51 protein-coding genes and 4 pseudogenes (1 of these 55 running past the window's edge) are annotated in these 56,712 nt (G+C 58.6%); 22 read left to right on the top strand and 33 right to left on the bottom strand.

Annotation, left to right across the window (positions count from 1 at the left end):
• Positions 1–42: 42 nt before the first annotated feature.
• The 6 genes from ISN39_RS27290 to ISN39_RS27265 all read right to left on the bottom strand — a co-directional run bounded on the left by ISN39_RS27290 (position 43) and on the right by ISN39_RS27265 (position 7,672).
• Positions 43–1,137, bottom strand: coding sequence for a diguanylate cyclase (locus ISN39_RS27290; protein WP_194731204.1), 1,095 nt, complete (start codon positions 1,135–1,137; stop codon positions 43–45).
• Between the two features lie 274 nt (positions 1,138–1,411).
• On the bottom strand, positions 1,412–3,157 hold the full coding sequence (locus tag ISN39_RS27285) for a biotin carboxylase N-terminal domain-containing protein (RefSeq protein ID WP_194731203.1): 1,746 nt from the start codon (positions 3,155–3,157) through the stop codon (positions 1,412–1,414).
• A gap of 27 nt (positions 3,158–3,184) precedes the next feature.
• Positions 3,185–4,795 (bottom strand): 5-oxoprolinase/urea amidolyase family protein, encoded by a 1,611-nt coding sequence (locus ISN39_RS27280; protein WP_194731202.1) that lies wholly within the window; start codon positions 4,793–4,795, stop codon positions 3,185–3,187.
• A gap of 7 nt (positions 4,796–4,802) precedes the next feature.
• Positions 4,803–5,609, bottom strand: coding sequence for a putative hydro-lyase (locus tag ISN39_RS27275; protein ID WP_194731201.1), 807 nt, complete (start codon positions 5,607–5,609; stop codon positions 4,803–4,805).
• Between the two features lie 21 nt (positions 5,610–5,630).
• The gene (locus tag ISN39_RS27270; RefSeq protein ID WP_194731200.1) at positions 5,631–6,395 is read right to left on the bottom strand and encodes a 5-oxoprolinase subunit PxpA; all 765 of its coding nucleotides are present in this window, start codon (positions 6,393–6,395) and stop codon (positions 5,631–5,633) included.
• 11 nt (positions 6,396–6,406) lie between these two features.
• Positions 6,407–7,672, bottom strand: a complete 1,266-nt coding sequence (locus ISN39_RS27265; RefSeq protein WP_194731199.1) for an NRAMP family divalent metal transporter — start codon at positions 7,670–7,672, stop codon at positions 6,407–6,409.
• A gap of 384 nt (positions 7,673–8,056) precedes the next feature.
• On the opposite strand from ISN39_RS27265, the gene ISN39_RS27260 reads away from it, so the two are divergent.
• On the top strand, positions 8,057–8,719 hold the full coding sequence (locus ISN39_RS27260; protein ID WP_194731198.1) for a GntR family transcriptional regulator: 663 nt from the start codon (positions 8,057–8,059) through the stop codon (positions 8,717–8,719).
• Between the two features lie 160 nt (positions 8,720–8,879).
• On the opposite strand, the gene ISN39_RS27255 is transcribed toward ISN39_RS27260, so the two are convergent.
• The gene (locus ISN39_RS27255; RefSeq protein WP_022717815.1) at positions 8,880–9,101 is read right to left on the bottom strand and encodes a hypothetical protein; all 222 of its coding nucleotides are present in this window, start codon (positions 9,099–9,101) and stop codon (positions 8,880–8,882) included.
• A 397-nt stretch (positions 9,102–9,498) separates the two neighbouring features.
• The gene (locus tag ISN39_RS27250) at positions 9,499–10,629 is read right to left on the bottom strand and encodes a helix-turn-helix domain-containing protein (protein WP_194731939.1); all 1,131 of its coding nucleotides are present in this window, start codon (positions 10,627–10,629) and stop codon (positions 9,499–9,501) included.
• A gap of 1,313 nt (positions 10,630–11,942) precedes the next feature.
• Here ISN39_RS27250 and ISN39_RS27245 point away from each other — a divergent pair.
• The gene (locus ISN39_RS27245) at positions 11,943–12,404 is read left to right on the top strand and encodes a hypothetical protein (RefSeq protein ID WP_194731197.1); all 462 of its coding nucleotides are present in this window, start codon (positions 11,943–11,945) and stop codon (positions 12,402–12,404) included.
• Here ISN39_RS27245 and ISN39_RS27240 read toward each other — a convergent pair.
• Both ISN39_RS27240 and ISN39_RS27235 read right to left on the bottom strand, forming a co-directional pair.
• The gene (locus ISN39_RS27240; protein ID WP_092588006.1) at positions 12,394–13,044 is read right to left on the bottom strand and encodes a response regulator transcription factor; all 651 of its coding nucleotides are present in this window, start codon (positions 13,042–13,044) and stop codon (positions 12,394–12,396) included. The two genes, ISN39_RS27245 and ISN39_RS27240, sit on opposite strands and share 11 nt — an antisense overlap.
• Positions 13,041–14,441, bottom strand: a complete 1,401-nt coding sequence (locus ISN39_RS27235) for a sensor histidine kinase (protein WP_074071844.1) — start codon at positions 14,439–14,441, stop codon at positions 13,041–13,043. The genes ISN39_RS27240 and ISN39_RS27235 overlap by 4 nt, the downstream gene beginning before the upstream one ends.
• A gap of 277 nt (positions 14,442–14,718) precedes the next feature.
• Here ISN39_RS27235 and ISN39_RS27230 point away from each other — a divergent pair, with 277 nt between their 5' ends.
• Positions 14,719–15,486, top strand: coding sequence for a hypothetical protein (locus tag ISN39_RS27230; protein ID WP_194731196.1), 768 nt, complete (start codon positions 14,719–14,721; stop codon positions 15,484–15,486).
• A gap of 594 nt (positions 15,487–16,080) precedes the next feature.
• Here the strand turns inward: ISN39_RS27230 and ISN39_RS27225 are convergent.
• Positions 16,081–17,991, bottom strand: coding sequence for a diguanylate cyclase (locus ISN39_RS27225; protein ID WP_194731195.1), 1,911 nt, complete (start codon positions 17,989–17,991; stop codon positions 16,081–16,083).
• 158 nt (positions 17,992–18,149) lie between these two features.
• On the opposite strand from ISN39_RS27225, the pseudogene ISN39_RS27220 reads away from it, so the two are divergent.
• The 6 genes and pseudogenes from ISN39_RS27220 to ISN39_RS27195 form a co-directional block, all read left to right on the top strand.
• Positions 18,150–18,750 (top strand): annotated as a pseudogene (locus tag ISN39_RS27220) (EAL domain-containing protein); the annotation flags it as partial.
• Positions 18,751–18,841: 91 nt separating this feature from the next.
• Positions 18,842–19,564: a septum site-determining protein MinC gene (gene minC / locus ISN39_RS27215; protein ID WP_074071847.1), complete on the top strand. Its 723-nt coding sequence runs from the start codon at positions 18,842–18,844 to the stop codon at positions 19,562–19,564.
• Positions 19,565–19,596: 32 nt separating this feature from the next.
• Positions 19,597–20,412, top strand: coding sequence for a septum site-determining protein MinD (gene minD / locus ISN39_RS27210; protein ID WP_040115446.1), 816 nt, complete (start codon positions 19,597–19,599; stop codon positions 20,410–20,412).
• Positions 20,409–20,669 (top strand): cell division topological specificity factor MinE, encoded by a 261-nt coding sequence (gene minE, locus ISN39_RS27205; protein WP_194731194.1) that lies wholly within the window; start codon positions 20,409–20,411, stop codon positions 20,667–20,669. Before minD ends, minE begins: the two co-directional genes overlap by 4 nt.
• Positions 20,670–21,233: 564 nt before the next feature.
• Positions 21,234–22,514 carry a DUF3422 family protein gene (locus tag ISN39_RS27200; protein WP_194731193.1) on the top strand — a complete coding sequence of 427 codons (1,281 nt, stop codon included), beginning with the start codon at positions 21,234–21,236 and terminating at the stop codon, positions 22,512–22,514.
• A 611-nt stretch (positions 22,515–23,125) separates the two neighbouring features.
• A complete protein-coding gene (locus ISN39_RS27195; RefSeq protein ID WP_194731192.1) occupies positions 23,126–23,866 on the top strand; it encodes a hypothetical protein in 741 nt (246 codons plus the stop codon).
• A gap of 21 nt (positions 23,867–23,887) precedes the next feature.
• Here the strand turns inward: ISN39_RS27195 and ISN39_RS27190 are convergent, their stop codons facing one another.
• Positions 23,888–25,261 (bottom strand): ISNCY family transposase, encoded by a 1,374-nt coding sequence (locus ISN39_RS27190; RefSeq protein ID WP_194731191.1) that lies wholly within the window; start codon positions 25,259–25,261, stop codon positions 23,888–23,890.
• A 357-nt stretch (positions 25,262–25,618) separates the two neighbouring features.
• Between ISN39_RS27190 and ISN39_RS27185 the strand changes: the two are divergent.
• Positions 25,619–26,349: pseudogene (locus ISN39_RS27185) on the top strand (hypothetical protein).
• 9 nt (positions 26,350–26,358) lie between these two features.
• Here the strand turns inward: ISN39_RS27185 and ISN39_RS27180 are convergent.
• The 4 genes from ISN39_RS27180 to ISN39_RS36830 all read right to left on the bottom strand — a co-directional run bounded on the left by ISN39_RS27180 (position 26,359) and on the right by ISN39_RS36830 (position 30,607).
• A complete protein-coding gene (locus tag ISN39_RS27180; protein WP_194731190.1) occupies positions 26,359–27,732 on the bottom strand; it encodes an ISNCY family transposase in 1,374 nt (457 codons plus the stop codon).
• A gap of 620 nt (positions 27,733–28,352) precedes the next feature.
• Entirely contained in the window at positions 28,353–28,862 is a 510-nt protein-coding gene (locus tag ISN39_RS27175; RefSeq protein ID WP_194731189.1) for a GNAT family N-acetyltransferase, read from the bottom strand.
• Between the two features lie 228 nt (positions 28,863–29,090).
• A complete protein-coding gene (locus ISN39_RS27170) occupies positions 29,091–29,927 on the bottom strand; it encodes a Fic family protein (protein WP_281438335.1) in 837 nt (278 codons plus the stop codon).
• Positions 29,928–29,932: 5 nt separating this feature from the next.
• Positions 29,933–30,607, bottom strand: coding sequence for a hypothetical protein (locus tag ISN39_RS36830; protein WP_246763445.1), 675 nt, complete (start codon positions 30,605–30,607; stop codon positions 29,933–29,935).
• Positions 30,608–31,776: 1,169 nt separating this feature from the next.
• Between ISN39_RS36830 and ISN39_RS36825 the strand changes: the two genes are divergently transcribed.
• The 3 genes from ISN39_RS36825 (at position 31,777) to ISN39_RS27160 (ending at position 33,587) form a co-directional block, all read left to right on the top strand.
• Positions 31,777–31,965: a hypothetical protein gene (locus ISN39_RS36825; RefSeq protein ID WP_246763444.1), complete on the top strand. Its 189-nt coding sequence runs from the start codon at positions 31,777–31,779 to the stop codon at positions 31,963–31,965.
• 175 nt (positions 31,966–32,140) lie between these two features.
• Positions 32,141–32,584: a phosphotransferase gene (locus ISN39_RS36820; RefSeq protein WP_246763443.1), complete on the top strand. Its 444-nt coding sequence runs from the start codon at positions 32,141–32,143 to the stop codon at positions 32,582–32,584.
• A gap of 673 nt (positions 32,585–33,257) precedes the next feature.
• Positions 33,258–33,587, top strand: coding sequence for an ATPase inhibitor subunit zeta (locus ISN39_RS27160; RefSeq protein WP_194731188.1), 330 nt, complete (start codon positions 33,258–33,260; stop codon positions 33,585–33,587).
• Positions 33,588–34,035: 448 nt separating this feature from the next.
• Here ISN39_RS27160 and ISN39_RS27155 read toward each other — a convergent pair whose 3' ends face one another.
• On the bottom strand, positions 34,036–34,326 hold the full coding sequence (locus tag ISN39_RS27155) for a DUF6522 family protein (protein WP_074071854.1): 291 nt from the start codon (positions 34,324–34,326) through the stop codon (positions 34,036–34,038).
• A 220-nt stretch (positions 34,327–34,546) separates the two neighbouring features.
• Here ISN39_RS27155 and ISN39_RS27150 point away from each other — a divergent pair, with 220 nt between their 5' ends.
• Entirely contained in the window at positions 34,547–34,924 is a 378-nt protein-coding gene (locus ISN39_RS27150) for a YbaN family protein (RefSeq protein WP_074071855.1), read from the top strand.
• A gap of 150 nt (positions 34,925–35,074) precedes the next feature.
• On the opposite strand, the pseudogene ISN39_RS27145 reads toward ISN39_RS27150, so the two are convergent.
• Positions 35,075–35,222, bottom strand: a pseudogene (locus ISN39_RS27145) (NapC/NirT family cytochrome c); the annotation flags it as partial.
• Between the two features lie 195 nt (positions 35,223–35,417).
• On the opposite strand from ISN39_RS27145, the gene ISN39_RS27140 reads away from it, so the two are divergent.
• Positions 35,418–35,636, top strand: a complete 219-nt coding sequence (locus ISN39_RS27140; protein WP_194731187.1) for a hypothetical protein — start codon at positions 35,418–35,420, stop codon at positions 35,634–35,636.
• 437 nt (positions 35,637–36,073) lie between these two features.
• Here ISN39_RS27140 and ISN39_RS27130 read toward each other — a convergent pair whose 3' ends face one another.
• The 4 genes from ISN39_RS27130 to ISN39_RS27115 form a co-directional block, all read right to left on the bottom strand.
• Complete coding sequence (locus ISN39_RS27130) at positions 36,074–37,024, bottom strand: GH25 family lysozyme (protein ID WP_194731186.1); 951 nt, start codon at positions 37,022–37,024, stop codon at positions 36,074–36,076.
• 188 nt (positions 37,025–37,212) lie between these two features.
• On the bottom strand, positions 37,213–38,646 hold the full coding sequence (locus ISN39_RS27125; RefSeq protein WP_194731185.1) for a family 16 glycosylhydrolase: 1,434 nt from the start codon (positions 38,644–38,646) through the stop codon (positions 37,213–37,215).
• Between the two features lie 228 nt (positions 38,647–38,874).
• Complete coding sequence (locus ISN39_RS27120; RefSeq protein WP_194731184.1) at positions 38,875–40,185, bottom strand: HlyD family type I secretion periplasmic adaptor subunit; 1,311 nt, start codon at positions 40,183–40,185, stop codon at positions 38,875–38,877.
• Positions 40,182–41,924, bottom strand: a complete 1,743-nt coding sequence (locus tag ISN39_RS27115) for a type I secretion system permease/ATPase (RefSeq protein WP_194731183.1) — start codon at positions 41,922–41,924, stop codon at positions 40,182–40,184. Before ISN39_RS27115 ends, ISN39_RS27120 begins: the two co-directional genes overlap by 4 nt.
• A gap of 172 nt (positions 41,925–42,096) precedes the next feature.
• On the opposite strand from ISN39_RS27115, the gene ISN39_RS27110 reads away from it, so the two are divergent.
• The 4 genes from ISN39_RS27110 to ISN39_RS27095 all read left to right on the top strand — a co-directional run bounded on the left by ISN39_RS27110 (position 42,097) and on the right by ISN39_RS27095 (position 45,796).
• The gene (locus ISN39_RS27110) at positions 42,097–42,285 is read left to right on the top strand and encodes a hypothetical protein (RefSeq protein ID WP_074071861.1); all 189 of its coding nucleotides are present in this window, start codon (positions 42,097–42,099) and stop codon (positions 42,283–42,285) included.
• A 123-nt stretch (positions 42,286–42,408) separates the two neighbouring features.
• Complete coding sequence (locus ISN39_RS27105; protein WP_040115459.1) at positions 42,409–42,684, top strand: hypothetical protein; 276 nt, start codon at positions 42,409–42,411, stop codon at positions 42,682–42,684.
• A 125-nt stretch (positions 42,685–42,809) separates the two neighbouring features.
• On the top strand, positions 42,810–44,798 hold the full coding sequence (locus tag ISN39_RS27100) for a PhoX family phosphatase (protein WP_194731182.1): 1,989 nt from the start codon (positions 42,810–42,812) through the stop codon (positions 44,796–44,798).
• A 173-nt stretch (positions 44,799–44,971) separates the two neighbouring features.
• On the top strand, positions 44,972–45,796 hold the full coding sequence (locus ISN39_RS27095; protein WP_194731181.1) for an inositol monophosphatase family protein: 825 nt from the start codon (positions 44,972–44,974) through the stop codon (positions 45,794–45,796).
• A 9-nt stretch (positions 45,797–45,805) separates the two neighbouring features.
• Here the strand turns inward: ISN39_RS27095 and ISN39_RS27090 are convergent, their stop codons facing one another.
• From ISN39_RS27090 to ISN39_RS27070, 5 genes are read right to left on the bottom strand one after another with little or no spacing between them, the layout of a single operon-like run.
• A complete protein-coding gene (locus ISN39_RS27090) occupies positions 45,806–46,654 on the bottom strand; it encodes a glycerophosphodiester phosphodiesterase (protein ID WP_194731180.1) in 849 nt (282 codons plus the stop codon).
• Positions 46,647–47,726, bottom strand: a complete 1,080-nt coding sequence (locus ISN39_RS27085) for an ABC transporter ATP-binding protein (RefSeq protein ID WP_194731179.1) — start codon at positions 47,724–47,726, stop codon at positions 46,647–46,649. The genes ISN39_RS27090 and ISN39_RS27085 overlap by 8 nt, the downstream gene beginning before the upstream one ends.
• Before the next feature lie 36 nt (positions 47,727–47,762).
• Positions 47,763–48,590, bottom strand: coding sequence for an ABC transporter permease subunit (locus ISN39_RS27080; RefSeq protein WP_194731178.1), 828 nt, complete (start codon positions 48,588–48,590; stop codon positions 47,763–47,765).
• Positions 48,587–49,480 carry an ABC transporter permease subunit gene (locus ISN39_RS27075; RefSeq protein WP_194731177.1) on the bottom strand — a complete coding sequence of 298 codons (894 nt, stop codon included), beginning with the start codon at positions 49,478–49,480 and terminating at the stop codon, positions 48,587–48,589. The genes ISN39_RS27080 and ISN39_RS27075 overlap by 4 nt, the downstream gene beginning before the upstream one ends.
• Complete coding sequence (locus tag ISN39_RS27070; RefSeq protein ID WP_194731176.1) at positions 49,480–50,625, bottom strand: extracellular solute-binding protein; 1,146 nt, start codon at positions 50,623–50,625, stop codon at positions 49,480–49,482. Before ISN39_RS27070 ends, ISN39_RS27075 begins: the two co-directional genes overlap by 1 nt.
• 282 nt (positions 50,626–50,907) lie before the next feature.
• On the opposite strand from ISN39_RS27070, the gene ISN39_RS27065 reads away from it, so the two are divergent.
• On the top strand, positions 50,908–51,171 hold the full coding sequence (locus ISN39_RS27065) for a hypothetical protein (protein ID WP_194731175.1): 264 nt from the start codon (positions 50,908–50,910) through the stop codon (positions 51,169–51,171).
• 138 nt (positions 51,172–51,309) lie between these two features.
• Here ISN39_RS27065 and ISN39_RS27060 read toward each other — a convergent pair whose 3' ends face one another.
• The gene (locus ISN39_RS27060) at positions 51,310–51,789 is read right to left on the bottom strand and encodes a hypothetical protein (RefSeq protein ID WP_074071870.1); all 480 of its coding nucleotides are present in this window, start codon (positions 51,787–51,789) and stop codon (positions 51,310–51,312) included.
• 171 nt (positions 51,790–51,960) lie between these two features.
• Positions 51,961–52,062, bottom strand: a pseudogene (locus ISN39_RS36815) (transposase); the annotation flags it as partial.
• A gap of 270 nt (positions 52,063–52,332) precedes the next feature.
• Here ISN39_RS36815 and ISN39_RS27055 point away from each other — a divergent pair.
• The gene (locus ISN39_RS27055; protein WP_194731174.1) at positions 52,333–52,650 is read left to right on the top strand and encodes a PepSY domain-containing protein; all 318 of its coding nucleotides are present in this window, start codon (positions 52,333–52,335) and stop codon (positions 52,648–52,650) included.
• Between the two features lie 380 nt (positions 52,651–53,030).
• Here ISN39_RS27055 and ISN39_RS36810 read toward each other — a convergent pair whose 3' ends face one another.
• Together ISN39_RS36810 and ISN39_RS27050 are read right to left on the bottom strand one after the other, a co-directional pair.
• Positions 53,031–53,231, bottom strand: a complete 201-nt coding sequence (locus ISN39_RS36810; RefSeq protein ID WP_239600706.1) for a hypothetical protein — start codon at positions 53,229–53,231, stop codon at positions 53,031–53,033.
• A 99-nt stretch (positions 53,232–53,330) separates the two neighbouring features.
• A complete protein-coding gene (locus ISN39_RS27050) occupies positions 53,331–54,221 on the bottom strand; it encodes a LysR family transcriptional regulator (RefSeq protein WP_194731173.1) in 891 nt (296 codons plus the stop codon).
• A gap of 272 nt (positions 54,222–54,493) precedes the next feature.
• Between ISN39_RS27050 and ISN39_RS27045 the strand changes: the two genes are divergently transcribed.
• Positions 54,494–55,525: an aldo/keto reductase gene (locus tag ISN39_RS27045; RefSeq protein ID WP_074071873.1), complete on the top strand. Its 1,032-nt coding sequence runs from the start codon at positions 54,494–54,496 to the stop codon at positions 55,523–55,525.
• Positions 55,526–55,541: 16 nt separating this feature from the next.
• Here the strand turns inward: ISN39_RS27045 and ISN39_RS27040 are convergent, their stop codons facing one another.
• Positions 55,542–56,612, bottom strand: coding sequence for an ABC transporter ATP-binding protein (locus ISN39_RS27040; RefSeq protein ID WP_194731172.1), 1,071 nt, complete (start codon positions 56,610–56,612; stop codon positions 55,542–55,544).
• Positions 56,609–56,712 carry the final stretch of a carbohydrate ABC transporter permease gene (locus ISN39_RS27035; RefSeq protein WP_022717691.1) on the bottom strand. The gene runs 724 nt beyond the window's last position, so only the last 104 of its 828 coding nucleotides appear in the window; the start codon falls outside the window, past its right edge; it ends in the stop codon at positions 56,609–56,611. The genes ISN39_RS27040 and ISN39_RS27035 overlap by 4 nt, the downstream gene beginning before the upstream one ends.

Raw genomic sequence — 56,712 nt, 5'->3', positions numbered from 1 at the left:
GCTGGCAGCGCCGCTGCCGGCGCCCCGGCAGAACCATCGTTTTCACGCAGCCGTTGCCAGTTCGACGCGGTTGCGGCCAGCTGTCTTGGCGCGATAGAGCGCTCTGTCTGCGGCCTCGATTGCTGCACGAATATTAGTGCCGCTAGAATCGACAGCCGCGACGCCGATGCTGACGGTAACCTTGATTGCCGTAACACCGACGATCAAGTCTTCTGACTCGATTGCATGGCGGATCTTCTCGGCAACGATTAACGCGTCGCCCTCTTCAGTATCTGGAAGCAGAATGATGATCTCTTCGCCCCCGTAGCGAGCCGCGACATCGGTCTTGCGCACGGTCCGGCGAATGAGGTCGGCGACCCGGGAGAGCACGGTGTCTCCCACATTGTGTCCCCAGGTATCGTTGATCTTTTTGAAGTGGTCGACGTCGAGCATAACGATCGAGAAAGGCCGCCCGCGATTGCTCGCCTCCTCGGCGCAGCGGTCGGCCGCCCGCTGAAAGACGCGGCGATTTGGCAGCTTCGTCAACGGGTCGACGCTCGCCTCATTTTCAAGCACGCGCACCATCCGGACTCGCTGCTTTTCGCGCTCAAGCAGATCGGCAAGGAGGAGGACGCCGAGAATATTGGCAAGCATGACGGGAGCCGCAGCGCGCAGAAACAGGTCCCTGGCGATCTCCGGAGGCAGAAAGACAAGGACGATGAAGGAAGAGACGGTCGCAAGGCCGAGCAGCAGCGATCTCCCCCAGCCGGTGCCGATGCGGTGACGGGGTATGAGCGTGCTGGCGTAACCACTAAGCGCCACAAGGATGACGCTCACCGCGCCGCCCGTCGCGCCGACGCCGCCAAGAACCAAACGGTGCGCCCCCATCATGGCTGCAGCAATGATGGTGCCAATCGGTCCTGCGTAGAGGGGGGAGAGAACCAGAAGAATGGATCGGGCGTCATAGATAAGCCCCGGCCTCATCACAATCGGATCGTTCATCGAAAGAATGCCGCCGAGACCAAACAAAAGGCCCGCCGCAACGCCCCTCATCAATCTTTGGCTGATGGTGCGAATGACCCAAGCATAGCCATAAACGACTAAGACAGCCAACGCCAAGACACGTATGTAAGCGGCGACGATTTCGCTGATTTCCATGCTTTTCTGTTAAATGTCCGATGACACCGGTACGTGATTCCAAATGATCACCGATAGATGGCAGCCCTCACGCACAAGACAAGGGTGCCGCGCTGTCGAACGTGCCACAGGCGCGCTTTGGCCTCCGGTCGCGGCTGGCGTAGGCGGCGAGACCGCCCTTTGCTCCGGCGTGGCAGGAGTAGCCAGTCACCTACCGGATGCGCTTAAGCCTTCCTGCTTCTGCCTTTGGACAACCGTCCGATCGGCCAGACGATATCGGCTCTGTTCGTCGGGTCTATCTAACCGACGGTGGGGTCTCGAAGCGGGCGATCTCGGCACCGGCTTGCAGATAGGCGCCGGCTTGGGCCTTGATCCGGATCTTGCCGGCCCGCGATGCCGTCACCAGGGTTTCCATCTTCATCGCTTCAATCACCGCGATCAGGTCACCCGCCGCCACTTCCGCGCCATCCTGGACCTTGAAGGCCTGCAGCGTACCTGAGATCGGCGTAGTCACGCTCGAGGTGTCTTCCGCCCTGGCAGCAATCGCCAGCCCGGTGTCTTGGCCTGCAAGCCCGCCGAGACCGGCCAAAAGCGCGACCGGAATGCCGATCTCATGGCGCCTGCCGTCGATTTCCACATGGGTGCGGACCAGCGGGGGATTGGCAACCGGCTCTGGCCGGGCTTCCGCTTCAAGACGATTGGCGAAATCGGTCTCGATCCAGCGCGTATGCACCTTGAAGCCGCTTTCGCCCGTAAAGTCCTTCGTCTCGATCGCGGCGCGATGGAAGGGCAGAACCGTCGCAATGCCGTTGATCTTGAATTCTCGGAGCGCGCGGCGGGCGCGTCTTAGCGCCTCGTCGCGAGTGGCGCCGGTGACGATCAGTTTCGCCATGAGTGAATCGAAGGTACCAGGCACCGTCGAGCCGGAGACGACGCCGCTGTCAACACGGATGCCAGGCCCGGCGGGAGGGTCGAAGACGGTGATTGTACCCGGCGTTGGCAGGAAGCCTCGGCCTGGATCCTCGGCATTGATACGGAACTCGATCGAATGGCCACGCGGGACAGGCGTCTCGGTGACGCGCAGGGGCAGGCCGTCGGCGATACGGAACTGTTCGATGACGAGGTCGATGCCGGTTGTCTCCTCGGTTACGGGATGCTCGACTTGCAGACGGGTGTTCACTTCAAGGAAGGAGATCGTGCCGTCGCCACCGAGCAGGAATTCGACCGTACCCGCGCCAGAATAGCCGGCGGCAGCGCAGATCTTCTTCGCAGCATCGTGGATCGATTGGCGTTGGGTGTCGCTGAGGAAGGGGGCGGGGGCCTCCTCGACGAGCTTCTGATTGCGCCGCTGCAGCGAGCAATCACGCGTGCCAAGCACCAGCACATTGCCGTGTTTGTCGGCCAACACCTGCGCTTCTACGTGGCGCGGACGGTCGAGGAAGCGCTCGAGGAAACACTCGCCACGGCCGAAGGCGGCCTTGGCCTCGCGGACTGCAGATTCATAAAGCTCTGCTACTTCCTCCATCCTCCAAGCGACCTTCAGGCCACGGCCGCCGCCGCCGTGGGCAGCCTTAATGGCAACGGGCAACCCATGCTCTTCGGCAAAGGCGATGACTTCGGCAGCCGACTTGGCCGGGCCGTCGCTACCGGCAACCAGCGGCGCGCCGACGCTGGTCGCGATCCGCCGGGCCTCGACTTTGTCGCCCAATGCCTCAATGACATGCGGATCAGGCCCGATCCAGGTGAGGCCAGCATCGATCACCGCACGGGCGAATTCGGCCCGTTCGGACAAAAAGCCATAGCCCGGATGCACTGCATCTGCACCGGAGCGCTTGGCAATGCTGATCAATTTGTCGATGTCGAGGTAGGTCTCGTCCGGACGGGCGCCGACGAGCCCATGGGCTTCGTCGGCCAGCTTGACGAAGAGCGCGTCCATGTCTGGATCGGCATAGACGGCGACAGATTGCAGGCCGTGATCGTGACAAGCCCGGATGATGCGCACGGCGATCTCGCCGCGATTGGCGATCAGGACTTTCTTCATGGATGTCTCCTCACTTGATTTTGGCCGTCACCGATCTCGAGCCTTGGCGGGCTGAATATCGGCGAAAGCCGTCACGGGCCGGAATCGTATTTTGGCATCGACCGGGATCTGTCCGGCGAGATCGAGATGGTATTCGGCGACCGTGCCGATGACCGGATAGCCGCCAGTCAGCGGATGGTCGGCGAGGAAGAGGACCGGCTGGCCGCTGTGCGGTACCTGGATTGCGCCGGTCGCCGTACCTTCGCTCGGCAATTCCGCCTTGTCCTTGCGCTCCAACGGAATATCGCCGGAAAGGCGGATGCCGACGCGGTTGGACTGCGGTGTCACCTGCCAGAGTTGGCCGGAGAGGGCGGCGATACCAGCCTCGGTGAACCAGTCGCTGCGAGGCCCCATGATCACGTCGAGCGTGATGGTTTCGTCCGCCGCCGGATGGTCGAAGGCTGGCGCTTCATGAAGCGAAACGCTGGTTAGGGCCAAGCTATCATTGTTGATGGCCAGCACTGCGCCTGCGGCGACAGGGTCGGGACCGACAACGGCCAGCGTATCGGTGGAAGCGCTGCCGAGTATCGGCCTAACGGCAAATCCGCCGCGGACGGCGAGATAGCTGCGCATGCCTCTCGGTGCAGGGCCGAGCGTCACGACATCGCCCGGTTCAAGCGAGATTGGCTGATAGGTCCCGGCGCTAATCGTGCGGTCAGCTGCATCGCGGATGCTGATCGGGCAGGGCGCGCCGGTGAGCGCCATGACGGTGCGGCCAGAAACCTCGAAGGAAAAACCGCCAAGCGTGATTTCGAGGCAGGGCGTGCCGGCCGGATTGCCGACCACGCGATTGGCCGCCTTGAGTGCCCCCTGGTCAAGCGCGCCGGAGGATGAGACCCCCTGGCCGGTCTTGCCGAAGCGGCCGAAGTCCTGGAACAGTGCCGGGATGGGGGCGGCACGAACCTTGAGCGCAAGGCTGTCCGACGCGACTACTGGTGGGCGGGCGACCAGGGTCTTGGTCGTGGTCCTGGTAGTTGAGACTGCTTTCTTTTTGAGATCGAAGAAGTGCACGCGGTAGCCGGGCTGAAGAAGTGCTGGCGGATCGCGCGATAGATCCCACATCTTTTTTGGCGTCGTGCCGACGATTTGCCAGCCGCCGGGGCTCGCCTGCGGATAGACACCGCTGAAGGCGCCGGCCAAAGCAACCGAGCCGGCCGGGATCCTTGTGCGCGGGCTCGGGCGGCGCGGCACCTGCAGTGCCGGATCGCCGCCGGTGAGATAGCCGAAGCCGGGCGCAAAGCCGCAAAAAGCGACGGTGAATTCGCTGTGGGTATGGCGGCGGATGACGTCCTCGATAGACAAGCCCGTAAGGTCCGCGACATCTGCCAAGTCCTCGCCATCGTAGCAAACGGGGATTTCGACGAGCTTGTCGGAGGGTGCCGCGCGCATCGACAGATCGCGTGTCGCGATCTCGCCGGCCAGCTTTTCCAGCGTCAGCTTTTCCGGCCGCAAGCGGATCATCAGCGTGCGGGCCGCAGGCACCATGTCCTCGATACCTTCCAGCGGATCAGCTTTGAGCGAGGCAAACAGCGCCAGCGTCTCGTCGAGATCGGCGAGTTCGACAAGCATGGTTGTCAGGCTGACAGGCAGGAAACGCATGGGAACCTCAAGCGTGATACGCGGAATCGGGGATGTCGGTGATGAACATGTGTCCCGGCGCATGGGTGATCGCAAAGGGGACACGGGAGGCCATCACGGCCGTCTGCGGGGTGACGCCGCAGGCCCAGAAGACCGGGACCTCGCCCGGCTCGATGCGCACCGGATCGCCGAATTCCGGCGCGGCGAGATCCTTGATGCCGATCGCTTCCGGCGTGCCGACATGCACGGGTGCGCGATGCACTGCCGGGAAGCGTCCCGAGATGGTCGCGGCGTCCGCCACGCGCGACGCTTGGATCGGCCGCATGGACACGACCATGTTCCCATGCAGGCGGCCGGCCGGCCGGCAAGGCCGGTTGGTCAGATACATCGGCACATTGGACTTGTCCGTGATGTGGCGGATCTCGATCCCGGCCTGCGCCATCGGTGTCTCGAAGGTGAAGCTACAGCCGATCAGGAAGCCGACGAGGTCGGGATATTCGGCCCAGGCTGCGGTCGCATCCGCTGTCTCTTCGGCGAGCTTTCCATCACGCCAGATGCGATAGAGCGGCAGATCAGTGCGAAGGTCGGCGCCGGGCGCAAGCAGGGTCGCATGCGAACCCGGATCGGAGACATCGAGCACCGGACAAGCCTTTGGAGTGCGCTGCGCATAGAGCAGGAAATCGAAGGCCCAGTCGCGCGGAAGCACGATCATATTAGCCTGGGTGAAGCCCGGCGCGACGCCCGAAGTCGGCTCGATGCTGCCTACCCAATAGCGTTCGCGGGCTTTTTGAGCCGGCCCAGCATTGATGTGGCGAAGATGTTCGATGGCGATCATTGCATGTCTCTCGCAGGTTGGTCAGGCGGCCAGGAAGGAGCGGACGGCAATCCCGTCGACTTCGAAGACGCGGCGGATCTCCTTGGCGATGGAGACAGCGCTGGGGCTGTCTCCATGCACGCAGATCGACTGGGCGTCGATCTTGATGGTCGAGCCGTCGACCGCTTCGAGCGTACCTTCATGGGCAAGCTGCAGCATGCGGCGAGCGATCAGCTGGGGATCATGCAGGACGGCACCCGGTTCACGGCGTGAGACAAGGTCGCCATCGGGCGTATAGGCCCGGTCGGCAAAGGCTTCCGCCACGGCCTTCAAGCCGCAGTCGCGGGCGAGCTTGAGAATTGGCGTATTTGCAAGACCCATCAGCACCAACGAGGGATCCACCGCCTTGATGCCGTCGATCACTGCCTGGGCTTGCTTCGGGTCGCGGGCGATGCGGTTGTAGAGAGCGCCGTGCGGCTTGACGTAACCGACGGTGACACCCGCTGCCGCTGCGATGCCCTTCAGTGCGCCGATCTGATAGATGACATCGGCGGTCAGTTCGTGGCTTGCGACATCCATGTCGCGCCGGCCGAAGCCGACGCGATCAGGATAGGAGACATGCGCGCCGATCAAAACGCCCTTTTCAGCTGCGGCCCTGACGGTTCTTAGAATACCGAGCGGGTCGCCGGCATGAAAGCCGCAGGCGACATTGGCGCTGGAGACGAGGGCGAGCATCGCGGTGTCGTCGCCCATGCCCCATGCGCCATAGCTTTCGCCGAGATCGCTGTTCAGATCGATGGCAGTCATATCAGGTCTCCTTAGGCGGTCAGAAGCGCGAAGATTGGGCCGATTGACTTGTAGCCCATGTACCAGGTGAGGACGCAAGCCAGCACGCCGAGCACCAGCAGCCAGCGCGGATAGCGATAGCCACCCATCAGGTCAGAACGAGCCCAGGCAGCATAGATGAAAATCGACAGGCCGATCGGCAGAATGAGACCGTTCAGGCCGCCGACGAAGACCAGCATCTGAGCCGGCGGGGTGGTGATAATCACATAGAAGAACAGCGATACCGCGATGAAGATCACGGTCGCGATATTGCGGGCTCTCTCACTAAGGTCCTGCTTGAAGATCGTGAGGAAGGAAACCGACGTATAGGCAGCGCCGATAACCGAGGTGATGGCGGCAGCCCACAGGATAATGCCGAAGATGCGCATGCCCACATCGCCGGCGGCGGCCTCAAAGGCTTGGGCGGCCGGATTGGCACCCTTGCCTGAGACATCGATTACGACACCGCTGGCGACTACGCCGAGCACAGCGAGAAAGAGGACGTAGCGCATGACGCCGGTGACGGCGATGCCGGTGAGCGCTGCGCGGTTGACGGCGCCGAGGTTTTCGATGCCGACCGTGCCCTTGTCGAGCAGGCGATGGGCCCCGGAATAGGTGATGTAGCCACCGACCGTGCCGCCGACGATAGTGGTGATCGTGGCGAAATCGACGGTTGCCGGCAAAAAGGTCTGGAACAGTGCTTCGCCAACCGGCGGGGCCGATACGATGGCCACATACAGCGTCAATGCGATCATCAGGATACCGGCGAAGATGATGAAGCGGTCGACGGCCATGCCGGCGCGCTTCGATAAGAAGATGGCGATCGAAAGAACCGCGCTGATTGCGCCGCCGATCTTCGGATCAAGCCCGATCATCGCATTGATACCAAGGCCCGTGCCCCCGATATTGCCAATATTGAAGAATAACCCGCCGACGATCACCAGAACAGCAAGCAGATAGCCAGCGCCCGGGATTGCCGCATTGGCGAGATCGGAGGCACGCATGCGCGTCAGAGTCACGATTCGCCAGATGTTCAGCTGCACGACGAAATCAATGACAATCGAGGAGAGGATCGCAAAAGCGAAAGCCGCGCCGAGTTTGGTGGTAAATGTTGCCGTCTGGGTGATGAATCCCGGGCCAATGGCAGAGGTAGCCATCAGGAAGACCGCAGCCGTTAGTGCTGCGCGCCGCGACTTGAGCGACATGCCAGACGATGCGGCCGATGCGCCGTCTGTGGATGAAATAGATAGCTGTTCCATAAACCCTCTCCTTATGCGGCCCTCCCACAGTTCCTCGGGCGGGCCATGTGAGTTTTGACACGAGCCAGCGTCGTCGCGTTTCTTTACGATGTCAAGATTGTTCAACGATACTGATTTATCGTTCTACTATAATGCTGAAGTGTTGAGCAATATGCTCATTTCATGAGCGAAGGCCAGTCTTCAGAACCAATTTTTGCAACACCCGCCCGCGCGCTTGTCACTTTTCGTGCCCTTAAGAAATATGTCTGACTGGCCCGATTGACGTTTGCCGCAGTGGCCCGATTGACCGTGTCGTTCGCCCCATGGTTCCCATTGAGCGAGAACCGCTATATCGATGCGCAAGGAGACGGATGCTTCATCCATTTCCATGCAGAAGGGGCTTTGATGGCTGAACAGGATACCATATCGGCGCTTGCGCCGCGTCTGGCGGAGGAGATCCGCGACATGCTGATCGCGGGCGAATTGAAGCCGGGGCAGCGCCTGTCTGAGGCAGCGCTCAGCGCCGGCCTGGATGTGTCGCGCAACTCACTGCGCGAAGCCTTCCGGCTCTTGACCAAGGAAAATCTCTTGCGCCACGAGCCCAATCGCGGCGTCTTTGTCGCCACGCCGAGCATGGCCTCAATCATCGACATATACCGTGTGCGCCGCATGATCGAATGCCAGGCGCTTGCAAAGGCCTATCCCAAGCATCCGGCGGTGGTGCGCATGCGCTCAGCGGTCGAGCGCGCCAGGATCGCGCGCGATCGCAAGGATTGGGCAATGGTCGGCAGCGAAAACATGGTCTTTCACGCGGCGATCGTCGATCTTGCCGACAGTCAGCGCCTGAATGCTTTCTATGCGCAGATCGCCGCAGAGCTGCGTCTCAGCTTTGGCCTTCTCGCCGATCCCGAATTGTTGCACGCGCCCTATGTCGACCTCAATGGCGCTATTCTCGAAAAGCTCGAGGCGGGATTGACGGCCGAAGCTTGCACAGCGCTCGAAGCGTATCTGATGCAGTCTGAGCGCACAGTTCTCGCCGCCTTCTCGCGGATCGATCCGGGCAAATGATCCGCGAATGTGAAACCCCCAGCTAATACCACGGTCTCAGACCACGCACGCCGCCGACGAGCCGCTTCGTCGCGAAGCAGCAGCGCCGGCGGGCTTGCCGAAGAATTGCTGGCACCATCTCGCGCTTGTTGTTGTGCGAAACGCGAACGGATACTCAATACTAATTTGCCGCAACCCTTCGCGCGAGCGCCATCACATAGTCATCCGCGATGTCGGCCAAGGTCAAAGCGACCTCCGGCTCCTTCCACCCCGCAGCAAGGGCCCTTTGCACGAAATCTTGAAATGCCGCTGCAAGGACCTCCTCGCGCTCGACGGCTCGATATGGATCACTTGCGCCATGTTGCGGGTTGCTGATCTGTATTGTCGGACGGGTAAATTCCATTGATATGCCCCCTAGAGGTTGCGCTATTTGCATGGAGAGTACATTCGTCATGTACCCGGTTTCTCTCGCCTGAACTGCTATTATGCTTCTTTATTAATAAGTTAAGTGTCGGGTGTCGTTAGCCACGCATCCCGAAACTTGCAGCAGCGTCCATTTTTGCAATCATCGATCGGCAATGCGGAATTTTACCCTCAGTGGCCACGATATTCAGTCAAGCAAACATGCCCACGGTCCTGCGACGAGGCGGCGACCAGTAAAAAGCCATCGTGAGGAGGCCGCCGGGCTGCTTTGGACCGGTCGCCAACGGCTGGACAATGGAGCATTCGTTCATTTGGCGGTGCGGCAATGAGGTCGTCAATGCCGCAGATCGCCTGCTGTGATGGCGAACAGGCCGGGACTAGCGGCTATGGCCGAGCATCTTTAGCCATTTGTCGAAGGAATGAGCGCTCTCGACTTCTGACATTGGTGCGACAGCATGCCCAAGATAGAGCGGAACGGCTACATTTCTCGCCTCGCGCGGACTGTAACCAAACTCCTTACTGAATGCCCGGCTGAAATGGGCAGCAGAAGAAAAGCCCACAGCAAAGGCGATATCGACGATTTGCTGCCGATTGCTGATGTCACTCAGGGCAGCGTGAGCAGACAAAAGCCGCCGGCGCTGAATATAGTGATGAACGCCGCCATCCGGCTCGAACACCTGATAGAGGCGGGTGCGCGAAACACCGAGTTCCCGGCATATTCGATCCGTCGTGAGATCGGGCGACTTCAAATTGCGCTGGACGAAGCGGCGCACGCGCTCCATCAAAGCCAAGGTGCTGTGTTGCTCCGGAACAGCAATATTCGAAGCCGATGCTGAAACGCAGGTCAAAATCATATCACGTGTGGTCTGGACCACGTAGGGAAGGTCCACTGCAGCCAGACGTGAAAGGTTTGCCTCGACACCATCCAGATATTCGATCAGCAGTTTGGTGTATGTTCCGGACAAGGCGACATTGTTTTTGATTTCGCTGGAGGCGGGAACATCAAAAAGCAGTTCGCGCGGCAAATAAAGCGAGAGGACTCGTGCCTCGGTTGATCGGCCTCGAAAGGGATGGCCCAAAGAACGCAGCTCCACCTTTCCTGGCTCGCCCTCCGAGACATGCCCATCAACTTCCGTCCATGTCCGGCCGTTGCGCAGGACCGAAATGTGCCAATGATCGATGAGGTTTGACCGCACCTTTGCCTCCGATCGCATATAGCTGTGGGCAGGTGTGCTTTGTTGAACGACCAGCATGCCGCCGAGATTCCACGCCGCATGATCGGCTATAAACGCCGCTTCTTGCGATGGGCAATCCGGACGCCGAATGTCTATAAGGGGAGCGACATAGGCCTGCCAGGCCGCAAATTGATCTGCCGGTTCCAGCCCGCGCGTGGAAAACAGCAATGGTTCCAACGCTGGCGGAGCCGGAGGCTCTTCATTGCTTGGTTGTGCCGATCGCGGATAACGACGGCGTTCGACCTTTACCGGCGCAGTGTCGTCGCCCGGCACGCCATTTTCGGTTTCGGCACCGGGGGATACGGATTGTTCTTTGCGTCGATCATCTGACAATCTGGTCCCCCGAACTGGCGTCACGACAGCGCCAAATAGTCACCCGAAACCTGTGTATGTCGCCGGATCTGCCGAAAGAGACGGAGAACGCTGTCCCCTTCCAGGCGAAGATAGGCGCTTCATCAAACCAACGACTGCACAGCGCTGACCCAACCCGGCAGCATGCCATCTCTTTAGACGTTCCAGTCTCCGAGCCCGAACCGGCGACGTCTGACTTTCAAGCTCGCTACCACCGACCGTGTGGTCGACCCGATCAGGAACTGGTCTGATTCTACCGATGATCCCGTCAAGGCCATTGTCTAGGTAATTTCTTGTCTAGATTGTGGCATTTGGCGGCATGCACGAACGCCGCGGGTCAGGTGTCGGCACCGGGCGCATGAACAGGAGCCGAGTAGATGTCGTCGGCATTGGTGGAAGTCTCAACGGTCGCAGCGGCTCCATATCACCGGAATGGTCAGCATGAAGTTGAGCGGAGACTTCCAGCTTCGTGAGGAATGCCATCCCGATCCTTGTCAGGCGGTTCTGGTCTCCTGGCACGCTCGTCTGTCAAGATGTGTCTTACGATAATGTCATTGGCACTTCGCCCAGGATCGCACGCCCGCATTTCCGCTGTCAGCAATTTTAAAGCATCGGCCAATTGTCTTTCCGCGTTGACGGTAGATGCCGAACCGGCTTCGCGCAATTCGCTATAGAGCTTTGCTCGCTCGTAAACCTCTTCGGCTCTGGCCAGACACTCTGCTGTCGGTTTGATCAGCCTCAAGGCGAGGCGTAGGTTAATTGCGGCCGTAAGCTCAAATGCAGCAGCCGAGAAACTTGTAACCGCGCCCGGGGGGTGGGTGCTCTTTAGAAGCGCCAGCCATTGAGGGATCATTACGGTCTCCGGAACGCGACCTGGACATCAGGAAGAAACGAGAGTACGCGAGCACATATCTCTCGTGGGTTGATCATGCCCTCCCAGTCCTCATCTGTCCTCGGACTTTGGTCCTATCCGCAAGCGGACGAAGGTCCGATCCCGTCCGCAGGAAAGGTCTGATCTTCCTTTATCAGGCGCTTGCAGGGTTGACGACCGGCATGCGTCATGAGCAATCTCAAGAACTTGGACTGGCTTTTTCGGCTTCGGATCTTGGATGCTGCATGTAAATTTGCTCAGCAGGTTTTGCCCATCGCCTCCGAGCCGAATATTCGCCATTGCTCCAAGTGCGCTCTTTAATTGACAAAGGACGTGGGCGCTGACCCCGCGTCAGGTAACAGCGATGACTACGCGTCGGAATCTTCTAGCCACGTTGTGTTGGGCTTTGGTTGGTGTCTCCCTTTCAATCCTTCCCTACAAGATTGAAATATCGGGATCCGCGTTCGACGTGGTCACCCAGTCTGCCCTGGCCAAGAGTGGAAACAACGGCAATGGCGGCGGCAACGGCAACGGCGGCGGCAATGGCAACGGCGGCGGTAATGGCAACGGCGGCGGTGGCAATGGCAACGGCGGCGGTGGCAACGGGAAGAGCGGCTCGAGCAACAGCTCTTCCGGAAAAGGCTCTGGTGTGTCGGCAACGACAAGGGGCGATGACAACTCCTCGCTCGAAGTGCTTCACGTCGATGGAATGAGCGAGGAAGTCAAAAGGGGACGCTACATCATGAAGGATGCGAAAGGGCGCACGATCGTCAATCGGCGCGCCACTTTTGATGATGTAAAGCGGCTTCAATCATTCAGTCCCTGACCGGCTTTCGATCGATCGCATCGCGAAAGACCATCGCCGCCTCTGTCCTGTTGTTGACGTCAAGTTTCGCCATGACCTGTGTCATGTGATGCTTGATCGTTTTCTCGTGCAGGTCGAGCTTCCGGGCCACCTCCTTATTGCTAAGGCCCGTCGCGACGAGCTTTAGAACTTCGTGTTCACGGGCGGTAAGCGCAGCAATGGCGTCAACGTTGGAGGGCTCGGATGGATTGTGAAGCAACTTGGCAGACAGCGTCGGAGCGACATATCCGTCCCCGTCAGCCACCGTGCGGATGATGTCGGCGAGTGCTCTGGAGCCGACGCCTTTGAGAACATAACCTTTCGCCCCCGCCTTCAAGGCTCCGGTAACATCATCGTTGGCTTCAGAGACCGTCAACATGATGATCTTCTGCGATGGTGATGCTTCAAGGATCGGACCAATCGCGTTCAGTCCCCCGCCTGGCATGGAAATGTCGATGAGGATGATGTCGGGCCGCAGGTTCTGTGCAATTCGCAACGCGTCATCCTTCGAACCGCCTTCGGCGATCACCTCGAAACCATCGATCTCCGACAAGCTTCTCGTTACGCCCTCTCTAAACAGCGGGTGATCGTCTATAACCGCGACCCTTATCGTTTCGCTCATACTTGCTCGGTCTCCTCGGTGTTGAGTGTCATCCTGACGATCGTCCCTGGCGCCGCAAATGTGATCTCGAACGTACCGCCAAGACTTTCAACGCGTTCCCTGAGGCCCGCAAGTCCAAGGCTGGTAGGTCCGACGTCGTCGGGACTGAAACCTGGTCCATCGTCTGCGACTTCTACGCTGACGCGATTTCCCTGCAGACGCTGGATAACACGCTGGCCTGCGCCGCCGCCATGACGATAGGCATTATTCAATGCTTCCTGCACAAAGCGGTAGATGCATATTTTCGCCGACGGCGACAGACAAACAGGTATGCTGGACGTCACCAGGTCGACGATCGTCCCGGTTCTCTGGCGATGCGCGTGAACACCACGCTCCAATATTTCAGAAAGGCTCGCTGCCTCGATCTGCGGCAAGACCAGACCGCTGCAAATCGTACGGATTTCGCGCATGGCTTCGTCGAGACTTGCCTTGATGGACGCTATCTCCCGCTCGCGGGTGACAGGAGAGGTCGATGCGCTGACGACGGTGCGGCTATCCAGCCGAAGCGAAGCATAAGCTATAAGTTGGGCTGGGCCGTCGTGAAGATCCGCGCCGATGCGCCGCAGATAGCTCTCGTTCAACGCGGTGACGCGTTCGGAAGCGCGCTGGACACGCTCCCGGAGAGCCTCGTTCTGGGCAAGCAAAGCGGACAAATCGTCAATCCGCTGCCTCAACGCATGACGCTGATTTTCGATCGTTCGGCTACCCCTTAGAACAATCGCCGAAAGCGTCGCGAAGAACACAAGGGTAAAACCCGCCACCGCGAGCCAGGTGTGAAGCCGGGCCTGGCTGAGGCTGTGCTGGAAGTCATTGGCAATTTCGTAAAACTCGGAAACGGCGACCACCTGTCCCGACCAGGGCTGCAGGACGGGGTTGTAGATCTCCAGAAGCGGTTTACCGGCAAGACGTTCTACCTTGTCCTCGACATCGTCGAGCTCGTTGAACTGAGCCGCCATCTTGCCGGCAAAGGCCGTCTTCAGCTCATCACTGAGCGGGAACTTCTTTCCGACCATGGTCTTGTCGTTCGAATAGAGAATAGTTCCATCCGAGCGCCACAAACGAAATGACAACAGCCGGTCGCCGAGCGCACCTTGCCCGAGCGTCTCGTCCAGAGCCCGCGCGACCGTGTCGTCAAGCGCCTGGCTCGTCTGCATGTCAGGCAGCAGCGGAGCAATGACACTGTCCACGTAAAGGGCAGTCGTTGCGGCAGAATTGCGTGTAACGGCGTCTTCGATCAAACGAGTCACGAACGCCCCGACCAGAAGCATCGCTCCAATCGAGACAATGCCACCAATGACCAGGAACTGCTTGGCCAGTGACTGCGAATTCCATTTTGAAATCAGGTTGGGCCGACGCACGAGTTATTCTCGGGGATTGGTCGCACTGCGTGGGCGACCCGTTTCGATCTTGCAGATAGCCTACCTTCTCCGCTGCGGCGGTCAATGGCGAGCGTGTCAAGCGTCCACTATCAGACGTTTAGAATCCATCCATCGGACCTAAGTCCTAACCGCTGCGGCATTGGTCTGAGGAGCATGGAATCGCGCCGCCGCGCAAGCTATCGTTGCGTTCACTGAAGCCGATCATCGGCGGCTGGCCGTGATTTTCATCGCCGCCGCTTTAACGAGGAGACATCGCATGCCAATCAGAAAACTGATCAGCCGGGGCATTCTTGCGCTTACGATGACAGTCGCACCACTAACGGGCGCTACGGTCGGAATCTCGAACGAGGCCCTCGCCAAGGACGGAAATGGCAACGGCAATTCTGGTGGTGGTGGAAACGGCAATGGGAATGGGAATGGGAATGGAGGCAACCACGGCAGCGCGGGCTCGAACCATGGCAAGTCTGGCAATGCGCATTCCCATTCGAAGACGAGTTCAAAGTCGGGTGCAAGCACGCCGACGCTCGAATCGCTTTTCTTTCATGACAAAAAGACTGGTAAGGCAACAAAGGCGGATAAGCCCGTCAAGAGCGGCAACGCTGCAAAGAAAAGTCTGAAGAACACTAAATCGGACACGGTTGGACTGAGTTCGTTGAACCGCAACTATCACGCCTACATGCATTCCAACGACCCGCGACTGGCTCCCGTTGCGGCCTACGTCATGGCATATGCTGAATTCGAAAAGGTAAGCGGGCCCGATGTGGTTCCGACCGATCCGGCGCTGAGCGATGAGGCGCTGCGCGAGGCCCTTACGGGCTTCACAAAAGGGGGCGTCGTGAGCGACGATGCCCTTGCTGAAGCCAAGGAAATCCTCGGCGTGGGACCGGCAGTCGGCAAGATCGACGAGATTCGCGAAACGCTGCCCGATCCGGAGGCCGTGGATACGGTTGAGGAGCCAACAACCACGGAAACGACGACAACAGTCACGATTGTCACGGAGACGCCCACCGAGCCGGCGAACTGATGTTGAGATACTCGCCGGCACCTGAGGTGCCGGCGCAATTCATTGCCGGCAGCGGCGAGGTCCCTCGATAACCACCACGCTGGCTGCAGAGTCCCGTCTAGGAACTCCTGCTGAGAGATCTTAGCGAAACATTATCATTTGTGTCGAATGCTACGGATACGTGCAACGTGCCATATCTGAATCAGGGCCGGATGATGCCGCAATCGTTTGAATCTATCCTGGAAAGCCTGCGCCAGGGCATTGTGCTTCTCGATCCTGGCCGGTCTGGTGAAGCAGATCGTCGAACTGCACCAAGGCTCAATCGAGGTTCGCAGTGCAAGGGGATCCGGATCGACATTTGCCGTTACACTTCCAATTACGCGAAACAGCGGTTCTTCCGCGCGCAGTGATGCTGCCTGAGGCGAGACGTCGACAATAAAATCACCATTCTTCGCATTGACGCGAAGCTCGCTTCGCATTGTTGAGGCGTGTTGAGGGATGCAGGCTCAACTCGACCCGTCCAAACGGTCGTGGGGGATTGGAGGCGTCCAGGCCAAATGGTTGATCTTTACGGTGTCAGGATGCCGGAAATGGCGGCCGCCCGGGGAAGGCCAATCATCTTGAGCGCGATGGCCCCTTTTGTCGACGCCCATCGCATTTTTGGGCACTCCAGGCGCTGATCTGGTTGCGACCGTTGCGTTTGGCATCATAAAGAGCGTCGTCCGCGCGTTTGATCAGTTCAGACGATACGAGTTCGGAAGAAGAGCTTAGCTTTGTCGAAACGCCGACACTTGCGGTGACATACCGGAATTCGCTGCCCGCATGCGGTATTTCCAGCGCCCGAAGCCCCGTCAGGAATTTGCGGGCAAGCGCCTGGGCTGCGCCTTCGTCGGTTTCGGGCAGCAGAACGACGAATTCCTCACCACCAAAGCGGGCGACGACATCGGTGCGGCGCTTGACAACCTGGCGTAAACAATCGCTCACGGCTTTGAGACATTCGTCGCCGGCAACATGACCGTAAGTGTCGTTATAAGCCTTGAAACGATCGACATCGATCAAAAGCAGGCTGAGCGGGGTCCGGTTTCTGGTGCTCCGGGCGAGCTCGATGACGATCGCCTGGTCGAAAGCTCGCCGGTTGACGATCCCCGTTAAAGCATCCGTTTCCGCCAAACTCTTCATTTGCTCGGCAAGTTCACGTAGCGAGTGCTCGGCCTGCTTCATGGCTGTGATGTCGGATACGACAACAAGTGCTTTCCCGTCGGTCGTCAGTCGCGTCCGCAAGCTGAGCCAGCGGCCATCACAGAGGTCAATCTCCTCGTCCTTGTCCTGATGCAGGTGCGCGACGGCGTTGTCGATCCAGTCGTCTGTCACTTGCTTGGGTAGATCGCGCCGCTCCTCTGTCTCCGCGACCTTCCGCAGAATGTCTTTAATGTTGGCCCCGGGAATCCGCGCTGGAGCAGATAAGGGGAAAAGACACCTGTACTGCTCGTTACAGAATAGCAGCGTGCCGTCAGGACCGAACATCGCAAATCCATCCGACATGCCGGCCATCGCGTGCGACAGCAGATTCCGGCTTTCGGTCAGTTCGTGCTCCACGCGCCGCTGTTCCGTGATGTCGCGCGTGGCGCCAGCAAGACCGATGATTTCGCCCTTTCCGTCGCGCAAAGGAAACTTGGACGTCGAGTAGCACCTTTCCTGCTCGCCCTCACGAAGCTGTTCGATCTTGTCGATCACGGGTTTGCCGCTCCGCACAAGCTCTTGCTCTTCGGCAAACAGGATCTCCGCGCGCCGTTGCGTTGCAAGCTGAAAATCGGTGAGGCCGATCATCTCGGCCGGCGAGCTGAAGTGATGATGTTCGGCGACATTGCGGTTGACGATGACAAACTGGCTCTGGCTATTCTTGACGTAATGGTAGTCGGATGTCTGGGTGAGGGCGGCCGTCAACAGATCACGTTCGAGTGCAATGCGTTCGAACTGCAACAGGACAAGCCCGGAGATGATGATGGCGCAGGAATTCAGGAAGACAGCGGGTGCAACGATTGTCGTAAGCGTTTGGCCATCGGCGTAGCTTAGCAGGATCAGTGACCCCACGAGTGTTACGCAAACCGCAGCAGCCAAGAGCACGACATCGATAATCCCGATCTTGCGGTTTTGAACGACTATGTGAGCGGCAAGACCAACGGCGCCGATCAGCAGGATACCGGTAATGCCGTTGATTGTTCCCGCTCCGCCTGAAAATATCCGGAAGGCGCCTGCAACAGCCATCGTGGCAATGGCTGCCACCGGCCCGCCAAACAGCCCGGAGATCGCAATCAGCGACGATCTCAAATCGATGAATGTCCCGGAGTTGACAGGGATCGAAAGCAACATCGATGCAATGGCGCCGAGGCCCATTGTCAGACCGAATGCGACCCTCGACTGAAGCGCGGAAACATCGCGGAATCGATAATAGAAATGAGCCCACAGCGACATGACAAGCGCAACGACGGCGAGGTTTCCCGTCAGTATCTGCCAGGTTGTACTCATGATCGTTTCAGCAGCTCGAGAACATGGATCAATTTGAACTTCTACGCTTTTTTTCTTTCGGGCAGCTTAACGCGGTGTTTGCTTTGGATCCCGGTGGCGGGCTATCATTTCAGCGCCGCTGACTGCGTTGGATGGTTACGACTGTCGTTAACCACGCTTTCATCCCACTTGCTGAAAAATCCGGCCTCATAGACGCTCTCGGCGTTCACATGCTGCGTGCGTCGATCTGCCATGCGAGAGCCTGGCCGGGCCTGACGTTGTCCGTCAATGTCTCACCAATCCAGCTGTGTAATCCGGACTTCGGGGCGCAAGTGATTGCGGTTCTGCAGGAATCTGATTTCGACGCCAACCGCCTGACTTTGGAGATAACCGAAAGCGTCCTCATGACGAATCCTGATCAGGCCCGCCGGTCCATCGACCAGCTTAAGCGCGTCAGAATCAAGTTCGCGCTTGACGACTTCGGTTGCGGCTATGCGAGTATTGGCGCACTGCGGCAGTTTGGCTTCGATCGGATGAAGATCGATCGATCACTTGTTTCGGGTGTCGAAGACGCTGCAAACGGCATTGAGGTTCTTCGCGCGACGATCTCCTTGGCAACGGCTCTTAATATTCCCGTTCCGCCGAGGCATCGAGAATGCCCGCCAGGCAGCGATTTTACGCGACACAGGATGTGATCAGCTTCAAGGATACCTCGTCGGAAAGCCCATGTCGGCACGGGAGATCTCAGAGAGACTTCGTCAAGAAGATCCAGCGGCATGATTGCCCAGCGGCTGCGCAAACCTTTCTTAATACTGTTAACTCTTTGTTAACCATGGCGGCGGTAAATATGGTCAACGATTTCTTAACATAGATGACCAAAGTGCTAACAGACGCTCGCTCTATCCGCATCAAGGGCCGCTCTTTCCTCGCGGTCATGCTTTCTCCAGATCTCCCGCTCGATGATTGGCTGGCGAGGCTGGATGATCTCGCAGCCCGCTCAGCCGGATTCTTTTTGGGCCGGCCCATCGTGCTTGATGTCACGGACCTGCAGATCGACCGATCGCAGTTGAAGGACCTTATTGCGGAACTAACGCAACGCAATGTGAGCGTCATGGGAATCGAGGGCGGGCGGCCGTCAATCCTTGGGCCAGGCATGCCGCCTGCACTGAAGGGCGGACGGCCGGTTTCCGACTTTGAGCTTCCAAAAGCGGAACCAATCATCGATCTGCAAAGCAAGCCGCCGGCAAGCGAAGCGCGTCCGGCGCTCCAGTCCATCGTGATCCGGCAGCCCGTGCGTTCAGGCCAGTCAGTGATTTTCCCGGAAGGCGATGTCACCATCGTCGGTTCTGTTGCCTCCGGTTCGGAGATCATCGCCGGAGGTTCGGTCCATGTTTATGGCACCTTGCGGGGCCGGGCCATGGCGGGGTCGGTCGGAAATGCGTCCGCGCGGATCTTCTGCCGAAAGCTCGAGGCAGAGCTAGTTGCGATTGATGGCGTCTACAAGACCGCTGAAGACATGGCCTCGAACCTTCGAGGACAAGCTGTCCAGCTCTGGCTGGAAGGCGACACGATCATGGCAGAGAAACTTATCTGAGCCGAAAGCCGGCTAGGACACAGGAGAGCAAGATGGGGAAAGTCATCGTCGTCACTTCAGGCAAAGGCGGAGTTGGCAAGACAACTTCTACCGCCGCGCTTGGAGCGGCTCTGGCGCAGAGGAACGAAAAAGTGGTCGTCGTCGATTTTGACGTCGGGCTACGCAATCTCGATCTCGTGATGGGTGCGGAGCGAAGGGTCGTCTACGACCTGATCAACGTCATACAAGGCGATGCCAAGCTCCCTCAGGCGCTGATACGCGACAAGCGACTCGAGACGCTGTTTCTGCTCCCGGCATCGCAAACGCGCGACAAGGACAACTTGACGCCGGAGGGTGTCGAACGTGTCATGGCCGACCTGAAGCGCCACTTCGACTGGATCATCTGCGATAGCCCCGCAGGCATCGAACGTGGGGCGACCCTTGCAATGCGCCATGCCGATATCGCCGTCGTCGTCACCAACCCGGAAGTTTCTTCGGTCCGTGATTCGGACCGCATCATCGGCCTATTGGACGCCAAGACCGCCAAGGCAGAACGCGGCGAGCGGATGGAGAAGCATCTGCTCCTGACCCGCTACGATGCCAACCGAGCCGAACGGGGCGATATGCTCAAAGTCGATGACGTCCTGGAGATCCTTTCCATTCCGCTCCTCGGCATTGTTCCCGAAAGCATGGATGTTCTACGCGCCTCCAATATTGGCGCGCCGGTGACGCTCGCCGATAGCCGCAGTGCACCCGCGATGGCATATTTCGATGCCGCCCGCCGGCTTGCCGGTGAGGAAGTACCGATCACAATTCCCGGGGAAAAGCGCGGTCTCTTCGGCAAGATATTCGGACGGAGGGCCGCATGAACATCTTCAGTCTTTTCGGCAAGAAGAAAACCGCCCCCGCGGCCCGTGAACGCCTGCAGGTGCTTCTGGCCCACGAACGCTCGTCGGCGGGTTCAGACCTTGTATCGCTGCTGCGCGAGGAAATCCTTGCGGTGATTGCCAAGCATGTGCAGCTCGACAACGACAAGGTCCAAGTAAAGATGGATCGCAATGAGCACGTGTCGATTTTGGAAATCGACGTCGAGATCCCATTGAAGGCAGAGGCGCAAGCTGCTTGAAACGGCCAAAGAAGCCGCACGCCTGAAGTAGTGGTCAGATATTGAGAGCCGGGTAGGCGAGGGGAGGGCGCGGAGTAAGCGGCGACTGTAACTGTCTGTTGCCTGAAGACGCCGCCCTCCCGCTGCCGCTTCCGGCATTGCGGCGCCTGATAACATCCATATACCCAGCTTGGCCCGGAGCGCCCCGTCAGCGCCGCTGATGGAAGCACCGCTTCTGACCGGCGACGGCGATTTGCGCAGGCGTTCATACCTGGACGACCGGCGCGATTGGGACAATCATGCACCGGCGTTGGCCATACGGGGCAACCAGGTCCAATCGTGATCGCCGTAATCGCGCGGACCGGTGCCCCGATGCACCCAGTTGTGCGATGCTGCACCCGCCGCTCGCCGGCTCCCTTCCTGAACTTTGCCACTTTTGCGGCCGCTTCTGCTGCTGATGCGCAATCGGGTTGCAGCCGGACTGCTGCCCTATAATCGATTAAACTCGACCTAGCTTAACAAATTGATTTACATGACATTTGAGGCATGGCAACGGGTAGAAACTCAACTGTTGCCGGGGGCCAAATGAGCAGGGGTGTTTTTGCTTTCAGACCGGCCGCTCTTCGTGAAAGAGCGGTGGGCGAAATCCACGCTCGGCCATATGCCCTTATTACGGTACCTCGCGTCATCTTTCAGCTTGCTTTCTTGACGGACAGCGAGCCCGATCAGGATCATGATATCGTAAAGCGGCTCTCCCAATCGAGCGGATCGCCGCCTCCGTCTCACGAGACCAATCACCATGCGATCAGCTGGGGACAAGGAACGCTGAGATGGGAACGCCACACGGAATTCTCGACCTATTTCTGGGACAGCCCCGCTCCGGAAAAGTTCGGGGCTGAGATCCCTGTGCATCCATTCGGTGACGGATTTTCGCAACCCGGACCCTTCATCTCGGGAATACGGCTGGAGATAAGATCTGACACTGAAGAGACGCAGAAGGACCTCGCCGTTTTCGACCGGACGAGCCTTTGCCGCAGTGACCTCAGAAGCGGGGAGGCCACCATTCTTACGGATTTCCGTCCGGATGGGGATGGCCTGACAAAGATCCTCGTTATTGACCGCGGTCTATCCGACAGCTCGCGCGGTGCGCTCGTTCAGAAGCTTCTGGACATTGAGACCTATAGAACACTTGCAATGATGGCATTGCCTTTGGCACAATCGCTGTCACCCGAGATCCGCCGGATAGAAGCTAGCCTGACGGCGGTCACTCAGCGGATGAAACAGCACGCTCGCGACGAAGCCGATCAACTGCTTGCGGAAATTACCCGTCTGGCGGCCGAACTCGAAGCGAATGCTGCGATGAGCCTTTACCGGTTCGGCGCCGGCCGCGCCTACTACGAAATTGTCCAAGAGCGAATTCGGGCGCTTGCCGAAACAGCGACATCCGGGAGCGAGAGCCTTGGTACTTTCTTGGAGCGCCGCCTGGCACCGGCGATGCGGACCTGCCAATCTGTAGAGGAGCGCCAGGCAAATCTCTCGCGCAAACTGGCTCGTGCCACGTCCTTGCTAAGGAGCTGGATCGATGTCGAGCTGGAGCAGATCAACATGACGTTATTAAACTCCATGGACCGCAGGGCAAAAATGCAATTACGCCTGCAGCAGACCGTTGAGGGCCTCTCCGTTGCTGCCATATCGTACTATGTCGTCGGACTGATTGGATATGTCGCCAAAGGGGTACACTTGTTTGGCATCGAGTTTGGATCAGAAATTGTGATGGCAATCTCGGTGCCTGTCGTCGTCTTGGGAATTTCGCTTATCGTGCGGAATATCAGGCATCGGCACTCGGAAGAAGGCGATACGCATTAAAGGAACCACCCGCAGGTTGGGCGAAGACGATCACTGTCGGATTTGGCCGACATACGAATGGCTTCTGGACTCTTGGGGCAAATATGTTCGAGCGTAGCCAGATGCGGATGACCATATCGTCGTGTAACGTCTTCTCGGTGGACGTCAGGACTGGCGGCGGATTCTCGACACGCTGGTGATCCGCTCAGACAGCTCTCCGAACCCGACAAAGCTAAGCGCGACCGACGGTTCTTCAACGGGCCGTAGAGCGCAGAGCTAAGAGCTTGCCGCTGGCATCGTCGATATAGACCAGCAGGCGCAATTGGGACCGCGGTTCTCTGACGTTGACCAGCAGATGGAGAGGCGAGACTGTCGCATCTCTAAAATGCCGTTTACCCGCAATGTGGCAGCGGGGTTGAGCCGTCCGTTTTTGGCGCAGAGTTAAAATGTCACTTTGAGCTGCCACAGGGCACGACGATCAGCCCCGATCTGAGCGGCTGGTCCGAGTTGCAAGATCAGATCGGGGCGGGTGAGGGGCACCTCTCGGCTTGAGCTTTCTCAGTTTCAATTGCAGCGTTCCTAGTGGATAGTTCGAAGCGTATATGCTGCAGGACCGAAGCGAGGATGTCGCAATGCTTCCGGAAATCAGGCTGATGCGTGACGTCGACGTCGCGGCTCTGTCGCCATTGCTTCGTCTGATGATCCTGGCCGTAGCCTATGCCGACACTCAAGGCGGCATTGGATTGACAGCCACAGGTGCGATGAACCGCAAGTTCGTGCACTGGGCTGCTGTTCACTTCCATTGGCCCGAATACTGCTGCGAGGACCTATACAGCATCAATAAGGTTCTCAATGAAGCTGATATGCCGCCGCTTTGGGTGGTTCGCGACATGCTCAGCCATCTGAAACTACTTCGGAGAAAAAAAGACGTCCTGCTGCCCACAAAACGCGGCCGGGATTTTTTTGTAAAACCGCAGGCCTTCTTCGATTTGATCGCGACGGATTATCTTTATGCTTATATCCACGATGGGCAAAGGCAGGAAGATGTACGTGGCCGGATGCGGTGGTGGCACGTCTTCCTCAATCTTATCAATATCAAGGCAAGAGCGGGCTGTTCACTGAATGACTTAGTGAAAGAGTTGTACCCGAGCGAAACATACCCAGCGGCGGAAGCAGAAATGACTGTCGAGGCTTCAATGATCAGGTCGGATTTCCGCTATGACATCATGCGGCCCTTATGTTGGCTGGGATTGCTGCACGAAGATCGCGAGGGGCTGACTATTATACAGGACGGAACCTACCACAGGACACCGCTGTGGGCGGCTTGCCTGCAGCTGGAATCCGATACGCAGACCGAAATCGGTGTGCATTGAGCGGTTCCTGCAAAGCTCTCCTTACTCCGCCGCCTGCTGCCGGGACAGCGCTTGAAGCCGCCTGGCGATGACGACTGAATCGTTCATGAAGTCCGTCTTCCGACCCGGCTTGCGGCCCCGCGGTTTGTAGCCATTCTTCTCACTGTTGGTCCTCACCTTTGGTCCAGGCAACTGCTCCTGACGTGCTTTGATATAGGCCAGGACATCGCCGAGCCGCTTGTTCTCGGTGATCACCGCATGTGTCACCCGCTGGTCCTTGTCGAATGTCCTGTAGGGCAGGGAATGCCCCTTCCACCGGACATCCAATCGACCATCCGCATAGGCATAGGTCTCGACATAGCGACCCGCCAGGCCGCGCGTCACCTCGGTCTCCTCCAGCATGATCCGCTGGCGCTCGAACGAGAACGTCAGCTGCGCTCCGACATAACGCTGCTCACGCTTGCACAGGATCTCGGCCAGCCGATCCGGCGCCAGATTCATCGGCCGGTGCAGGTCTTCGGACCGGGCAGGGACGATTGCGAAGCGTTGGTTATAATACTCCATGAAACCAGGCAAAAACGCATTGCCAGTCTCCATGTCGCAGATGCCCGCCAGCCGTAATTCCTTGACCAGCCGATCCTGCAGCGTCCGGTTCATCCGCTCGACGCGACCCTTGGCCTGGCTGGAGTTTGCACAAAGAATCTCAATGCTTAGCTCGCAAAGCGCCCGCCCGAACTGGGTCATGCCCTGGCCACCCTTGGCGTCCTTCTTCGCCACCCGAAACACCGAATGCTTGTCGGAATAGAAGGCCACAGGCGCGCCGTGATGCTTCAGATAAAGCGCCAGCGCCTCGAAATAGCTGAAGGCGCTTTCCGAGCGCACGAAACGCAACTGCATCAACCTGCCCGTCGCATCGTCGACGAACACCAGCAGCGAGCACGGTTCACCACGATCTTCGAACCAGCGATGTTCCGAGCCGTCGATCTGCACCAGTTCGCCATAGGCCTCGCGCCGCAAGCGTGGCTGATGAAACGTCCGCCGCTGCTTGCGTGATAGCCACAGGCCAGCATCCACCATCCAGCTGCGCAATGTCTCGCGCGACACACGCACTCCATCGCGTTCGGCAAGCTTCTCGGCCGCCAGCGTCGGACCGAAGTCCGCATAGCGTTCGCGCACCAGCGTCACGGCGTAATCGCGAACACCGTCGCTGATCCGGTTGTTCGACGGCCGGCCGATCGCCTTGTGCCGGATCGATGCCGCACCGCCAGTGCTGATCCGCTCCAGCAGCCGACGCACCTGGCGCGTGCTCAGATCAAGCACATGCGCCGCCGACACCAGCGTCATGCGGCCGGCGATCACTTTCGACAAAATCTCGATCCGCTGCAGATCACGCTCGCTCATCGCAATCAGTCCCATCCGCAATCTCCCAGGTCATCAAAACCCGGGGAGAGTGACATTCTTACTTTGCAGAATCAGGACACTTTAACTTTGCGGCTACACACAATGTGGCGGGGAAGTTGGAATGTCCGCTTCTGCGCAAAGTTAAAATGTCACTTTGGGCGGCGTCTTCAGCCATTTAGAAATGCGACACTCGACATCTCCACTTGCGCTGAGGCAAGCCCCCGACCGGACCGGCTGGGCCGGGTTGCAAGGGAAGGGAGGGGGCGGGTGAGAGGCACCCCTTCGGGCTTTAGCTTTCTCAGTAGCAATTGTTCGGTCGCCGGTTGTACTATTGTCGGCAGTATGTTGCAGGGCAGGGATCAGAGTGGCACGATGCTTCCGGAAATCAAGCTGGTGGGTGACGTCGATGTCGCCGCTCTCTCGCCACTTCTTCGCGGGATGATCCTTTCGGTTTCCTACGCCGGCAGTCAGGGCGGCATCGGGTTGACCGCGACTGGCGCCATGAACCGCAAGTTTGTGCATTGGGCCGCCACGCACTTCCAGTGGCCCGGCTTCACAGCCGAAGACCTCTACAGCATGAACAAGGTGCTCAACGAAAGCGACATGCCGCCGCTTTGGCCCGTGCGCGACATGCTTCATCACCTCAAACTTCTTCGCTGGAATAAGGACAACCTGCTGCCAACCAAACGTGGTCGGGACTTCTTGGCGAGACCGAGAGCCTTCTTCGATCTGATCGCCACGGATTATCTTATATCCATCATGGGCAGACGCAGGAAGATGTGCGCAACCGGATACGTTGGTGGCACGTCTTTCTCAATCTTATCAATATGAAAGCAGATATGCCTTGTTCTCTCGAAGAGCTGGCGAACGAGCTATATCCGAGCGAAGCGTATCCAGCGCCAGCAGAGATGACGGTCGAAACCGTAATGGAACGATCGTCGCTCCGCTACGACGTCATCCAGCCGCTGTGCTGGCTGGGATTGCTACACGAAGAGCGCGAAGGACTGACTATCTGGCAGGACGGTACCTACCGCAAGACACCCTTGTGGGAGGCCTGTCTGAAACTGGCGTCGGATAAGCAGGCCTCAATCAGCATGCATTGACGACGACTTTTATTCGGCAGCCGGTTGCCTCAACAACGCGTTCTCTCGCCGCGCAACGACCTTTGGATCGCCCATGAAATCTTTCCTCCGGCCCGGGCCGCGAGCGCGTTTCACGTAGCCATTTTTGTCGCTGTTGCTCTTTACGGTCGGCTTGTCCTGCTGGTCCTGGCGCTCCTTGATATAGGACAGGACATCGCCAAGCCGCTTGTTCTCGGTGATCGCCGCATGCGTCACACGCTGGTCCTTGTCGAACACCGTGTAGGGCAGGGAATACCCTTTCCAGCGCACATCCAGGCGACCATCCGCATAGGCATAGGTCTCGACATAACGGCCAACCAGACCGCGCGTCACCTCGGTCTCCTTCAGCATGATCCGCTTGCGTTCAAACGAAAACGTCAGCTGCGATCCGACATAACGCTGCTCGCGCTTGCACAGGATCTCCGTCAGTCGATCCGGCGCCAGGTTCATCGGACGATGCAGGTCTTCAGACCGGGCAGGGACGATCGCAAACCGCGCATTGTAGTCCTCCATGAAGCCCGGCAAAAACGCATTACCCGCTTCTATGTCATCGATCCCGGCCAGCCGTAGTTCCTTGACCAGCCGATCCTGCAACGTCCGGTTCATCCGCTCGACACGACCCTTGGCCTGGCTCGAATTTGCGCAGAGAATCTCGATGTTTAACTCGCAAAGCGCACGTCCGAACTGGGTCATGCCCTGGCCGCCCTTTGCGTCCTTCTTCGCCACCCGGAACACCGAATGCTTGTCGGAATAAAAGGCAATTGGTGCACCGTGACACTTGAGGTATAGCGCCAGCGCATCGAAGTAGCTGAACGCGCTTTCCGAGCGGACAAAGCGCAACTGCATCAACCTGCCCGTCGCATCGTCGACGAACACCAGCAGCGAGCACGGATCGCCACGATCCTCGAACCAGCGATGCTCGCTGCCATCGATCTGTACCAGTTCGCCATAGGCTTCGCGCCGCAAGCGCGGCTGATGAAACGTCCGCCGCTGCTTGCGTGATCGCCACAGGCCAGCATCCACCATCCAGCTGCGCAATGTCTCGCGCGACACACGCAATCCATCTCGGGCAGCAAGCTTCTCGGCCGCCAGCGTCGGACCGAAGTCCGCATACCGTTCGCGAACCAGCGTCACGGCGTAATCCCGGACACCGTCACTGATCCGGTTGTTCGACGGCCGGCCGATCGCCTTGTGCCGGATTGATGCCGCACCATCAGCGCGGATCCGCTCCAGCAGACGACGCACCTGGCGCGTACTCAGATCAAGCACATGCGCCGCCGACACTATCGTCATCCGGCCGTCAACGACCTTCGACAAAACCTCGATCCGCTGCAGATCACGCTCGCTCATCGCAATCAGTCCCATCCGCAATCTCCCAGGTCATCAAAACGCGGGGAGTGTGACATTCCAACTTTGCAGAATCAGGACACTTTAACTTTGCGGCTACACACAAACATCACATAATCTATCTTATGGAACTAACGGGCGGTTTTGTGAGTGTTGCTTTTTGCTCCCAAACCGCCGCTTACGCAGTTGTGGATTTCCTCGATAAAAAGCGGTTTTGGCTGTTGTTTTTGTGACGGAGCGTGAAAGATTTGCGCAGGTTTATGTGGGCGCAGGTCGTTATGCCGGTTAATCTAGCTTCTTCGTCAATACCGCCAACGATGTCCGGCGTGGTCAGCGTCGGCTCTTCCGGTGCTCCTCGGTTCTGGGCGACAATCTGGAGCGACGTCCTAAAGACGTCGTTAGAGCCGTCGACCCGACGCAAGCATCTGTCCGCCCTGGACCGGCTCTATGACGCCGCCCAGCGCCAGCGTGGCAGCGACTGCCTCGACCGTCTGATCGCCGAGGCCGACGCCGATGCTCTTGCCCAGAGGTCCGCACGTCGGATAATGCCCCAAAGATGGTCTGACTTACCCGCGAGATAACCGAGACGGTCGAGGGCATGACGGCCCAGTTCGGCTTTAAGTCCCAATCCCTCTAAATTAAATCGGACGGTCGAATGAAAGTAGCAGACTTTCCACCCCGCCTTCGATGACGTCTCGATACGGCAGAAACCCTGCGGACAGCGAACCACGAATAGCTATTTTGTTCTCTTTAGCGTGACAAATGAAGCATTTGCAGTCTTGGGGGAAAAGGGAAGGAACCACGTTGAGCACATATGAGCGAAGCATAGCCTTCCCCAAGCCCCTCCCTATGAAACGCTCATCACCGATAAATAGGTCGACCGCTACGCCGTCGTGCTCGCCTATCTCAAACGCGAAATCGGGATAGTCGCGAAGCAAATAGCACTGCAATTTTCCAAAAGGCTCACCATTATAACAGGCTATATGGCAATGGGTGGGATAGCTTGGATTGAGGCGTTCGGAATACTTCCTCTGAACTTCCTCTATTGTTATCGGCGCCTTCTGGTAGTGAGCACGCATATGAGGGCTATTTAGCCATTCACACAATATCGGAAAATCTGCTTCGGTCAGTGACCTGAAATCAATCATCTGGCTGTACCTTTAGGTCGATTGCTCGACAGGTTCTACTCGCACATCGCCCACGGGCATTCCAAGCGGTAATCACGACGCCGCAAAGCCCTGCTCGCGTGCGGATGCTTGAGCGCAGGTCGCCTTCAGGACCTAGTCACTCACTCACCCAGCTTCGGAGCCGAAACCGCACTCTTTGGAACTGGCAGGCGGTTTCGCCGGTCACGCCGGCGTGCGTCCCGAGAGTTCCTAGGTATCATCGTCGTCGGTGTCGGCATCCAAACCATCCTTCACGCGCTGCACTGCCGCCGCCACAGCGGCTTCCAGAAGCGAAAGCTCGTCATCAGTCATCTCCGCAAACAAGCCGCGTCTCTTGTTTGAGATGTGGCCGTTCTGCAGGCACAGCTTGACAAACAAAGCTGCTTTGCGGTTGGGCATATCAATTATGTCGGTCAAAGCCGAGTAGCCGGCGTCGAAATAACGAATGTAGTCGAGTTCCTCCCTGAGGTCTTTCTGAACCGTCTCGCCAATCTTTTGATAGATGAACTCCACCGATGGAGTGGCATCGAAATATCGGTAGAGGTGGGCAGTGTCGTTCCTGACGACGATGCTGTGGTCCCTGTCCCATCGCCAGTCCGTTCTTTCCAAGGCGGGACGCGAGAACGTTTCAAGCGTGGCCTCGTATGCCCTTTCGTCACGGACGATGGCGGCGGATACCGGGAAGAGAAAGTCGGGAGGGGTGAAGCCTTCTCTGGACAGGATGTTGTGGATCAGGAAGCGGTGAATTCGCCCGTTGCCGTCTTCGAACGGGTGTATGTAGACGAACGCGAAGGCGACGATCGTGGCCGCTACCACCGGGTCCGACATGCCCTTCAGCCGCTCAGTCAACAAAGACCAATCCGCCATCAACGGCTCGACGTCCTCGGGTTTCGGGCCGATGAAATGGACCTTTTCAAAGCCCGGGCCGATCGTCTGCCCGACGAAGTTCTGGAAATCGCGGAAGTCATCTGCGGCATACCTCGGATCGACGATCGTATTCTGCAGCTCGACGAGATCGCCTTTGCTCGCCGGATCGAAGGCCGCGATGTTCCTCAGCGCGGCAACGAACCGTTCTGCTCGCTGCGCGGTGGGTTCTTCGCGCTCGATTTCAAAGGAGGATTTCGTCTCCTTGGTGAACAGGTACTGGATCGCCTGGCGAGGAGTGCTGGATCGCAGTCGTTCACGATGTCTTCAGCTTGCCTGTTGATTTCCGACGCTCTTGCATCGGCTATAGGCCTCGTGGAACGTACGGTGACGCATAGTCCCGGCACGCCGAGCATATTGTCGACGACCTTGTGGCGTTGTGAGAACCTTCCGGCCGCACCGATGTTTTTCTTCTCGTCCAGTGCGTGGACGTAGTTCACGGTTCCCGCGTCCGGCAGAGAAAGTCGTGTTCCAGTGAACCATTCAAAGAGAAACCATGCGCGGCGGGCGAACGCGCCTTTTGGCTCGGCTTTGATCCAGGCTTCGATCTCTGCCGGATCGACCTTGTTCATAGTCTGGGCGATAACGCCCATGTCGAGTGTTTCATGCTTCAGAGCGAATTTGAGGTTTCCCGCGATGCTTTCTTCGGGAGCATAGACGAGAGGGTACTTCTCAACGACCCTACCCTCTTCTACATATGTTTTCCGGGACGTCTGGCCGCACCAGGACTCGACGGCTGGCGCGGGGCAATCCAATCGCAGATGCGTCCTCAGCCAATTCTGTCCGATTGGAAATTCGCTCATCGTTGAAGCTTACCTATTCAAAAACGCATTCGCCTGTTCAAATTCGGTTTAATTTACCCTCTTCCGTCGAAAAACACTATACGGCCATGCATTTCCTGGCGAGCGCCATCAAAAACGCATTCGAGCGTGAAAAAACGCAATGCAAGTTTGCCTCAACGTCGAAAAATGCGATGTTTTCATCAATCTGAACCTTCCACGCCGGAACAGCTTCCATGTTGCAGGCGGCAGTACGGGTTCGGCCATCGTGGAATCCTTGGAACGATATAGTCGCCCGAAACTATCGATCCCGATGGACGCGCCGAGGGAAATGCGGCAGGCCATAGGTTTCGCCTTCCGCCTTCGCAGCCATGCAGAAAGCAACAAAGGTCTAAACGGTCCGTGCTACACCGCCCACCTGTGTTGCGAATCCGGCCTGGAACAAAAGCAACAAACATGGCCAAAACCGTGGTGCAACAGGCAGGTCAGGCATGACGATCCAAGAACGCCTTTGTTATTGGGTCATCGATAAACTCACTCACTCAGCTACAGAGCCGAAACCGCACCATTTGGAACTGATGAGACCGACGTGCACAGTCTGGAAGAGCGAAGTCGGGAATCTGAATGTCGATCCTTTAAGGCTCATCCAATCACCCTTCACCCTGTGGCGGATGATCCTTTTGCTGGTCTGGCAACACCGACCACGGTCGACCCGTACGCGCATCCTCTTCGGTCGCTTCGTATCAGAGGTCATCCGCGCTTCCGGCAATTAGCTTGAAAGCATAAATTCGATTGATTTTCATTAGGTGCTCGCCTCCCCTTCCAGCATGCCCGCACTTGAGTCGATACCGGTCAGTATCGCCCTCGAGGAGCTCTGCGGCATGAGTCCCGCCGCCGCATCTCGCATCGGCGGACAGTTCTCAAATTCCTCACGCGCACTGGCGGTGTTTGGCGGGTGGCCGCGTTCCAACACGACATAGTCCGAGCAGCTTTGATACCGCGGCATCAGTCATGGAGGTCAATTCCAATCAGCCCTTCAATTTCACAGCCAGAGAGCGAAGTTAGTAAATTGGTGGTTTTGTCCATGAAAGACGGCTCGCCGAGTTTCTTGCAATCAGACTCACCTGCAGGAACCTTGGCCAAGGTCGGCCATCCGCACCGCACACGCAGGATAATGGGAGTTAGACAGGTGTATGGTTGAGTTAGAGATTCCCCTCGACGGCGGTGCAGACTCGACAGTCGTTCGAGTCGGCCAGACAGTTCGGCGCGACGGTCGCTCTTGGTCACCGGCTGTCCTCGATCTGTTGCAGCACATGAGCGTAAAGGATTTGCTGGCGCGCCGCGTGCGCTGGGCTTTGACCACCAAGGGCGAGAAGTTCTGACTTATATTGAGGGCGAGGTCGGCCGAGGTGCCGGCTTCATCCCGGACCACGGTGGCCGCTTCGACAGTCGTCTCCCAGACTATGTTTGGCGTGACGACGTGCTCGTCTCGGCGCGCTCATACGTTCCTATCACGATGCCGCGTCGACCTTTCCCTCGGCCAGCCTCGGGTGGCGCTTGGAGTCTCGCGAGCCTGTCGAGACGGTCTGTCACAACGATCTCGCGCCATGGAACACCATCTTTCGAGCAGGCCTTCCGGTGGCGTTCATCGATTGGGACACCGCGGCTCCGGGGCCTCGCGCCTGGGACCTTGGGTTCATCGCCTGGCGTTGGGTGCCGTTCTGGCGTGACGCGAAGTGTCGAGCACACGGGCTCCCGATCGGCGTTGCCGAAAAGGCTCGCCGCTTTCGCTTGCTGCTCGACGCGTATGATCTCGAGCCTGAGATTGGCGTTGTGCACGCGGGAATCGAGCGGATGCGCCAATTGCAAGAACACATGTGGAAGCTCGTCGCCGACGGTTCTGGCTGGGAGGTCGAGCTCGCTCGCCGCGGTGTGCTCGACGAGGCGGCCCTTGAGATCGAGTGGGTTGAGGAGCACGCTTTAACTCTGGTGGGATCGTGATTCGTCCCACCCCCCGGCGTGCTCGAACACATCGCGCCAGTCGATGATGATCCAGTTGGACGCTGCTCTACTTCTGCTTCGCCTTGAGCAGTTGGGATATTGCGGACTCGGTCTACAAACCTTGCGGCGGCTGACTTGGGAAGTGTTGCGGCGAATTCGAAATGAAGAGGATATTCTTCCCGTGTTCGATGCCTGACATGACGTAGGTTGCTTTTCCGCACCAGTCCTTCCGGATCGCCGGGATGTGGGGCGGCTTCGGGCCAACTGAGACTTTTGCTTGGGTCTCCTGTGCGCCAAGAGGAGCAAGATCCAGGAGGATAAACCGAACTCCTGGATTTCGACTGTGAACAGGGGTTCGAAAGTGCTCTCTTATCGCCCGGATATCCGCGCGGGTTTGAGGGTGGCCATCTGTCTGGCTGCCATAACGCGGGTCCTTGTGGCGGGCGAAGTGAGGAATAGATTCGAAGTCCTGCACCAATTTGGGAACGGCTAACCCTCTCACAGCGTTTTCAGATGGTCGGGTTTGATCGCTATCAACGCGCCTTGTCTCTCGCGCACACCGTCGCCTCAAAACGGAGGTTACGTCATGACGCACAAGCAAAGTCCTGTTTCGGCCCGGTCGCACTCGATGCTCACGGCCTTTTGCGCCGCGGCAAGGAAAAGGAGTTTTCGCATGACATCCTTGGACGATAGAAGACGGGCGCTTGAAGACAAATACATTCTCGACTTTGAGCGGTCGCTTAAGGTCCGCGCCCGCCGAAATCGCCTGCTGGCGGAATGGGTTGCCGCTGCAATCGGCCGCAACGACGTCGACGCGTATGTGAACGAGGTCGTGGCAACAGCCATCGCTTCGCCGGAAGACTCGAATCTGCTGCAGAAGATTCGCGCGGACTTCAGTGCCGCTGGCCGGGCTGCCGATGAAGCACTTCTTCGCGAGAAGATGCACGACCTGATGTACATGGCTGCCGAAGCCATGGAGCGTGAGGACGCAACGCAAAGGTAGCGGGACGACAGATGGACCATATGGAGGTCCATCCCCTGAGAGCGGAGCGCGGCCAAGCTTATCGCCGCCCTCGGTCCACCTGCCGTGCAGGCGCCGGCTTAAGATTTGGCGATAGCCGAGTGTCGCTGCCGAGGAAGCGCGTGCCGATGTCGAAGAAGCTGACCGCCTCTGTCGCTCGCCATTTCCTCGTACTACACCTATGCCTTGGGTCGAGGCCGCGTTGCGGGTGTCGTGTCATTGGCGACATCTCCTCGACCGTGTTCTCGCCCTGGAGCGTTTCATCACCCCGGGGTTCCTCGATGCCTTGGAGCGACCAATGCCGGGATCGTCACTTCTCCCAGGGCATAAGGCCTTCACGAAGGGTATTGCAGACGAGGACAAGGTCCCTGCCCCCTGATGAGATAGCCCACGGCAAGAATGAACGGAAATAGGTGGCGAATAGCCGCTTCTACGCAAGCTTCCGGCGGCTGCTCCTTTTCATCGTGCCAGCCCGGGCGAAGGTCATTTCTTCGGAAATGACAGTATCGGAGTTGTCGAGGATCGCGCGCCAAATGCGATTGCCGATCCTGAGGCTCAGCCGCTGTAGGCCGAGATCCTCGCCCTCACCAATTTCCACGGTACTTGCAACCAATCCCATCTGCAGTTTTCGCCTGAACTCGGCTCCGGAGAGGCCGAAGCGCGAGGAAAGCTCTGCGGGATTGAGGATGAAGTCACCATTGTCGTCGCGCGTTATCTGCATTCTGGATCCCTTCCGGTCTTGTCCCTGATCGCGTCTCTAGGCGTGCGTTGTATGCCTGGTCGCTTTTACCGAGATATTCGGTTTGGTGGAAAAGCGGATTTGCGCAAGGTTGAACGGCGCTCACTGCAATCCTATTGTCCGCGCATCCCTATGGTATGCTGATAGGAGAAACGGCAGGGCGATCGGCGCTTTGGAGCGGTTGAACGGCTGAAGCCGCTTGATGAAAGGACATTCCGTGCGATTGCTGTTTGCTGCCCTTGGCTTTGGTTTCGTTGCAATCGGCGTTATTGGTATCTTCGTGCCGCTGCTTCCGACGACTCCGTTCCTGATCCTTGCCGCTGCTCTATTCTCCCGCTCCTCCCCGCGCTTTGAGCGCTGGCTGCTTGCCCATCCGCGCTTCGGCGAGCCACTGCGAAATTGGCGGCGCCAAGGGGCGATCCGGCGACGTCATAAGCTTGTCGCCTGTATCTCGATGATTTGCAGCTTTCTCATTCTGCTCGTATTTTTCAGACCTTCAGCAATTGCGATGGTTGGCGCTGGAGTTCTGATGGCGGTTGCCGCGATCTATGTCGCGTCCAGGCCCGAACCGCGATACTGAAAATCGTCTCACGACTGCCACACGGCCCTCGGCTTAGAACGCCCCGCGTGAATTTTGTCCAAAGCATGGGTGAGGTCATCGATCGGCGAATTGCCTGCCAAGCTCGAGGCGTTTGTCGAGAGACTCGGTCGTGTGTTGATCGTTACCTTACACCTCCTTGGAGGCTGGCATCTTGCGGGCGATCTTGTCTGTCCATTGGTGCGGCACGTGACGCCGGAACGCTTGGACAAATGAATGGTGCGGGTGAGCTCTCGTGACAGGATGTGCAGAACTTTTCAGTGTTGGTAAGTTCCAGCGCAATTTCAATTAAGCAATCAAAATGCGCCGGAAAACAAAACCTATCGGAGGCATGGTCATCTAGAGTTCACGGTTTGGTCGCGAAGTCATGGGTATTGCGATCCCTGGAAGGAACTAGAGCATTGGACGTGCATTTCCAGAGATTGCCCAAACGAAAATGGACGCGCTTAATACCGCTCTTGGAAGGATTGCCAGGATGAGTCTCGAAGGACACACGACAGCGCCGGGTGCAAACGTCCATGAGAACCATTACTGCGACCATGAAGATGCAAGTGGCATCCGTTGCACGCAATGGGGCTGTTACGGCTTCGAGGAGAGCACCGGCGCCACACGATGGTACTGCCGCAAGCACCAGCCGCTGATCTATCGCGGACTGCCTGCGCACGGCAGCATACACGTCTTGATCGGACGTTAGCCCGCGCTGGTTTGCCGGCTGCCCATACGGCGGCGGAACTTTCTGTTCAGCTTAAACGGAAGTGCGCTTCGACCGCTGCAGCAATGAATGCTTGTCGGGCTTTGGTCCCGTCGCACCCGCCATTAAGAGCGTCGTCACATATCTGCTCTGCTCGTCGGTACTGGCTTCCATGATAAGCCGGCCAGGAACGATCAAGCATCGACTTGGCTTGCCGCACGGTCTTGACCGTTCGCATAGTGCCCGTTACCGGATCCTCAAGAGTGATTGGAGTATCCCAAATAGCCCTTTTCATGACGCAGCACCTCCCGAAGCGGGAACGGTTTCATCCCAGAACGGTTCCGGGCTTGCCCCACTTCCGGCTGCATTGGTTAACAGGGTGTTTCCCTTTACCATCCGGCATGCCCTGAAGACCCGGTTCGATTGGACGCCACCGCTCGTCAGCGGCGGTCCGGCGAGATCGAAGACGTTACGATCAGGTCAGGTTGCGGCGCTTCAAGCGGCACGGAGCCGAATTCGATCTTTGCAAGGATCAGCGGAGGATCGGGCTCGGCAGGGCGCAGGAGACCGCCTTGGGGCCAGGCACGCCGCAATTCCTCCTTGGACATCGCTGCGACGTTCACGTCGATATCGGTCAGCGTGCCCGGCACGCGATATGGACAGCGCCGCTTTGAACAGTTGCTGGCGGAAGAAAACTGCCAGAGAAAATAGTTCTGCCAGTTCCCAAGCGGGAAGACCTTGCGGATGTCCGGCTTGTAACGCGCATACCAAAGGGGCAGCCTAGCCAGTACACTGTAGTCCCGCCGATATGCGGCAATATAGCGTGCCGTATCATGGTTGGTATAAAGGATCGGATAGCGTCCGGTTCTCGCCCTGATGTGCCCGACAAATATCTGCGCATCCTCGAGTGACATGAACCGATCGGGGTCGATGCCTTCGATATCGAGGATCATCAGATCGTCCGCATCCGGCGTCGCATAGTCGAGGAAGTGATTGGCCTGGTCGATGGGATTGCCGGGCCGGCCGACATGGTAGGCACCCCAGAGCAAGCCGTTCTGTCGGGCAATCATCCGGCGGCTCGTATAGAGCTCGCGGCTTACCGCGTATTTCCGCCACATCGTCTTGCAATGCGCAAACGTGTCTCCACGGTGCTCTCCCTCGCAGCTGAAGCTCTCGGGCAGACCATCGGATGCCTTGGAAATAAAGGCCGCGACGCGCTCGTCCTTGAGCAAGGCCTGCCAATCGATCGCATTCATTTCATAGGCGTCGACAACCAGCGCGTTGTTTGAACTCTTCCAGGGCGACACATCCGCCGCAAGCAGCCCCCCTGCTTCAGCGATGAAAGCAAGCAGACAAAGGCAGGAAAGAATCGATGCTCGGAGCCCCTTCATCGAGCCAAGGTAAAATATCCCGAGTTTATAATATATTAAGAATAAGGCAGCCTTAACGCGCGCCGCGTCCAAGCGGCTGATTGAGCGCCATGGCCATGGCGCTCAAGTGCACGACCCGTTCACCGTCGAAGCGCTCGGAACCAAGTCTGTCGCTTGAGATTCGCGTCGATCATCGGCCGGGGCAGATGTTAAATGTGCCAGTCGGTTGCAGCGGATTGGGCGCTGGCCGTGACCGGTGCATCATCGAGCGAATAGGCATGGATGTAGTCTATCTTCATCTGTGCCCCATCGGCGAACCCGGCACCCGGCGTTCCGGCCGTGCCGCCGACGGCGAGGTTTACCAGCATGTACATTGGATCATGCATGTCGGCCGGCGTATCGGCATGAGCAACGGCGACATCGTCGAAATACCAGACGATTTGATCTTCGTCCCACAAGACCCCATAGGTGTGGAAGCCATCGGTGCTTGGGACCTTGACCGGCGTCGAGACCGTGGTGCGCGAGCCGGTCTCGTTGCTGTGGACTGTCACGTTGACGGTGTTCGGATCCTGTCCCCGCATCTCGACGACGTCGAGTTCCGGCGGCCACGAGCCATCTTCAGGCAGCAGCCAGAAAGCCGGCCAGGCACCCTGTTCGGTCGGCATGTCGGCGCGCATTTCGAAGTACCCATAGGTCTGAGCGAAGGAGGAATGCGTGTTCAAGAGGCCCGACGTATAATCGTAGCCGTTGATCTGCGATTGGATTGCTTCGGAGGCCGGCGCCGCTGTTATGGTTAGCACCCCATTCTGAAGAGAGAAGGGATTGACGGCCGAGGTCGCAGAATAGGACGGATTGATGTACCACTGGAGTTCGCCATTGCCGGGGAGCGTGCTGCCCTTTTCCGGCGCCCACCAGAATTTGGCATCCCAAACGCCCTGGTCACCGTTGCGCAGCGACAGGCTGTTGAATTCATCGGCAAATGTGAGCGTGAGTGCGGACCGGTCGAGCGTCAGCTGGAACTGATCCGCGCTGAGGTCGGCGACGGTTTTGTTCGCAAAAACGATACTTTCTCCGCCACCGAGATCGAGCCGCAGGTTTGCGCCCTCCTGTGTGAGGTGGCTTACGACCTGATCGAAGCTCGACAGCCCGTAGCCGTTCAATCGGACGGTATCGTCGGTGCCGAAATCGACGACAAGGTCGCTGCCGTTGCCGCGCGTGAAGATGAACGTGTCGGAACCGCCGGCGCCGATGAGGACATCGTTGCCCGCGCGACCATCTATCGTTTGACTGCCGGATCCGCCGGTGATGATATTGTCCGCCGCATTGCCAAAGGCGTAGCGGCCGCTGCCGGTGACGGTCAGATTTTCGAAATTTTCAGGAAGCGTATAGCTCATCCAGGTGCTGATGGTATCGACCCCGGCGTTCGCGGCCTCCACCGCGCGATTGATGCTGGAGTAAAGGTAATAGATGTCGTCACCCGTTCCGCCCTGCATGGTAACGTTTACGGAGGCGTCGCCCCAGATCGAATCGTTGCCGCTCGTCCCATTCAGCACAGGGCCTGAACCTTTGGCCGAAAACCAGGCGCTCGATGCACCGGTATAAAAGAGTGATTTACCAACGGCGTTCGTAACCGAGCTTGCCATATATGATTCTCCTTCGTTTTCTGCCTTGCGATAATAGACGACGATTTAGGCGATTTTGACTCTGTCGATTGGTTTTAGCTTCAACCTCCAGGGAAAGCCTGCAACAGACCTAATGGAATTATCGCCGCGCGTTTGCGGCTGTGCCACCATCTGGCGTTCGGACCATAGTGATCCATAGTGACACGGAAAAGACTTGCGCTTGCCCTCGCACGCGCCCCGCCAGATCACTCAGTCCTCCCGGAACGCGCGTGCCACCTGGTCGGTCAGAGGCTTCGTCAAATAGGCAAGAGCAGTACGCGCACCTGTTTGCACGAATGCTTCCACCGGCATGCCGGGGACGGGCACAAGGCCGCCCAATCGGCTCCATTCGCTCTGATCAACCGAGATCCGGACGGCATAGTAGGTCGTGCCGCTCTCCCGATCCGTCGTCAGATCGGCGGCAATCTGCTGCACGATACCGTTGATTTCGGGCGTGTTCCTTTGGTTGAAGGCAGAAAATCGCAGCCTGACCTCTTGGCCGATGGATAGCTGATCGATGTCCTGGGGCAAGACGCGGACTTCGGGCGTCAGCGTATCGCGGGCGGGCACGATCTGCATGATCGGCTCGCCAGGTGGAACGACAGCGCCGGCGGAGTGGACCGTAAGCTGATGGACGATACCTGTCTGAGGCGCCCGGATGTCAACGCGCCGCAGTTCGTCTCTTGCGGCGACCATTCGTTCCGAGAATTCTCCGATGTCGCTCTGCGTCTTGCGCAGTTCGTCCGATACTTCGCTGCGGTGATCGTCATCGATCTGAATGATCTGCAATTCCGTCTCGGTCACCTTACCGTTCGTCTGCGCAAGGCTTGCCACAAGGCTGCCGAGTTCGCCCGTCAGGCGCGCGGACTCGCGTTCAAGGGCATAGAGACGGTTGACGGGCACGATACCTTGATCGAACAGGCGCCTGACGCTCGCAAGCTCCTTGTCGATCAGCGCCATCTCTGCCTTCTTGCCGGTCTGCTGGGCGACAAGTCCCTCCGCTTCCTGCCGCAATTGCTGGATGCGTTCGCGCAACTGGGCTTTTCTGCTGGCACGCGATGTCCGGCGATCTTCGAACAATCGGCGCTCGCCTTCGATGATACCGCCGTCTCCAGCTTCGCCCGCCTGTTCTAACAGGCTATCGGGAAACCCAATCTCCTCAACGCCGTCCCGTTCGGCGCCCAGCCTGGCAGAGGCGGCCGACAGCTCGTTCAGTCGCCGGGAGATGATTGCGAGGTTTGCCCGCAATTGCGTGTCGTCCAGATGCACGAGGATCTGCCCAGCCTCCACCAGCCCGCCGTTTTTGACGAAGATTTTCCCGACAGTGCCGCCCTTTTGATGCTGAACGGGCTTCACATAGCTGTCGACGACAAGCGTGCCGTTCGCAATCACCGCGCCGGAGAGATAGGTCGTTGCTCCGAGGCCCCCAACCACGCCGATCAGAAGCAGGACCATCGCGAGTGCGATTGTCGTAAGGCGGCTGATTGCAGCTTCGGATATGGGAGATCGCTTGTCGATCAACTGTCGCCTCCCGCTATAACCGTCAGCGTGCTACTGCGCGGAGCCGTCGAAACCGTTGCCTTATTGAGAACCTCGTCCTTCGCCCCGAAGGCCTGAAGCTGTCCATTGGCGAGTACCAGAACGAGATTGGCGGCCGCCAATGCACTTGGCCGGTGAGCAATAACGATGGCAATGCCCTTGCGTGCCCGGATGCCTGCGATCGCCTGAGCGAGCGCTGCCTCGCCATCGCTGTCGAGGTTCGAGTTCGGCTCATCCAGGACGACAAGGAAAGGATCGCCATAGAGCGCGCGCGCCAGGCCAATGCGCTGGCGTTGCCCGGCCGAAAGCATCGATCCGTTCTCTCCGATCTGGGTATCGAAGCCATCGGGAAACTGCACGATCATCTCATAGACGCCCGCAGCTCTTGCCGCTGCAATGATTTTCTCGGACGGGGCATTTCTGTCGAAACGCGCGATATTCTCGGCAATTGAGCCCTCGAAAAGCGACACTTCCTGCGGGAGATAGCCGATCGACCGGCCGAGCGACGACGGGTCCCACTGATCAAGGGACGCCTTGTCGAGACGCACCGAGCCGCCGATAGGTTTCCAAAGACCGACGAGTCCGCGGGCAAGCGACGATTTTCCAGATGCGCTCGGTCCGATGACGCCGACGGCGTCTCCGGCCTCCGCCTTGAACGAGACCCCGCGCAGTACCATCGTCCGGGTACCAGGAACGGCAAGGTGAAGCGCTTCCACGGACAGGTTGGCGGTCGGTGCAGGCAGGTCGACATGCCGCTCCTCGGCCGGCAGCAGTTCCAGATGCTTCGTCAGTCTGCTCCAGCTTTGCCGGGCGGCGACAAAGCCCTTCCATTGTCCGATTGCAAGCTCCACAGGTGCCAGCGCCCTGCTGACGAGGATGGAACTTGCGATCATGATGCCGGGCGTCGCCTCTTGCCTGACGACCAGGATGGCGCCGACCGCCAGCACACCGGATTGCAGCATCATCCGAAGGACTTTTGAGATCGACATCAGACTGGTCGTGACGGTCGTCGCCGAGATATGATTGGCAAGATACCGGTTGTTAACCTCGGTCCATTTGGTGGCCAGCAACGACCCGAACCCCATGGCCAACACGGCCTCGGAGTTTCGCCGTGTCGCTTCGGCAAGATTCAGTCGCCGCGCGGAAAGCTCTGCGGCAATTTTTGCCGGTTTGCGGGACTTGAATTCGGCGAGTGCTGTAAGGCCTATCAACATCACCGCACCGGCAAGCGCTGTGACACCGATCCAGACGTGAAAGAGAAAGCACAGACCGATGTAAAAAAGCATCCACGGCATATCGAACAGCGCCGTTGGCCCGGGGCCGGAGAGAAAACCGCGTACTGTATCAAGATCGCGGATCGACTGCAGACCGTCGCCCGGCATTCGCATCCGCGAGGGCAACAGGATCAGAGAGTTATAGACGTCGCCTCCCAAACGCTCGTCGACAGCGGCTCCGGCGCGCATCAAAAGCATCGAACGGATAAAATCGAGCAATCCCTGGAAGATGAAGAGCGTTGCTGCAATGATCGCAAGCCCGGCAAGTGTCGGCAGGCTTCGACCCGGAATCACCCGGTCATAGACTTGCAACATGAAGAAGGAGCCAGTGAGCGCCAATATGTTGACAATGCAGCTCGTGGCTCCGACACCCAGGAAAGCGCGCTTGAGGGAAAAAAGCACCGCCACAAGGAAAGCCCGTGGTGGGCCGGATTTTTCGTTCGTCATGCAGCGCTCCGCGGTTGTATCACCGACACGAAGCGGGAGCCGTTCGTGCAGGCCATTCAACATTTGATTCTCAGTTCGACGCTATTGTTATCATCCCATGCGGTCGGCGTGTTCCCGTTAAAAAGTTTCTTTCGGTCTAAATTAAGGACCGCTTTACAGCGGACGCATCTGAATGGCCGATGTGCAGGAACGGGACGAGGTCGCGCATGCCTTGCGGACGAAATTTTCACCCACTATCTCAGCCGCGGCGTTCGAGAAAAGCAAGCCCGGCCTGCAAATCCTGCTGTGGATAAGGGAGATTGCCGACGAAATTTGGCCCTGTTGGCAGCCTACGGGCTGGGAGCCGGCAACCTTTCGTTAACCATGACGGCCTATCAATGGGGCGCTGCTTTTCCGCGATAGCAAGGCAGCACGTCGCGTGGCGGGCCTTGCCGCTTCAGGCACGTGGCGCTTGGGCTGGATATCTTCGCCAAGGAGTTTGCAAATGCAGCTTATCGCTTTACCGGATACGTTCAACCTGATCGGCAACGATGCGCTTATCGTCATGAAGGCCGAGGACACACATCAAGCCGTATGTGTGACGAAAGATGCGCTTGCTGGTGTTCAGGCTGCGCCCGACCCACGGTGGCTGCCGCAGGATCTGAGCGTACTCGAACTTATTGCAAGCCGGAAATTCGATCATGGCGAGATCGCCTTCGATGGCCGCATCTGGATCACGGCGAAGGATGTCCAGAACTGGCATAAAATGACGCGGCATTAAATTCAGCCGACGACGACGGGTTACGAGCGAGCGGCAAGGCAATTGTCGCATTTCCGTAATATCCCAGCCCTAAGTTTAGAATGGCTCCAAAACTAGGGGCCGTTCTCAACTTTGGAGCCAGTCCCATGAATGAACATCTTTCTCAAAAGATATTCCCCACGACGCAACTTGAAGACGCAGATGGCGAAGGCCACAATTCGAGCCTCAATCCGACCATGGGCGAAATCATCAGCAAGCGCTTTTCGCGCCGTAGTTTCCTCCAGGGTTCGCTTGCAGTTGCCGCCATTACCGCGACCGTCAGCCCAGTGGCGTTGATGACGGCGGAAAAGGCGCGCGCGAATGGCGCTTCTGCCTTCTCCTTCCCGGAAGTCGAGGCCGGCGTGGATGCCAACCATCACGTCGCCGAAGGCTACAACGCTGACGTCCTTTTGCGTTGGGGCGACGCGCTCTTCCCCGACGCACCGGCCTTCGACCCGACCAAGCAGACGGCAGAAGCCCAGCGCCGGCAATTCGGCTACAACAACGACTATGTCGGCTTCATCCCGCTTGAAGGTTCTTCGACAAACGGGCTGCTTGTCGTAAACCACGAATATACGAACCCGCACCTGATGTTTCCCGGCATCGTCAAGATCGTCGACGGGAAGATCTCCCAGGGCAAGCTCAGCAAGGAACAAGTCGACGTCGAAATGGCCGCGCATGGCGGCACGATTGTCGAGATCCGCAAGGTCGACGGAAAGTGGCAGGTCGTTCCGGAAGGCCGCTACAACCGCCGCATCACCTCTACCACGGAAATGCAGCTTACCGGCCCGGCTGCCGGTCATGATCGGGTCAAGACCTCGGCGGACGCCACCGGCACGCGCGTCATCGGCACGCTCAACAACTGTGCCGGCGGCGTGACCCCTTGGGGCACCTACATCATGGCTGAAGAGAATTTCCACGGCTATTTCTCCGGCGAACTGCCGGAAGGCCATAAGGAAGCCGCCAATTACAAGCGCTACGGCGTGCCGGAAGGCGGATATGATTGGGCCAATTACTACGACCGCTTCGACCTCTCCAAGGAACCGAACGAACCGAATCGCTTTGGCTGGATCGTCGAAGTCGACGTCATGGATCCGACCGCGACCCCGAAGAAGCGCACCGCTCTTGGCCGTACCAAGCATGAGGGAGCGGCATCGATCGTCAGCAAGGACGGCCGTGTTGTCTTCTATCTCGGCGACGATGAACGCTTCGACTATGTCTACAAGTTCGTGACGTCGGGAACGTTCAATGCGAACGATCGTGCCGCCAATCTTGATCTCCTCGATGAGGGCACGCTTTACGTGGCCAAATTTGCCGAGGACGGTACGTTGCAGTGGCTGCCGCTCATCTTCGGCCAAGGACCGCTGTCAGCCGAAAACGGCTTTGCCAGCCAGGCCGACGTTCTCATCGAGACGCGTCGCGCCGCCGACATTGTCGGCGCAACGAAAATGGACCGGCCGGAAGACATCGAACCGAACGCCGTCAACGGCAAGGTTTATGTCATGCTGACCAACAACAGCAAGCGCAAGGCCGATCAGGTGGACGCCGCAAATCCCCGCCCCGACAACGCCTTCGGTCACATCATCGAGATCACCGAGGATGGCGGCGATTACTCAGCAACTTCAGGCAAATGGGAAGTTCTCTTGAAGTGCGGCGATCCTTCGGTTGCCGAAGTCGGCGCGACTTTCTCGACCGAAACTTCCAAGAACGGCTGGTTCGGCATGCCGGACAACTGCGCCGTCGATTCGGCCGGCCGTCTTTGGGTCGCAACGGACGGCAATAACAACAAGGCCACCGGCCGCACTGACGGCCTTTGGGCTGTCGACACCGAGGGTGACGCTCGCGCCACCTCTCGCCTGTTCTTCCGCGTCCCGGTCGGTGCCGAGCTCTGTGGTCCGCTCTTTGCCCCGGATGACGAAACGGCTTTCGTCGCCGTGCAGCATCCCGGGGACGGCGGTGATGACTGGGCGGGCCATGGCCGCCCATCCTATTACGAGGATCTTTCCACCAGGTGGCCAGACTTCAAGGATGACATGCCAGTGCGCCCGTCTGTACTTGCCATCACCAAGATCGGCGGCGGCAAGATCGGCATCTGAGACGGCGCGTTGACAGAGCCTTTGTTAGCCGGGACGAGTGCGTCGTCCCGGCTATTGTTGTTCACAGGGACACAATCGTGTCTGCATCCATGCCCTCTCGCGTCACAAAAACTTCATGCGCCTCTGCGAAAGCTTTGGGCAAACGAAATCCGCAATCTCCATAAGAATTCTTCATGACATCGTCCTCGGTCTCCACCCGCTTGTCACCGGCGGCCTCGCAACGCCTTTTGCTTCTCGCAAATACGGCACTGAAAGCGGGGCAAACCGCCCGCAGGTCGCTAAAGCGGCGGCTGGTGAGCGAGATCGTGTCGAAGGCTCCGCGTGACTACCAGACGGAAATCGACGTGGCGGTCGAGGGGATCATCGTCGATGAGGTGGCGAAAGCCTTTCCCACTTACGCGATCAAAGGAGAGGAAGCCGTCGGCAATCGTGATGCCGAGGCAAGCACACCTGTCATCTATATCGACCCGATCGACGGCACGACAAACTACGCCTGGGGCATTCCGCATTTCGGCATGACGATTTCGATCGCCGAAGGTGGCCGCATCGTGGCTGGTGTCGTCTATGATGCGATGCAGGATGAACTGTTCAGCGCGGAGGCCGGCGGCGGCGCTTATCTGAACGGTGAGCCGATCCGCTGCATCGAGAACGCCGAAATCGAAAGCGTCCTGATCGGCGCTGGACTGCCCGTTCCAGGACAAGTGAAAGCCGTCAGCGAGGACACTTACTTCACCGCGCTCAAGCGGCTGATGGTCAATACGGCTGGTGTGCGGCGGCTGGGCTCAGCAGCACTTTCGATTGCCTATGTGGCATGCGGACGGCTGGACGGCTTCTTCGAAGACGGCCTGTCGCTGCATGATTATGGCGCGTCGGTCCTTCTGGTCGAAGAGGCTGGCGGACAGGTTTCGGCCTTTTGCGGCGGGCCGGTCACGGCAAACGGCGATATCCTCGCCGCAAATAGGGCGATCCATCCGTGGCTTGTCCAAGGGTTTAACTGAGCTCGGGACTTACAGGTGCTTGACCAGCAGCGCTTCCAGCCCGACCGGATCGTCGGTCGTGATTTGATCCGCTTTCAGCGCAAGAAGCCGTCGAACCTTCGGCAAGACTTCGGGAACGGCTGCCGTGATGGTATAGGCATCGACGCGGCGGCCAGCGCGATGGAAGGCGTCAATGAGGTCATAACCTGCAGCGTCGGCGAAGAGCACCAGTTCGTAATAGAGATAGAACATTCGCGCGCGCGGCGATGCCTTCAGCGCTGTTTCCACGAAACCTGCGAAGTCGCGGCTTTCGATCAAGCGCTCAATCGCCCCGTCGTGACAAGGGTCATAGCCGATCGGCATGTCGGGAACCGCGTCGGAAAGCCGTTCGACGGCTCTAGCATCGCCCCCAGACAGAATGACCGACCGTGCGACCGGCGACAATGCTGCGGCAAAGGCGGTAATATCCACGTCGCGGATACTCGCGGACGCCTCCTTGAGATCCAGCTGCAGGACGGCATTTTCATCGCATTCGCCCGCAAGAAGAAGCTGCCCGAGATCGTCGATCAGCATCACCGGGTGATCTGCCGGCACGCCGGTATCATCGCGAAGCTGCAAGCCACGCAGATACTCCTGCGAAGCATCCAGGACACGGCCCGTGCCCGTCGTGGCCCGATCAAGTGTCTCATCGTGAAGAACCGCAAAACCTTCGCCGCAAAAACGAATGAGATCTATCTCGACGCTGGCGCCGAGCAACATGCCTTCGGCAATCCGCCGGCGCGTGAATGAGATGTCGCCGGCGAAGCGATGGCCACGATGCCATTTCAGCCATGTCCGGTGCGCACCTGTTTCGACGGCAATCCCCCTGCGGTCAGACATGTCCGAGCATCCGATCGGTTTGCAGCTCGCCGGCGGCGGCCGACCGATGGACGAGCTTGTTGTCACGAAAGGCGAAATAGGCGGTGGCTGCCGGTTCCACAAGGGAGCCCCTTGTCCAATCGACATCCGGTGACGTCATGGCCTTGAGCCGCGTGCCGTCCGCAAGGTCGATATCGACGATCCTGTGAGTGCCGAAATCGATGCTGCGATGCACGATGCCGGCGCCTGACTTCTTTGACCGGCTGAGCGAGAGCGCTTCCGGTCGGAAGGCGAGCACGAGATCGCCGTCTTCGACCGGAACTGCAAGCGAAAAGTCCGGATGTTCGCTGATCCCGTTGCGGACCTTCACGCGAACGAAATTCATGGAGCCGATAAAACCTGCCACGAATTCGGTCTTCGGTTCGCGGTAAATGAGGTCCGGCGGTGCGGTCTGTTCCGTGCCGCCATCCCGCATGACGACGACCCGGTCGGCAAGCGCCAGCGCCTCGTCCTGCCCATGAGTGACAAACAGGGTCGTGATGCCGAGGCGCTGCTGGATGTCGCGCACCTCTTCCCGCAGGCGCTCGCGCAAATGCTGGTCGAGACTGGCAAAAGGCTCGTCGAGCAGCAGGATCTTCGGCTCGAGCACGAGCGAGCGCGCCAGCGCCACGCGCTGCTGCTGCCCGCCCGAAAGTTGTGTCGTCATCCGCTTTCCGTAGTTGGAAAGGCCGACAAGTGCGAGCGCGCTTTCAACGCGCTCCGCGATCTCGGGTTTCGGCAGCCTGCGTATCTTCAACCCGAATGCGATATTGTTGAAGACGTCCATATGCGTCCAGAGCGCATGGCTTTGAAACACCATCCCTGTCGGGCGCTTCTCCGGCGCAAGTGTCGTAACATCCTTGGCGTCGATGAGAATTGAACCTGCACTCGGTCGTTCGAAACCGCCGATCATGCGAAGAAGCGTGGACTTGCCGGACCCCGATGGTCCGAGCAGGCAGACGAGCTCGCCATCATCGACATCGAGCGAGAAATCGCGCACTGCGAACGAAGCGCCGAAGGCCTTCGAAATCCCTTTGATCGTCAAGCGTGCCATCTCAAGCCTTTCTTCGGGTCATGCCCGATCCGCACGTCACGCGCCAAAGCCGCGGGCAAAGGCACCCGTTCCAACGACACGGCGGGCAAACATCAGTGCGATGAAGGACGGCACCCACAACATGACCGAGAGGACTGCGCCGTACTGCACGACGATCTGATTGTTGATGAAGGTGATCATCAATACCGGCATGGTTCGGACCTCAGGAGCACCGATCAGCCACGCTCCCTCCGTTTCGTAGAAGGTACCAACAAAGGTGAGCAGAAGCGCAGCCGCGATTGTCGGTGCAGCCTGCGGAAGGGTCATCGACCAGAACACCCGCAGTGGTGCCGCACCTGCATCCCGGGCCGCTTCCTCCATGCGCCGGTCAACGTTCTGGAACGCCGCGACAGGGATCCAGATCATCAGCATGAGGGTGCCGACGAGCTGGATCAGGACGACACCCCAGAACGTGCTGATCAGGCCGAGCTGCAGGAAGATGCCGGCGATCGCGACAAGCAGTCCGAACTTCGGGAAGGCGTGCGAAGCAAGAAAGGACAGGAAGAGGATGTTCCTGCCCGGAAAGGTCATGCGCGCAAATGCGTAAGCCGCCGGCAGGCAGATCACAGCCGACAGCAGCGTCACGGTCGCCGTCAGCCGAAGGCTGAGAAAAAGCGATTCCCAGACGTCGGAGCGCGATAGCGTCTGCGACCAGAAGCGCAGCCCGAACTGCTGCGGAATGACAGAGGGATAGCGCCAGACCTCGGTAAAGGCCCAGGTTCCGACAACAATCAGCGGAAGCGCGATGAACAGGGTCAACAGCGCCGCAAACAGGATGCCAACCCAATCGATCCTTGCCGCACCGGCAGCTGTACCAAGGCTCATCGACCGCCCTCCCGGTTTTTCGCGATCGAGCGAACATAGAAGATCCCGAACACCAGGCAGAAGCCGAAGGTGATCACCGCTTGCGTCAGAGCATTCAGCGGGTCGTTGAGGTCGGAGAAGGTGCGTTGCATGAACGGCCCCATCATCTCGGGCGAAGCTGGGCCAAGCACGTAAGGCAGCGTGAAGGACGAAAAGATGCCGAGGATGGCGAAGGAGGCCGTGACGAGAAACGAATTGCCCATGCGCGGCAGGATAATCGAAACGAAGACCCGCAGCGGAGAAGCACCGACATCGCGCGCAGCTTCGATCGAGCTTTTCGCGATATTGCCCAATCCGGCCGCCAGCATCAGCACCGTCAGGGGAAGATTGTCCCAGACGAGGCCGATCACTGGCCCCCAGGGTGTCAGATATGGAGACGGCAGCTTTGGCAGGCCGGTCGCGTTCAGGAGGATGTCGACGGTGCCGTTCGGACCGATCGTGCGGATAAGCGCGTAGGAGAGGATGATCGACGGGACGAACATCGGAAAGATTGCAAGGCCTTGGACATAGGCTGCGAGCCGTCCCTGCGAAAAGCGCAGATAGAGGGCGATCGGTAGGCCCGTCGCGAGAAGCAGCAGGCCGCAAACCAGCGTCGTCCAGAGCGTAAGCCAGAGATTGGCGAGGCTATAGGTATCGCTGAAGAAAAAGCGGTAGGAGGCAAGCGAAAAGACAGTAGCGCCGTCCGGTTGGCGCAGGAAAACCGTGCCGACGACTGCGGCGATGATCGGATAGACGATCAGCCAACCCAGCAGAAGCACCGGCACGGCGACGAGAAGAAGCCCCGCCGAAGCGTTCGTGGCGGCTGGTGTGCGCCAGCGCGCCAGCGATGGTGGCGCAAAATCCCTGCGCATCAGGTCCGGCTGATGCCCGGCGCGACGCTGCGGTACCAGCCGTCGTTGATGGCAGGCTCCCAATCGCCGCTCGGAAAGGTCGGGATCGTCGCCGGGACGACATCGGCATATTTCTGGCGGAGTTCCTCGGAGATATGGTCCCAGGAGATGCCCGGAAAACCGCCGATCTCGGTGATGATCGCTTCCTGCATCTCCTTTGTCAGCAGGAAGGCGGTGAGCTTCAGGGCCGCGTCCTTGTGCGCGCCGTTCGAAAACACCGTCATGCGCGAGAAATTACCGCAAAGCGCAAGGTCGCCGAGCTGAACGAGGCCGGTCGTTTCCGGTAGAACGCCCTGCGAGATCGCCTGCAGGACCTGGTCGGACCAGACCGGCGTCATGGCGACGACGCCCTGCGCCAGAAGCTGGATCGACTGCGTGTTGCCAGCCGTATAGGCGCCCTTTTCATAGAGCGACGGCGCAAGGTCGTTGAGGATCGCCCAGGCAGGCGTCAGGGTCTGGTTGGCGTAATCGGCCGAGAAGTTGTCGATCGTGAATTTCTTCGGATCGCGGCCGTTGGCCTCATGGATGGCGCGGCGAACGAAGTTTCCGCCTGAACCACCTTTGTCGGGACGATTGTAGATAAACTGGCCCGGATTGGCCTTGATCCATGAAATCAGCTGTTCCCAGGTTTTGGGCGCATCCATTGGGTCGAGCTTGGCCTTATCGTAGGCGAGAAGAACCTGCGAGCCGCGGTAGGGAAGCGAATATTCGCTGTCGACGCTCAGCGGATTGACGCGGTCGAAGCCTTCGATGTTCTCTGCAGAGAACTTGACCCAAAGACCGGCGTCGATCCCACCCGTCGGCAGGCGTGGATCGAAGGTTTCGAAGATGTCTGCCTGCGGATCGGTCTTGGTCTGGAGGGCGGCCAGGGCACGATCTGCAATGGCGCGCAGGCCGGTATTGTCGCCGGCATCAGTGACCTTCAAGGCAACGTCCGGATGGGCCGCTTCGAAAGCCGGACGGACGATGTTGTTCCAGAAGTCGACGATATTGGCATCGGAGCCGCTGTAGAGATCGATCGTCCTCGCTGCGGCGGTGGCAAAACGCGGCGCAGCCAGCAGAGCTGCTGCGGCCGACGACGTGATAAGAAACTCGCGTCTGTTCATTACCTTCTCCATTCGTTTCGCGGTCGCACCCCGCGTGCCTGTTGGAGCTAGCTAACGCTGACGCGTGACATCGGGATGACAAAAGGGTCCGGACGAAGGGTTTTTTGCACAGCCGTGCATTCTAATCTCTGCAACAACAAAATCGACAAAAGATGGGCGAATCCGACGTTCTTGAATGCGGCTTATGATTGACGGCCGGCCTGCGGCCATCTTTTCGCCGTCGCTCTTACATTAGATTGTAATCAATCGCGGCTAGATTGTTTTCATCATCAGGAGGCAACTATGCGCGATATGACCATGTCAGAGATAATGAGCGATCCACTGATCCGACAGCTTATGCGCGCCGACAGGGTATCGCTTGACGTTTTCGCAACATTGCTTCGCGAAGCTGCAGCGCGCGTCGACGCACAGGCAATGAAGGGCACGAGCGCCGCCGTGCGGCCAGACGATAACGAGACTTCAGCACAGTCGCACGGGACGATCATGCAAACGGAGCAGTATAGAATTGCGGGCCTCAATTTTTGCCGCCCACGCGATGCTTTCTGACCTGTGAGCATACGGGTCTTCCAGCCCGAGAATGGTCTCATGGGCGCCGGGTGGGGTTTGATCGGTCCCGTAACAGCGATCTGCCAAGCCGCGATATGGCCTACAACTTCAAGAGGAAGCGAAGATCCAAAGTGGGCGTCAGCGGGTAGCGCCCCAGAGGTAGGCGACTGCCGCAACTATGCCGACGGCAGTCAGCGGCCTTGCCCTTACATGCTCCTCGATTTCATACACAAAGCTTCTCGCCTGAACTTTCGCGATCCGCGCCGTACCGGAGGCGAGCTCTGTTGCGGACTCTGAGACGCGGCTTACTTCTGATCGCAGAGCCTTGATCTCGCCGCGGCTGACCTCGTTCCGCTTTCGACTTGCAGCGAGCGCTTCATCGACCAAGGGAGATTGTTCGTCGGGCGGTTCGGGGTCGCGCTGCCGCTGGACGCGCTCGGCCGCCTCGGCGTCCACTCTTCCAGATGGTGCCGTGGTGTGGGTGACCGAAACGGGATCTGAGGCCGGAAAGGTGTCCTCAAGTCCTTTCTCGAGTTCGCCCTTTCGCGATCGCTTGCGCTGCTGGGCCTGCTCCCGCTTCATGGACTGAACTGCTGGGGATTCGTCTGGATTTGGCATGTTGAGTTCCTCCTTGCTTGATCGCAGTAATCCCGCAGGTGCCGGGAAGTTCCGGATTTGTGTTCAAACTGCCACCGGCCAGCATGTCAAAGTCGAAATTCATCGTGAACCTCGCGGGATACCCCGGCGTTCAGGCCGGGGAGGAACGCGAGAGCGGCCTTGGGCCGCTTCGCGCTGGGATTTGACATATTCGGCGATCACCGAGAGCGGTGCGCCGCCACAGCTTGCCGCAAAGGAGGACGGCGACCACAAAACGCCCTTGTGGTAGCGCCCGGTATTTCAGCAAAACAATCTCCATGAGTCTGTTTTCGTTGATGGTCTTGCCCACGCTGGTTTTTTCGTGGCTACGATGATTGGCTCTAAAGGCTTCAACAACTGTCGGGCATGCGTTTGCATTGCGTTACAGCTCAGGAGAAGGCCGTTAAATCATAGGGATGCATTGGGATCTTAAGATGCCGCTTACGCCCGGAAAATTTCTGGAACTTTAAAGTTCGACCGGTGTTCCTTGCACGGATCTCGGCGATCCCAAAAAGGAACACAACAATGCGCGCGTTCATCCTAGCCGCTACCGCCCTCGGGGCATCCGCCTTCTCTGTGCTAGCCCAGGCAACACTTGCGCCATCCCCGTCCGGAAACACGCCTGCGATCGCAACACCAGGCACGAAGAACCCGACTGCCCCCGTCGCAGGTGCCAACAGCTTCACCCAAGCCCAGGCAAAGGATCGCATCGAAAATGCAGGCTACACGGAGGTTAAAGACCTAAAGCTCAACGACAAAGGCGTCTGGATGGCCTCGGGCATGAAGGACGGCAAGGCTGTTTCGATCGCCCTCGACTATCAGGGCAGCATTGTCGCCGAATAGGGAACCCCAGGCGCCGAAATGAGAGTTATATCCGGATTTTTCGACGACTACTGCGAAACGAAACCGCAGCAGTGCGAAGCATGGTCAAAACCTACGAACGTTGCTGTCATCGTAGATTTTATTTCAACCGACACTTTAGGTAAGCGCTCGGAAGTCACTGATATAACAGGGAGGCCGCTTCATGACCGGGATAGGCACTTGCATGCGTCCAACACGGCTGGGGCGGATTTCTATAAGCTTGGGGCCTTTCTGTTGGCCGTTTTGTCAGCCGCGACTGCGTCCTTGCGGATCCTTACGAAATTGCCTCACCAGCAGATCGGGTAAACAGACCACGAACCTGTCTGCTGCGACAGCCGGCCAAATTTAGACCTGCAAGCCTATCAGTCCCCGCGCAGTTTATGGGTGATGAAGACAGCTATGCCGCCGATCCCCAGGACTATGACACCCCATAGAATCCAGACACTTTGATTGACCATGAAACTCGAGGAAGGATACGGGAAGAGCCCGCTACCTTGTCCGATCCAGAGCAATCCGAGCAGGATCAAACTCGCCCCGAATGCATAACTGAATTTCCGTCTCATGTTCATCCCTCTCGCTCACTTCCGGCCATGATGACGATAGACGATCATAGGCCGCCCAGCCTCGACAGTATCCGTAATTCACGCACCACCCGGCGCGGGTCAAACTTCGATGCCGGCGGCATCACTTCCGATGATCTCCTCGAAGCGTCTCGGCAGAGCGTCGCCCGATGTTGCCGATGAAGCCAATACAACTTCCCAGCATGCATCTGCTTCTTTCAGACGGCAAACACTCAATGTCTGTGCCCGGCTGCAGGCGACCGATTCCGGCACGAGGGCGATGCCGAGCCCGTGTCCGACGAGTTCCATCAACGTGCCGAGATCGCTCACCTCAAATGCGATCTTGCGATCAATATTCGCCGTGAAAAACAGATCATCGATGATTTTGCGCGTACCTAAATCCTGCTCGAATTCGACAAAGGCATGAGCTGCAATTTCATCAAGCGAAACAACCTGGCTTGAGGCAAGTGAATGCGACTTGTTGCAGACGACAACCAGTTCTTCGCAGGCGATGGTGACGGTTGCAATGTCGGCCGGCGGATCAAACATGGGCAGGAATGCAAGGTCGAGTTTGCCGTTCCTGACCTTCTCCAGGAGATGGACCGCCCCGCCCTGTATCAGCCGCACGTCGATATGTGGATGACGCTTATGAAAACGGGCAAGTAGAAACGGCAGATCGACAAATGCCGGCAGTCCCTGAACGGTTCCGAGGTTCAACTTGCCCGATTTCGCCTGGGCAACAGCGCTTACCGCTTCCCGTGCGTCCTTCGCTGCCTCAAGGACAATCTCCGCCTTTTCGAGCAGCGCCCTGCCGGCGGCCGTCAGCCGCACCTTTCGAGTAGTGCGGACAAAAAGCTGCGCATTCAGCTCTTGTTCCAACGCCCGGACTGAACTCGAAAGAGCGGACTGAACAATGTTCAACCGCTGCGCGGCTTTCGTGAAATGCTCGGCTTTTGCCGCAGCAACAAAATACTGGAGCTGGCGTAGTTCCACTGGAGCCTCATTTTTCACACATATTGATCAATCTCATCTAAATCTTCCGTTTGAAAGATGGAAGCGCCTGACGCATTCTCTCGCGGCGTTTTCGGCATTGCTTCTACCTCACGTGATCAACCTATTCGTTCATGACGGTCTTCTCGACGCTGTCCTTTCCGACAGCTGCGCAGGAAAAGAAGCGTTGGCTGCAGCACGGCCGCCATCGGTGCCGATGATGCGAGACGGTGGCCGCCCTTGGTGTCGCGGCTTTGATGTATCAGGAGGTTAACATGGACTATCGCAAACTCGGCCACAGCGGCACAATCGTGAGCGCCTATTGTCTCGGCACGATGACCTTTGGTGCGGAGGCGGACGAGGCCGCCTCTTACAAGCTGCTCGACGATTATTTCGCCTGGGGCGGCAATTTCATCGATACCGCCGACGTATATAGCGCTGGCAAATCCGAAGAGATCATCGGCCGCTGGCTGAAGACGCGGCCGACCGAGGCAAAGCAGGCCGTGATCGCAACCAAAGGCCGCTTCCCGATGGGTCCGGGTCCGAACGATATCGGTCTCTCACGCAGACATCTTAACCAGGCGCTCAACGACTCGCTCCGTCGCTTGGACATCGAGCATATCGATCTTTACCAGATGCATGCTTGGGACGCGCTGACGCCCATCGAGGAGACTCTGCGCTTTCTCGATGATGCCGTTTCAGCGGGCAAGATCGGCTACTACGGTTTTTCCAACTATGTCGCCTGGCACATTGCCAAGGCTTCCGAAATTGCCAAGGCGCGCGGCTACACACGGCCGGTCACGCTTCAGCCGCAATATAATTTGCTGATGCGCGATATCGAGCTTGAAATCGTCGCCGCCTGCCAGGATGCCGGCCTGGGGTTGCTTCCTTGGTCACCGCTTGGCGGTGGCTGGCTGACTGGCAAGTACAAGCGTGATCAGATGCCGACCGGCGCAACCCGTCTTGGCGAAAATCCAACGCGCGGCGGCGAAGCCTTCGAAGCCCGCAATGCGCAGGAGCGCACCTGGGCAGTTATCGGGGTGGTCGAGGAGATTGCGAGAGCCCGCGGCGTCAGCATGGCGCAAGTGGCCCTTGCCTGGACGGCGGCGCGCCCGGCAGTGACCTCCGTCATTCTCGGCGCGCGAAATCCTGAGCAGCTCGCCGACAATCTCAATGCCGCCAGCTTTGCGCTTTCACTTGAGGAGACCACCAGGCTCAACGAAGTCAGCGCGCCGACGCCCGGGCAATATCCCTATGGTGAGCATGGCATCAACCAGCGCCACCGCAAGATGGAAGGCGGACGCTGAATCTTGAAAGGCGGCGTCAGATCCTGACGCCGCTTGTCTCATCGAAGAGGTGAAGCTTCTCTGGATCGATAATCACGCCGATGGTATCTCCTGCCCGTGCATTTCCGCGACCGGTTTCGACAATGGTAAGTTCAGGTCCGGTTGCCGCAGTGATGAAGGTCGAAGAACCCGTGGATTCCACGACGGCGACCGGAACGTCGAAGGTGCCCTGCCCTTGGCCGGTGATGCCGATATGCTCGGGGCGAATGCCGGCGGTCACTTTGCGGCCGGGTTGCAGTTTGCTGGAGATCGTCAGCTTGTGCTTCAGCGGGCCGAGGTCGAGCGTCAGGCTTGCGCCATCTTCGCCGACGATCGCCGGGATAAAGTTCATTGCGGGCGAGCCGATGAAGCCGGCGACGAATTTGTTGGCAGGCGTGTCGTAGAGATCAAGCGGCCTTCCCTGCTGCTCGATGACGCCCTCGCGCATGACGACGACGTGATCGGCCATAGTCATCGCCTCGATCTGGTCGTGGGTAACGTAAACGGAAGTCGCGTGAAGCCGGTCGTGCAACGCACGGATTTCCTTGCGCATATGGACGCGCAGCGCCGCGTCCAGATTGGAAAGCGGTTCGTCAAAGAGGAATGCCTTCGGATGACGGATGATGGCGCGGCTCATGGCGACGCGCTGGCGCTGGCCGCCTGAAAGTTCGCGCGGATAGCGTTTCAGGAGATGCGACAGGCCGGTAGTGGCAGCGACTTCCTCGGCGGCTTTCTTCGCCTCGGCTTTGGCGACGCCGCGGATGCGCAGACTATATGTGAGATTCTGCTCGACCGTCATATGCGGATAAAGCGCGTAGGACTGGAAGACCATTGCCACGTCGCGCTTGCGCGGCGGCACGTTGTTCATCAACTCCCCAGCGATCTTAAGATTGCCCTCAGAGATGCTTTCAAGGCCCGCGAGAGACCGCAGAAGCGTGGACTTGCCGCAGCCGGAAGGGCCGACGAGCGCCACGAACGTCCCCTTGGCAATCGACAGGTTGATGTTCTTGAGAGCGTGGAAGGCGCCGTAATGCTTGTTGACGCCGGCAAGCTCGATCTGAGTGGTCATTTGAGGGCTCCCGAGGTGAGGCCGGATACGATGCGGCGCTGCAAGAGAACGAAAATGGCGAGGATCGGCGTTACATACATCGTGGCGTAGGCCATGATGT

The organism is Rhizobium sp. 007, from assembly GCF_015353075.1.
GTDB lineage: Bacteria > Pseudomonadota > Alphaproteobacteria > Rhizobiales > Rhizobiaceae > Rhizobium.
Note: the sequence above shows the minus strand (reverse complement) of the source record. Positions and strands in the feature narration are given on the sequence as shown.

What these genes read in the sequence shown, in the direction of transcription:
- ISN39_RS27130 (WP_194731186.1), bottom strand. Translation starts at nt 37,024, where the DNA reads ATGAAGGGGCTCCGAGCATCGATTCTTTCCTGCCTTTGTCTGCTTGCT.
- ISN39_RS27115 (WP_194731183.1), bottom strand. Translation starts at nt 41,924, where the DNA reads ATGACGAACGAAAAATCCGGCCCACCACGGGCTTTCCTTGTGGCGGTG.
- minD (WP_040115446.1), top strand. Translation starts at nt 19,597, where the DNA reads ATGGGGAAAGTCATCGTCGTCACTTCAGGCAAAGGCGGAGTTGGCAAG.
- ISN39_RS27190 (WP_194731191.1), bottom strand. Translation starts at nt 25,261, where the DNA reads ATGGGACTGATTGCGATGAGCGAGCGTGATCTGCAGCGGATCGAGATT.
- ISN39_RS36810 (WP_239600706.1), bottom strand. Translation starts at nt 53,231, where the DNA reads ATGAGACGGAAATTCAGTTATGCATTCGGGGCGAGTTTGATCCTGCTC.
- ISN39_RS27160 (WP_194731188.1), top strand. Translation starts at nt 33,258, where the DNA reads ATGACATCCTTGGACGATAGAAGACGGGCGCTTGAAGACAAATACATT.
- ISN39_RS27075 (WP_194731177.1), bottom strand. Translation starts at nt 49,480, where the DNA reads ATGCGCAGGGATTTTGCGCCACCATCGCTGGCGCGCTGGCGCACACCA.
- ISN39_RS27180 (WP_194731190.1), bottom strand. Translation starts at nt 27,732, where the DNA reads ATGGGACTGATTGCGATGAGCGAGCGTGATCTGCAGCGGATCGAGGTT.
- ISN39_RS27080 (WP_194731178.1), bottom strand. Translation starts at nt 48,590, where the DNA reads ATGAGCCTTGGTACAGCTGCCGGTGCGGCAAGGATCGATTGGGTTGGC.
- ISN39_RS27240 (WP_092588006.1), bottom strand. Translation starts at nt 13,044, where the DNA reads ATGAGCGAAACGATAAGGGTCGCGGTTATAGACGATCACCCGCTGTTT.
- ISN39_RS27105 (WP_040115459.1), top strand. Translation starts at nt 42,409, where the DNA reads ATGCAGCTTATCGCTTTACCGGATACGTTCAACCTGATCGGCAACGAT.
- ISN39_RS27065 (WP_194731175.1), top strand. Translation starts at nt 50,908, where the DNA reads ATGCGCGATATGACCATGTCAGAGATAATGAGCGATCCACTGATCCGA.
- ISN39_RS27085 (WP_194731179.1), bottom strand. Translation starts at nt 47,726, where the DNA reads ATGGCACGCTTGACGATCAAAGGGATTTCGAAGGCCTTCGGCGCTTCG.
- ISN39_RS27260 (WP_194731198.1), top strand. Translation starts at nt 8,057, where the DNA reads ATGGCTGAACAGGATACCATATCGGCGCTTGCGCCGCGTCTGGCGGAG.
- ISN39_RS27285 (WP_194731203.1), bottom strand. Translation starts at nt 3,157, where the DNA reads ATGAAGAAAGTCCTGATCGCCAATCGCGGCGAGATCGCCGTGCGCATC.
- ISN39_RS27290 (WP_194731204.1), bottom strand. Translation starts at nt 1,137, where the DNA reads ATGGAAATCAGCGAAATCGTCGCCGCTTACATACGTGTCTTGGCGTTG.
- ISN39_RS27125 (WP_194731185.1), bottom strand. Translation starts at nt 38,646, where the DNA reads ATGGCAAGCTCGGTTACGAACGCCGTTGGTAAATCACTCTTTTATACC.
- ISN39_RS27255 (WP_022717815.1), bottom strand. Translation starts at nt 9,101, where the DNA reads ATGGAATTTACCCGTCCGACAATACAGATCAGCAACCCGCAACATGGC.
- ISN39_RS27100 (WP_194731182.1), top strand. Translation starts at nt 42,810, where the DNA reads ATGAATGAACATCTTTCTCAAAAGATATTCCCCACGACGCAACTTGAA.
- ISN39_RS27055 (WP_194731174.1), top strand. Translation starts at nt 52,333, where the DNA reads ATGCGCGCGTTCATCCTAGCCGCTACCGCCCTCGGGGCATCCGCCTTC.
- ISN39_RS27060 (WP_074071870.1), bottom strand. Translation starts at nt 51,789, where the DNA reads ATGCCAAATCCAGACGAATCCCCAGCAGTTCAGTCCATGAAGCGGGAG.
- ISN39_RS27225 (WP_194731195.1), bottom strand. Translation starts at nt 17,991, where the DNA reads ATGAGTACAACCTGGCAGATACTGACGGGAAACCTCGCCGTCGTTGCG.
- ISN39_RS27245 (WP_194731197.1), top strand. Translation starts at nt 11,943, where the DNA reads ATGACTACGCGTCGGAATCTTCTAGCCACGTTGTGTTGGGCTTTGGTT.
- ISN39_RS27090 (WP_194731180.1), bottom strand. Translation starts at nt 46,654, where the DNA reads ATGTCTGACCGCAGGGGGATTGCCGTCGAAACAGGTGCGCACCGGACA.
- ISN39_RS27270 (WP_194731200.1), bottom strand. Translation starts at nt 6,395, where the DNA reads ATGACTGCCATCGATCTGAACAGCGATCTCGGCGAAAGCTATGGCGCA.
- ISN39_RS27195 (WP_194731192.1), top strand. Translation starts at nt 23,126, where the DNA reads ATGCTTCCGGAAATCAGGCTGATGCGTGACGTCGACGTCGCGGCTCTG.
- ISN39_RS27280 (WP_194731202.1), bottom strand. Translation starts at nt 4,795, where the DNA reads ATGCGTTTCCTGCCTGTCAGCCTGACAACCATGCTTGTCGAACTCGCC.
- ISN39_RS27200 (WP_194731193.1), top strand. Translation starts at nt 21,234, where the DNA reads ATGAGCAGGGGTGTTTTTGCTTTCAGACCGGCCGCTCTTCGTGAAAGA.
- ISN39_RS27070 (WP_194731176.1), bottom strand. Translation starts at nt 50,625, where the DNA reads ATGAACAGACGCGAGTTTCTTATCACGTCGTCGGCCGCAGCAGCTCTG.
- ISN39_RS27230 (WP_194731196.1), top strand. Translation starts at nt 14,719, where the DNA reads ATGCCAATCAGAAAACTGATCAGCCGGGGCATTCTTGCGCTTACGATG.
- ISN39_RS36825 (WP_246763444.1), top strand. Translation starts at nt 31,777, where the DNA reads ATGGTTGAGTTAGAGATTCCCCTCGACGGCGGTGCAGACTCGACAGTC.
- ISN39_RS27275 (WP_194731201.1), bottom strand. Translation starts at nt 5,609, where the DNA reads ATGATCGCCATCGAACATCTTCGCCACATCAATGCTGGGCCGGCTCAA.
- ISN39_RS27140 (WP_194731187.1), top strand. Translation starts at nt 35,418, where the DNA reads ATGAGTCTCGAAGGACACACGACAGCGCCGGGTGCAAACGTCCATGAG.
- ISN39_RS27095 (WP_194731181.1), top strand. Translation starts at nt 44,972, where the DNA reads ATGACATCGTCCTCGGTCTCCACCCGCTTGTCACCGGCGGCCTCGCAA.
- ISN39_RS27045 (WP_074071873.1), top strand. Translation starts at nt 54,494, where the DNA reads ATGGACTATCGCAAACTCGGCCACAGCGGCACAATCGTGAGCGCCTAT.
- minC (WP_074071847.1), top strand. Translation starts at nt 18,842, where the DNA reads ATGACCAAAGTGCTAACAGACGCTCGCTCTATCCGCATCAAGGGCCGC.
- minE (WP_194731194.1), top strand. Translation starts at nt 20,409, where the DNA reads ATGAACATCTTCAGTCTTTTCGGCAAGAAGAAAACCGCCCCCGCGGCC.
- ISN39_RS27150 (WP_074071855.1), top strand. Translation starts at nt 34,547, where the DNA reads ATGAAAGGACATTCCGTGCGATTGCTGTTTGCTGCCCTTGGCTTTGGT.
- ISN39_RS36830 (WP_246763445.1), bottom strand. Translation starts at nt 30,607, where the DNA reads ATGAGCGAATTTCCAATCGGACAGAATTGGCTGAGGACGCATCTGCGA.
- ISN39_RS27110 (WP_074071861.1), top strand. Translation starts at nt 42,097, where the DNA reads ATGGCCGATGTGCAGGAACGGGACGAGGTCGCGCATGCCTTGCGGACG.
- ISN39_RS27265 (WP_194731199.1), bottom strand. Translation starts at nt 7,672, where the DNA reads ATGGAACAGCTATCTATTTCATCCACAGACGGCGCATCGGCCGCATCG.
- ISN39_RS27175 (WP_194731189.1), bottom strand. Translation starts at nt 28,862, where the DNA reads ATGATTGATTTCAGGTCACTGACCGAAGCAGATTTTCCGATATTGTGT.
- ISN39_RS27155 (WP_074071854.1), bottom strand. Translation starts at nt 34,326, where the DNA reads ATGCAGATAACGCGCGACGACAATGGTGACTTCATCCTCAATCCCGCA.
- ISN39_RS27040 (WP_194731172.1), bottom strand. Translation starts at nt 56,612, where the DNA reads ATGACCACTCAGATCGAGCTTGCCGGCGTCAACAAGCATTACGGCGCC.